At 72.0% G+C, this 55,236-nt stretch carries 53 protein-coding genes, 1 tRNA gene and 2 pseudogenes (1 of these 56 cut by a window edge); 25 read left to right on the top strand and 31 right to left on the bottom strand.

Annotated features, from left to right (window positions below; genetic code table 11):
* Nucleotides 1-42: 42 nt before the first annotated feature.
* Both ACIP67_RS11045 and ACIP67_RS11040 read right to left on the bottom strand, forming a co-directional pair.
* Nucleotides 43-945, bottom strand: coding sequence for a tRNA (adenine-N1)-methyltransferase (locus tag ACIP67_RS11045; RefSeq protein ID WP_401690633.1), 903 nt, complete (start codon nt 943-945; stop codon nt 43-45).
* Between the two features lie 58 nt (nt 946-1,003).
* A complete protein-coding gene (locus ACIP67_RS11040) occupies nt 1,004-2,452 on the bottom strand; it encodes a site-2 protease family protein (RefSeq protein WP_401690631.1) in 1,449 nt (482 codons plus the stop codon).
* A gap of 330 nt (nt 2,453-2,782) precedes the next feature.
* Between ACIP67_RS11040 and ACIP67_RS11035 the strand changes: the two genes are divergently transcribed.
* Nucleotides 2,783-3,748 carry a RecB family exonuclease gene (locus ACIP67_RS11035; protein WP_401690629.1) on the top strand — a complete coding sequence of 322 codons (966 nt, stop codon included), beginning with the start codon at nt 2,783-2,785 and terminating at the stop codon, nt 3,746-3,748.
* A 256-nt stretch (nt 3,749-4,004) separates the two neighbouring features.
* Nucleotides 4,005-4,676 (top strand): response regulator, encoded by a 672-nt coding sequence (locus tag ACIP67_RS11030; RefSeq protein WP_401690627.1) that lies wholly within the window; start codon nt 4,005-4,007, stop codon nt 4,674-4,676.
* Nucleotides 4,677-4,742: 66 nt separating this feature from the next.
* Here the strand turns inward: ACIP67_RS11030 and ACIP67_RS11025 are convergent, their stop codons facing one another.
* From ACIP67_RS11025 to metH, 3 genes are all read right to left on the bottom strand, one after another.
* On the bottom strand, nt 4,743-6,350 hold the full coding sequence (locus ACIP67_RS11025) for an ABC transporter substrate-binding protein (protein WP_401690625.1): 1,608 nt from the start codon (nt 6,348-6,350) through the stop codon (nt 4,743-4,745).
* A 444-nt stretch (nt 6,351-6,794) separates the two neighbouring features.
* The gene (locus ACIP67_RS11020) at nt 6,795-7,514 is read right to left on the bottom strand and encodes an HAD family hydrolase (protein ID WP_401690623.1); all 720 of its coding nucleotides are present in this window, start codon (nt 7,512-7,514) and stop codon (nt 6,795-6,797) included.
* Between the two features lie 188 nt (nt 7,515-7,702).
* The gene (gene metH / locus ACIP67_RS11015) at nt 7,703-11,218 is read right to left on the bottom strand and encodes a methionine synthase (protein WP_401690621.1); all 3,516 of its coding nucleotides are present in this window, start codon (nt 11,216-11,218) and stop codon (nt 7,703-7,705) included.
* A gap of 300 nt (nt 11,219-11,518) precedes the next feature.
* Between metH and ACIP67_RS11010 the strand changes: the two genes are divergently transcribed.
* The 6 genes from ACIP67_RS11010 to ACIP67_RS10985 all read left to right on the top strand — a co-directional run bounded on the left by ACIP67_RS11010 (nt 11,519) and on the right by ACIP67_RS10985 (nt 18,974).
* A complete protein-coding gene (locus ACIP67_RS11010; protein ID WP_401690619.1) occupies nt 11,519-12,283 on the top strand; it encodes an IclR family transcriptional regulator in 765 nt (254 codons plus the stop codon).
* A gap of 627 nt (nt 12,284-12,910) precedes the next feature.
* A complete protein-coding gene (locus ACIP67_RS11005) occupies nt 12,911-13,705 on the top strand; it encodes an MIP/aquaporin family protein (RefSeq protein WP_401690617.1) in 795 nt (264 codons plus the stop codon).
* Nucleotides 13,706-13,783: 78 nt separating this feature from the next.
* Nucleotides 13,784-15,322: a glycerol kinase GlpK gene (gene glpK / locus ACIP67_RS11000; RefSeq protein WP_401690615.1), complete on the top strand. Its 1,539-nt coding sequence runs from the start codon at nt 13,784-13,786 to the stop codon at nt 15,320-15,322.
* 54 nt (nt 15,323-15,376) lie between these two features.
* Nucleotides 15,377-16,993 (top strand): FAD-dependent oxidoreductase, encoded by a 1,617-nt coding sequence (locus ACIP67_RS10995; RefSeq protein WP_401690613.1) that lies wholly within the window; start codon nt 15,377-15,379, stop codon nt 16,991-16,993.
* 231 nt (nt 16,994-17,224) lie between these two features.
* A complete protein-coding gene (locus ACIP67_RS10990; protein WP_401690612.1) occupies nt 17,225-17,896 on the top strand; it encodes a FadR/GntR family transcriptional regulator in 672 nt (223 codons plus the stop codon).
* Between the two features lie 142 nt (nt 17,897-18,038).
* Nucleotides 18,039-18,974 (top strand): PAC2 family protein, encoded by a 936-nt coding sequence (locus tag ACIP67_RS10985; protein ID WP_385066954.1) that lies wholly within the window; start codon nt 18,039-18,041, stop codon nt 18,972-18,974.
* Nucleotides 18,975-19,053: 79 nt separating this feature from the next.
* Here ACIP67_RS10985 and mshC read toward each other — a convergent pair whose 3' ends face one another.
* From mshC to ACIP67_RS10965, 4 genes are all read right to left on the bottom strand, one after another.
* Nucleotides 19,054-20,283, bottom strand: coding sequence for a cysteine--1-D-myo-inosityl 2-amino-2-deoxy-alpha-D-glucopyranoside ligase (gene mshC / locus ACIP67_RS10980; protein ID WP_401690609.1), 1,230 nt, complete (start codon nt 20,281-20,283; stop codon nt 19,054-19,056).
* Between the two features lie 232 nt (nt 20,284-20,515).
* Nucleotides 20,516-21,349 (bottom strand): SCO1664 family protein, encoded by an 834-nt coding sequence (locus tag ACIP67_RS10975; protein ID WP_401690607.1) that lies wholly within the window; start codon nt 21,347-21,349, stop codon nt 20,516-20,518.
* On the bottom strand, nt 21,313-21,903 hold the full coding sequence (locus ACIP67_RS10970; protein ID WP_385066945.1) for a DUF3090 domain-containing protein: 591 nt from the start codon (nt 21,901-21,903) through the stop codon (nt 21,313-21,315). The genes ACIP67_RS10975 and ACIP67_RS10970 overlap by 37 nt, the downstream gene beginning before the upstream one ends.
* Nucleotides 21,904-21,990: 87 nt before the next feature.
* The gene (locus ACIP67_RS10965) at nt 21,991-22,677 is read right to left on the bottom strand and encodes a histidine phosphatase family protein (RefSeq protein ID WP_401690605.1); all 687 of its coding nucleotides are present in this window, start codon (nt 22,675-22,677) and stop codon (nt 21,991-21,993) included.
* An 83-nt stretch (nt 22,678-22,760) separates the two neighbouring features.
* Between ACIP67_RS10965 and corA the strand changes: the two genes are divergently transcribed.
* On the top strand, nt 22,761-23,756 hold the full coding sequence (corA, locus tag ACIP67_RS10960; protein WP_401690603.1) for a magnesium/cobalt transporter CorA: 996 nt from the start codon (nt 22,761-22,763) through the stop codon (nt 23,754-23,756).
* Nucleotides 23,757-23,949: 193 nt separating this feature from the next.
* Here the strand turns inward: corA and ACIP67_RS10955 are convergent, their stop codons facing one another.
* A complete protein-coding gene (locus ACIP67_RS10955) occupies nt 23,950-24,738 on the bottom strand; it encodes a ferritin-like domain-containing protein (RefSeq protein ID WP_401690601.1) in 789 nt (262 codons plus the stop codon).
* 344 nt (nt 24,739-25,082) lie between these two features.
* On the bottom strand, nt 25,083-26,138 hold the full coding sequence (locus tag ACIP67_RS10950) for an LLM class F420-dependent oxidoreductase (RefSeq protein WP_401690599.1): 1,056 nt from the start codon (nt 26,136-26,138) through the stop codon (nt 25,083-25,085).
* Between the two features lie 202 nt (nt 26,139-26,340).
* Between ACIP67_RS10950 and ACIP67_RS10945 the strand changes: the two genes are divergently transcribed.
* The gene (locus ACIP67_RS10945; protein ID WP_401690597.1) at nt 26,341-27,327 is read left to right on the top strand and encodes an aldo/keto reductase; all 987 of its coding nucleotides are present in this window, start codon (nt 26,341-26,343) and stop codon (nt 27,325-27,327) included.
* Entirely contained in the window at nt 27,324-29,981 is a 2,658-nt protein-coding gene (locus ACIP67_RS10940; protein WP_401690595.1) for a helix-hairpin-helix domain-containing protein, read from the top strand. The genes ACIP67_RS10945 and ACIP67_RS10940 overlap by 4 nt, the downstream gene beginning before the upstream one ends.
* Nucleotides 29,982-30,108: 127 nt before the next feature.
* On the opposite strand, the gene ACIP67_RS10935 is transcribed toward ACIP67_RS10940, so the two are convergent.
* On the bottom strand, nt 30,109-30,966 hold the full coding sequence (locus ACIP67_RS10935) for a hypothetical protein (protein ID WP_401690593.1): 858 nt from the start codon (nt 30,964-30,966) through the stop codon (nt 30,109-30,111).
* A 47-nt stretch (nt 30,967-31,013) separates the two neighbouring features.
* Here ACIP67_RS10935 and ACIP67_RS10930 point away from each other — a divergent pair, with 47 nt between their 5' ends.
* Nucleotides 31,014-31,202 (top strand): DUF5703 family protein, encoded by a 189-nt coding sequence (locus tag ACIP67_RS10930; RefSeq protein ID WP_385066927.1) that lies wholly within the window; start codon nt 31,014-31,016, stop codon nt 31,200-31,202.
* An 81-nt stretch (nt 31,203-31,283) separates the two neighbouring features.
* Here the strand turns inward: ACIP67_RS10930 and ACIP67_RS10925 are convergent, their stop codons facing one another.
* From ACIP67_RS10925 to ACIP67_RS10915, 3 genes are all read right to left on the bottom strand, one after another.
* Nucleotides 31,284-32,105 carry a chaplin gene (locus tag ACIP67_RS10925; RefSeq protein WP_401690591.1) on the bottom strand — a complete coding sequence of 274 codons (822 nt, stop codon included), beginning with the start codon at nt 32,103-32,105 and terminating at the stop codon, nt 31,284-31,286.
* A 195-nt stretch (nt 32,106-32,300) separates the two neighbouring features.
* Nucleotides 32,301-32,534 (bottom strand): chaplin ChpH, encoded by a 234-nt coding sequence (chpH, locus tag ACIP67_RS10920; protein ID WP_401690589.1) that lies wholly within the window; start codon nt 32,532-32,534, stop codon nt 32,301-32,303.
* A 165-nt stretch (nt 32,535-32,699) separates the two neighbouring features.
* Nucleotides 32,700-34,028, bottom strand: a complete 1,329-nt coding sequence (locus tag ACIP67_RS10915) for a M20/M25/M40 family metallo-hydrolase (RefSeq protein ID WP_401690587.1) — start codon at nt 34,026-34,028, stop codon at nt 32,700-32,702.
* Between the two features lie 205 nt (nt 34,029-34,233).
* Here ACIP67_RS10915 and ACIP67_RS10910 point away from each other — a divergent pair.
* Nucleotides 34,234-34,321: transfer RNA gene (locus ACIP67_RS10910), tRNA-Leu, on the top strand.
* Here ACIP67_RS10910 and ACIP67_RS10905 read toward each other — a convergent pair.
* On the bottom strand, nt 34,283-35,665 hold the full coding sequence (locus ACIP67_RS10905) for a tyrosine-type recombinase/integrase (RefSeq protein ID WP_401690585.1): 1,383 nt from the start codon (nt 35,663-35,665) through the stop codon (nt 34,283-34,285). The two genes, ACIP67_RS10910 and ACIP67_RS10905, sit on opposite strands and share 39 nt — an antisense overlap.
* Before the next feature lie 32 nt (nt 35,666-35,697).
* A complete protein-coding gene (locus tag ACIP67_RS10900) occupies nt 35,698-36,021 on the bottom strand; it encodes a hypothetical protein (RefSeq protein ID WP_401690583.1) in 324 nt (107 codons plus the stop codon).
* 83 nt (nt 36,022-36,104) lie between these two features.
* Here ACIP67_RS10900 and ACIP67_RS10895 point away from each other — a divergent pair.
* Nucleotides 36,105-36,431 (top strand): annotated as a pseudogene (locus ACIP67_RS10895) (helix-turn-helix domain-containing protein); the annotation flags it as partial.
* Between the two features lie 51 nt (nt 36,432-36,482).
* Here ACIP67_RS10895 and ACIP67_RS10890 read toward each other — a convergent pair.
* The 9 genes and pseudogenes from ACIP67_RS10890 to ACIP67_RS10850 all read right to left on the bottom strand — a co-directional run bounded on the left by ACIP67_RS10890 (nt 36,483) and on the right by ACIP67_RS10850 (nt 41,591).
* The gene (locus ACIP67_RS10890) at nt 36,483-37,337 is read right to left on the bottom strand and encodes a hypothetical protein (RefSeq protein WP_401690581.1); all 855 of its coding nucleotides are present in this window, start codon (nt 37,335-37,337) and stop codon (nt 36,483-36,485) included.
* Nucleotides 37,318-38,223 (bottom strand): aldo/keto reductase, encoded by a 906-nt coding sequence (locus ACIP67_RS10885; protein ID WP_401690579.1) that lies wholly within the window; start codon nt 38,221-38,223, stop codon nt 37,318-37,320. Before ACIP67_RS10885 ends, ACIP67_RS10890 begins: the two co-directional genes overlap by 20 nt.
* A pseudogene (locus ACIP67_RS10880) lies at nt 38,220-39,403 on the bottom strand (cupin domain-containing protein). The gene ACIP67_RS10885 and the pseudogene ACIP67_RS10880 overlap by 4 nt, the downstream one beginning before the upstream one ends.
* A gap of 14 nt (nt 39,404-39,417) precedes the next feature.
* Nucleotides 39,418-39,555, bottom strand: coding sequence for a hypothetical protein (locus tag ACIP67_RS10875; RefSeq protein ID WP_173456875.1), 138 nt, complete (start codon nt 39,553-39,555; stop codon nt 39,418-39,420).
* 78 nt (nt 39,556-39,633) lie between these two features.
* Nucleotides 39,634-39,756 (bottom strand): hypothetical protein, encoded by a 123-nt coding sequence (locus ACIP67_RS10870; protein WP_356149245.1) that lies wholly within the window; start codon nt 39,754-39,756, stop codon nt 39,634-39,636.
* 33 nt (nt 39,757-39,789) lie between these two features.
* On the bottom strand, nt 39,790-39,993 hold the full coding sequence (locus tag ACIP67_RS10865; RefSeq protein ID WP_401690576.1) for a hypothetical protein: 204 nt from the start codon (nt 39,991-39,993) through the stop codon (nt 39,790-39,792).
* A gap of 62 nt (nt 39,994-40,055) precedes the next feature.
* Nucleotides 40,056-40,889 carry a helix-turn-helix domain-containing protein gene (locus ACIP67_RS10860; RefSeq protein WP_401690574.1) on the bottom strand — a complete coding sequence of 278 codons (834 nt, stop codon included), beginning with the start codon at nt 40,887-40,889 and terminating at the stop codon, nt 40,056-40,058.
* Nucleotides 40,886-41,398: a DUF6879 family protein gene (locus ACIP67_RS10855; protein ID WP_401690572.1), complete on the bottom strand. Its 513-nt coding sequence runs from the start codon at nt 41,396-41,398 to the stop codon at nt 40,886-40,888. Before ACIP67_RS10855 ends, ACIP67_RS10860 begins: the two co-directional genes overlap by 4 nt.
* The gene (locus tag ACIP67_RS10850; protein ID WP_189418471.1) at nt 41,382-41,591 is read right to left on the bottom strand and encodes a hypothetical protein; all 210 of its coding nucleotides are present in this window, start codon (nt 41,589-41,591) and stop codon (nt 41,382-41,384) included. The genes ACIP67_RS10855 and ACIP67_RS10850 overlap by 17 nt, the downstream gene beginning before the upstream one ends.
* Nucleotides 41,592-42,066: 475 nt before the next feature.
* Here ACIP67_RS10850 and ACIP67_RS10845 point away from each other — a divergent pair, with 475 nt between their 5' ends.
* Complete coding sequence (locus ACIP67_RS10845; protein ID WP_401690570.1) at nt 42,067-42,453, top strand: YchJ family protein; 387 nt, start codon at nt 42,067-42,069, stop codon at nt 42,451-42,453.
* A 107-nt stretch (nt 42,454-42,560) separates the two neighbouring features.
* Here ACIP67_RS10845 and ACIP67_RS10840 read toward each other — a convergent pair whose 3' ends face one another.
* On the bottom strand, nt 42,561-43,262 hold the full coding sequence (locus ACIP67_RS10840; protein WP_389519896.1) for a FadR/GntR family transcriptional regulator: 702 nt from the start codon (nt 43,260-43,262) through the stop codon (nt 42,561-42,563).
* A gap of 130 nt (nt 43,263-43,392) precedes the next feature.
* On the opposite strand from ACIP67_RS10840, the gene ACIP67_RS10835 reads away from it, so the two are divergent.
* From ACIP67_RS10835 to ACIP67_RS10825, 3 genes are all read left to right on the top strand, one after another.
* Nucleotides 43,393-43,911 carry a gluconokinase gene (locus ACIP67_RS10835; RefSeq protein ID WP_401690567.1) on the top strand — a complete coding sequence of 173 codons (519 nt, stop codon included), beginning with the start codon at nt 43,393-43,395 and terminating at the stop codon, nt 43,909-43,911.
* A gap of 265 nt (nt 43,912-44,176) precedes the next feature.
* Nucleotides 44,177-45,574, top strand: coding sequence for a GntP family permease (locus tag ACIP67_RS10830; RefSeq protein ID WP_401690565.1), 1,398 nt, complete (start codon nt 44,177-44,179; stop codon nt 45,572-45,574).
* A gap of 107 nt (nt 45,575-45,681) precedes the next feature.
* On the top strand, nt 45,682-46,905 hold the full coding sequence (locus ACIP67_RS10825; RefSeq protein ID WP_401690563.1) for a hypothetical protein: 1,224 nt from the start codon (nt 45,682-45,684) through the stop codon (nt 46,903-46,905).
* Nucleotides 46,906-46,910: 5 nt separating this feature from the next.
* Here ACIP67_RS10825 and ACIP67_RS10820 read toward each other — a convergent pair whose 3' ends face one another.
* From ACIP67_RS10820 to ACIP67_RS10810, 3 genes are all read right to left on the bottom strand, one after another.
* Nucleotides 46,911-47,546 (bottom strand): cytochrome b/b6 domain-containing protein, encoded by a 636-nt coding sequence (locus ACIP67_RS10820; RefSeq protein WP_401690561.1) that lies wholly within the window; start codon nt 47,544-47,546, stop codon nt 46,911-46,913.
* Nucleotides 47,530-48,255 carry a molybdopterin-dependent oxidoreductase gene (locus ACIP67_RS10815; RefSeq protein WP_401690559.1) on the bottom strand — a complete coding sequence of 242 codons (726 nt, stop codon included), beginning with the start codon at nt 48,253-48,255 and terminating at the stop codon, nt 47,530-47,532. Before ACIP67_RS10815 ends, ACIP67_RS10820 begins: the two co-directional genes overlap by 17 nt.
* 241 nt (nt 48,256-48,496) lie before the next feature.
* Nucleotides 48,497-49,444, bottom strand: coding sequence for a hypothetical protein (locus tag ACIP67_RS10810; RefSeq protein WP_401690984.1), 948 nt, complete (start codon nt 49,442-49,444; stop codon nt 48,497-48,499).
* Between the two features lie 667 nt (nt 49,445-50,111).
* Between ACIP67_RS10810 and ACIP67_RS10805 the strand changes: the two genes are divergently transcribed.
* From ACIP67_RS10805 to ACIP67_RS10790, 4 genes are all read left to right on the top strand, one after another.
* Nucleotides 50,112-51,005 (top strand): DMT family transporter, encoded by an 894-nt coding sequence (locus ACIP67_RS10805; RefSeq protein ID WP_401690557.1) that lies wholly within the window; start codon nt 50,112-50,114, stop codon nt 51,003-51,005.
* Between the two features lie 60 nt (nt 51,006-51,065).
* Complete coding sequence (locus ACIP67_RS10800) at nt 51,066-51,581, top strand: NUDIX hydrolase (protein WP_401690555.1); 516 nt, start codon at nt 51,066-51,068, stop codon at nt 51,579-51,581.
* A 132-nt stretch (nt 51,582-51,713) separates the two neighbouring features.
* Nucleotides 51,714-52,106: a YidH family protein gene (locus tag ACIP67_RS10795; protein WP_401690553.1), complete on the top strand. Its 393-nt coding sequence runs from the start codon at nt 51,714-51,716 to the stop codon at nt 52,104-52,106.
* Nucleotides 52,094-52,417: a DUF202 domain-containing protein gene (locus tag ACIP67_RS10790; protein WP_401690551.1), complete on the top strand. Its 324-nt coding sequence runs from the start codon at nt 52,094-52,096 to the stop codon at nt 52,415-52,417. The genes ACIP67_RS10795 and ACIP67_RS10790 overlap by 13 nt, the downstream gene beginning before the upstream one ends.
* A gap of 155 nt (nt 52,418-52,572) precedes the next feature.
* On the opposite strand, the gene ACIP67_RS10785 is transcribed toward ACIP67_RS10790, so the two are convergent.
* Complete coding sequence (locus ACIP67_RS10785; protein WP_401690549.1) at nt 52,573-53,535, bottom strand: NADP-dependent oxidoreductase; 963 nt, start codon at nt 53,533-53,535, stop codon at nt 52,573-52,575.
* Between the two features lie 112 nt (nt 53,536-53,647).
* Between ACIP67_RS10785 and ACIP67_RS10780 the strand changes: the two genes are divergently transcribed.
* From ACIP67_RS10780 to ACIP67_RS10770, 3 genes are all read left to right on the top strand, one after another.
* Complete coding sequence (locus ACIP67_RS10780) at nt 53,648-53,944, top strand: hypothetical protein (RefSeq protein ID WP_401690547.1); 297 nt, start codon at nt 53,648-53,650, stop codon at nt 53,942-53,944.
* A gap of 178 nt (nt 53,945-54,122) precedes the next feature.
* A complete protein-coding gene (locus ACIP67_RS10775) occupies nt 54,123-55,145 on the top strand; it encodes a phosphotransferase family protein (RefSeq protein ID WP_401690545.1) in 1,023 nt (340 codons plus the stop codon).
* 5 nt (nt 55,146-55,150) lie between these two features.
* Nucleotides 55,151-55,236, top strand: partial view of an acyl-CoA dehydrogenase family protein gene (locus tag ACIP67_RS10770; RefSeq protein WP_401690543.1) — the beginning only. The gene runs 1,129 nt beyond the window's last position; 86 of the gene's 1,215 nt are visible here — the first part of the coding sequence; it begins with the start codon at nt 55,151-55,153; its stop codon lies beyond the right edge, outside the window.

The following is a 55,236-nucleotide window of genomic DNA, read 5'->3' as shown; positions in this document are numbered from 1 at the left end:
CTCGGCCACGGCGCTGGTGCGTTGACGTGGTGCGCGGCGGTGTCAGCGGCCGCTGCCGCCGTCGGCGTTGGGGCCGGCGTAGTCCTCGCCGTAGGCGCCCTTGGCGGGGCGGCGGCGGCGCATGGGCGGTTCGACGCCGTCGGCGAGGCGGCGTGCGGTGAGGAGGAAGCCGGTGTGGCCGATCATGCGGTGGTCCGGGCGGACGGCGAGGCCTTCGATGTGCCAGTTGCGGATCATCGTCTCCCAGGCGGTCGGCTCGTTGAAGGAGCCGATCTCGCGGATGGACTCGACGGTCCGGGCGAGCTGGGTGGTGGTGGCGACGTAGCAGCAGAGGATGCCGCCGGGGACGAGGGCCTTGGAGACGGCTTCCAGGCATTCCCAGGGGGCGAGCATGTCGAGGATGACGCGATCGACGTCGGTGTCGCTCAGGTTGTCCTGGAGGTCGCCGACGGTGAGCTGCCAGGCGGGGTGCGGGCCGCCGAAGTAGCGTTCGACGTTCTGCCGGGCGATGTCGGCGAAGTCCTCGCGGCGCTCGTAGGAGTGCAGCATGCCCTGGTCGCCGATGGCGCGCAGCAGGAAGCTGCTGAGGGAGCCGGAGCCGACGCCGGCTTCGACGACGCGTGCGCCGGGGAAGATGTCGGCGAAGGCGAGGATCTGCCCCGCGTCCTTGGGGTAGACGACGGCTGCCCCGCGGGGCATGGACAGGACGTAGTCGGGGAGCAGGGGGCGCAGCGCGAGGTAGGCGACGTTCCCGGTGGTGCGGACAACGCTGCCCTCGGGAGCACCGATCAGTTCGTCGTGCGGGAAGGAACCCTTGTGGGTGTGGAAGTTCTTTCCGGCTTCGAGCGTGAACGTGTAGTGGCGGCCCTTGGGGTCGGTCAGCTGTACCTGGTCCCCGACCTTGAAGGGCCCGCGCCTGCGGGCGGCACCGGTCGGTTCGGACATGTGAACAGCCTACCGGCGTTTGCGGGGGCCGCCGACCACGGTTCGGGGAGCGTGGTGCTCAGCTGGGGCGGGCCATCGCCTTGACGAAGGCGCGCTCGACGTCGGCGGCGGAGAGGACGCCGTAGATCTCGCCGGTCTCCTCGACGACGAGGTATTCGGTGGCGGGTGCGGCGCGCAGGGCGTCCAGCAGGTCTTCTCCGGCGAGTTCGGCGGACACGCGCATGCCGTCGGTGAGGTCCTGGGCGAGGTCGCTGACGGCGACCCAGGGGCGTCGGTGTTCGGGGACGCCGACGATGGCGGCCTCGCGGACCAGGGCGAGGGGGTCGCCGTGGGCGTCGACGACGACCAGGGCGCGGGCTCCGGCGTCGTTGGCGCGGCGCAGGGCCTCGGAGAGGGGGGTGCGGGACTCGACGGGGACGGCTCGGCGGGTGAGGGTGCGGGCGCGCAGTTCGGGGAGGTGTTCGCGCAGGCGGGCCATGCGCAGGCTGTTGCCGGCGCCGGTCCAGATGATGGCGGCGAGGATGGCGGCGAGCAGGGCGTCGAGGACGGTGTCCATGCCGACGCTGTCCTCGGCGGATTCTCCGAGGGCTCCGGACTGGGTGAGCAGGGGCAGTCCGATGAGGACGGAGACGGCGAGGGCGCGTCCTACCCAGGCGGCGGCGACGGTGCCGCTCATGGGTTTGCCGGTGATCTTCCAGACGACGGCGCGGAGCATGCGGCCGCCGTCGAGGGGGAGGCCGGGCAGAAGGTTGAAGATCGCCACGATGAGGTTGGAGATCATCAGGCCGGCGAGGAGGACGCCGGGGACGGTGCCGGGTTCGACGGGCTGGAGGGCGAGGTAGAAGAGGCCGGCGAGGACGAGGGAGAGGAGCGGGCCGACGAAGGCGAGCCAGAACTCGCGGCCGGGGGTCTCGGCTTCCTTCTCGATCTCGGAGACGCCGCCGAAGAACTGGAGCTGGATGCGGCGGACGGGGAGTTTGAAGCGGAGGGCGGCGACGGTGTGGGCGAGTTCGTGGACGAGGACGGAGGCGTAGAAGGCGACGGCGAAGAAGAGGGAGACGAGGTAGCGGGCGGCGCCGAGTTCGGGCAGGACGCGTTCGAGCTGGCCGCCGAAGACCCAGGTGATGAGGGCGGCGACGAGGAACCAGCTGGGGGCGACGTAGACGGGGACGCCGAAGGGGCGTCCCATGAGCAGGCCGCCGCGGGGCTCCGGGGGTCGCTGGGGCGGGCGGCCCTTGGCGGGGCGGTCGCCGAGGGCGGGTGCGGGGGTGGTGGTGTGGGCCCGGGGGTGGTGGGGGTGGCGGTCTGTGGGGGTGGTGGGGGCAGCCGAGGTGGGGTCGGTGGCGGAGGGGGCTGCTGTGGTGGCGCTCGGGCTGCTTTCCCGGGCTTGGGCCGTGTCCGTCTCGGTGTCGCCGCCGGCGGCCGTCCCCGTCTCGGTGTCGCCGCCGGCGGCCGTCCCCGTCTCGGTGTCGCCGCCGGCGGCCGTCTCCGTCTCGGTCCCGTCCATGGTGCCCTGGTCCGTCGTGTGCGGGGAGGCGGCCCGCGTGGGCGGTGCCTCCGGTGGGGTCGGGTCGGTGGTCCGGGGCGCAGGTGTCACGGGGCGCTCGGCCGACTCGTCGCTGTCCGGCCGCGGCCGCCCGCTCCCGCCGCTTTCCACCACGGTGTCCCCTCGATCGAAGCGTCTCCCGCTCCTGCCGGGCGGAAGGGTCTCGCTACCGATGGTATGCGGCCGTCGGGACGCGTTCCGTCCCGGCACCCCCGTGTTTCCCGGGCGTCGCCGGTGTCCGTCGGCCGCGGGCTGGGGGACTGTCGGTGGCGGGCCGTAAGGTCTGTGGGCATGGAGAGCAGCAGCGAGGGTGTCGCCGGGGTGGGCGACGGCGGAGTCGTGCGGGTTCCACCGCGGGTGGGGGCGGCGCAGGCGGTGGCGGACGGCGGCCGGAAGACGTTCGTCGCCATACCGCCCGCCTCGCTCTCGCCGTCGCGGGCCGGGGACTTCATGCAGTGCCCGCTGCTGTACCGGTTCCGGGTGATCGACCGGCTGCCGGAGAAGCCGAGTCCGGCGGCGACGCGGGGGACGCTGGTGCACGCGGTACTGGAGCGTTTGTTCGATTCACCGGCGGCCGAGCGGACCGCGCCGCGTGCCAAGGCCCTCGTTCCCGGGCAGTGGGACCGGCTGCGCGAGTCCCGGCCGGAGGTGGTGGAGCTGTTCGCCGACGATCCGCAGGGCGAGCGGCTGGCGGGGTGGCTGGCGGAGGCGGAGCGGCTGGTCGAGCGCTGGTTCACGCTGGAGGATCCGACGCGGCTGGAGCCCGCCGAGCGGGAGCTGTTCGTCGAGGCGGAGCTGGAGTCGGGGCTGACGCTGCGCGGGATCATCGACCGGGTCGACGTGGCGCCCACCGGAGAGGTCCGGATCGTCGACTACAAGACCGGCAAGGCACCGCGGCCGGAGTACGCCGAGGGCGCGCTGTTCCAGATGAAGTTCTACGCCCTGGTGGTCTGGCGGCTGAAGAAGGTGATCCCGCGCCGGCTGCAACTGGTGTACCTGGGCAGCGGGGACGTGCTGACCTACGATCCGGTCCTCGCCGACCTGGAGCGGGTGGAGCGCAAGCTGCTCGCGCTGTGGGAGGCGATCCGGGAGGCGACGGAGACGGGTGACTGGCGGCCCAGGCCGACGAAGCTGTGCGGCTGGTGCGATCACCGGGAGCACTGTCCGGAGTTCGGGGGTACTCCCCCGCCGTATCCGCTGCCGGTGAGGGCGCCCGGGTCGGGCGGTGTGGAGCAGGGCAGAATGGGGCCGGACTAGGGCCTGTCGTTCGGATCATGTCGCAGGGATCCGACGGTGCCCTGTAAGCGCCGGTGAGCGGGGTCCGGTGCGTGCGGCTGCAAGGCGGAGGAGGGCGTCGACGCGATGGGGGTCCCTCCCGCGCGAGCGCAGCCGAGCGTGGGGGAGCCGGCAACCGACGACAACGCGGCTGGGGGCACCCCCTCCGGGGGAGTGCGTGCCAGACCCCGCGTCTGCGGCGTGATCCAAACGACAGGCCCTAGCGAAGGAGACTCTCGTGGCCATCCGCGTCCTACTGGTCGACGACCAGCCGCTGCTGCGTACCGGCTTCCGGATGATCCTGGAGGCGGAGCAGGACATCGCGGTGGTCGGCGAGGCCGGCGACGGCCTGCAGGCCCTCGACCAGGTGCGGGCCCTGCAGCCCGACGTGGTTCTGATGGACATCCGCATGCCCCGGATGGACGGGGTGGAGGCGACGCGGCAGATCACGGGGCCGGGTCGGGACGGCCCGGCGAAGGTGCTGGTGCTGACGACGTTCGACCTCGACGAGTACGTGGTGGAGGCGCTGCGTGCGGGCGCCAGCGGCTTCCTGCTGAAGGACGCCCCGGCCAACGAGCTGGTGCAGGCGATCCGGGTGGTGGCCGCCGGTGAGGCGTTGCTGGCGCCGAGCATCACGCGCCGGCTGCTGGACAAGTACGCCACACATCTGCCGTCCGGTGACGAGCCGGTGCCGGACACGCTGCACACGCTGACCGACCGTGAGGTCGAGGTGCTGAAGCTGGTGGCGCGGGGGTTGTCGAACGCCGAGATCGCGGCCGACCTGTTCGTCAGCGAGACCACGGTGAAGACGCATGTGGGGCATGTGCTGACCAAGCTGGGGGTGCGTGACCGGGTGCAGGCCGCGGTGTACGCGTACGAGAGCGGACTGGTGCGCCCGGGCGCGCAGTAGTCGCCCGCGGGTACGGCAGAGGGCGCCCCTCCGGGAGGAGGGGCGCCCTTCGTGTGTGGGCCGGGGTCAGCCGCTGACGCCGCGGGCGAGCTCCCACAGCTGGAGGGTGGCGGAGGAGTTGAGGACGTACGCGGTGCCGGTGATGTCGTCACGGGAGGCGACGTACTGCTTGCCCTGCCACAGGGGGATGATCGGGGCGTCCTCGGCCACGATGTCCTGAATCGCCGTCAGGTTGGCGGCGGCGGAGAGGCGGTCGGCCTCGCGGCGGGACTCGGGGATGAGGGTGTCGGTGATCTCGCTGTTGCTGTACGGGGACTTGAGGAAGTTGTCCTTGTCGAGGAACGGCGCGAGGAAGTTGTCGGCGTCGGGGAAGTCGGGGAACCAGCCCATGCCGTAGACGGCGTACTCGCCCTTGCGCTCGGCGGGGATGAAGGTGTCCCAGGCGGCGCCCTCGATGGAGACGTCGAAGAGGCCGCTGTCGTTGAGCTGCTTCTGGAGCTGCTCGAACTCCTGCTTGGTGGCCGTGCCGTAGTGGTCGGTCGTGTAGTTCAGCGTCAGCTTCACCGGGGTGCTGACGTCGGCATCCTCCAGCAGCTCCTTGGCCTTGTCGGCGCTGGGGTCGCCGTAGGTGTTGAAGAAGGAGTTGGAGTGGCCGGTGACGGTGGCCGGGACCAGGGAGTACAGCGGTTCGGCCTGGGTGCCGTAGACCTCGGAGACGAGTTCGCTGCGGTCGATGAGCTGGGCCATGGCCTGGCGGACGGCCTTGCTCTTGACCACGGGGGCGGAGGTGTTGAAGGCGAGGTAGCGGATCTCGAGGCCGGCCACTTCGACGAGGTCCTCGTCGTTGTCCGCGGCGGCGTCGGAGAGGGTGTCGATCTGCTCCGGCGACATGGTGCGGGTCATCACGTCGATGTCGCCCGAGTCGAGGGCGGTGCCCATGGCGTCGGCGTCTTCGAAGGAGACCATCTCGACCTTGTCGTTCTTCACGTCCAAGGTCCCCTTGTAGTTGGGGTTCTTGGTGAAGACCGCCCGGGTCATCTCGTCGCCCTCGGTCTCCGCCGTGAGGGTGTAGGGGCCCGAGCCGTCGACGGAGAAGCCCTCGCGCAGCTTGCCCTTGTCGTAGTCGTCGGGGTTGACGATGCCGGCGACCGGGGTGGAGAGCTTGAAGGGGAAGGTGGCGTCGGCGGTCTTGAGGTGGAAGATGACCTTGTCGTCGCCCTGGGTCTCGACCGTGTCGATGGTGGACAGCAGGGCGAACACGCCGGAGTCCGCCTTGATGGCGCGGGCGCGGTCGATGGAGAACTTCACGTCCTCGGCGGTGACGGCGTCGCCGTTGGAGAACGTCAGACCGCTGCGCAGCGTGCAGGCGTAGCGCTCGTTGCCGCTGTCGGTGAAGCCGCAGCTCTCGGCGGCCTCCGGGACGGGGTCGCCCTCGCCCTTGGGCTGGACCATCAGGGTCTGCACGGTCTGGCGCAGGATGTTCCAGGTGCCGACGTCGTAGGAGTACGCCGGGTCGAGCGGCGCCGGGGCGTCCTTGGTGGCGCTGAACCGGTCGGTGGTGCCCACGACGATGGCGTCGCCGCCGCCGCTCCCGCTGTCGGTCCCGCCGCACGCGGCGAGCACGGGCGCGAGCAGACCGACCACGGCCGGCAGCACCAAAGTCTTGCGGTTCATGCTCGAGTTTCTCCAGAACTGTCAAGTCCGTGTACCCGGCATGCAGGGGTGTGGCAGCGGATCACGGGGTGGGGGCGATGTTCTCGCGATGAGATTAGTCCGCGCTTGCAGGACGGTTCGCGGCCACCGGAGTTGAATGCCCATCACGCAGCGAAACCGGGTGCGGACGCACGGAAAAGCCGACTGGGGAATGATTCGTGCAGCGTTCCATCAATCGGGACACAAGGGCACGCCCACTCCGCCCGAACAGGGGTGAACAGCACGGAGAGGGCATCGTGTCGACCCCCTTCGACGTGGGGAAGGTCACACGTTCGACGGGGTGTGGGAGGTGTGGAATTCAGCTGTCGGTGATGATTCGAATTCACCGCGCACACGCGCCGAATTTCCGCCGCAATCGATGATGCACGCTGGGTGAACGGCTATCGCATTTCCGTCATCGTGAGATCACCGATGATCAGCCGGTCGATCATCGGAGCGCATCAGATCGCGCAGGAATGTCAGGTCGACCTCTTCCAGCGAGGTCACGACGGTGCGTCCGGCGGCCGGGGCGATGGGGGCCACGGAGGGCACGGCGACGACGTGGCAGCCCGCCGCCTCGGCCGCGGCCACGCCGGTGGCGGTGTCCTCGATCACGGCGCACCGGGCCGGGTCCGCGCCGAGTCCGGCGGCGGCGAACAGATAGGGGTCGGGGTGCGGCTTGGTGCGTGCGACCTCGTCACCGGCCACGGTGAGGGCGAAGTGCTGGGCGCCCAGTGAGGTGAGGACGCGGTCGATGATGCGCCGGTGCGAGGCGGAGACGAGGGCCGTGGGGACCTCGTGCTCGGACAGTTCGGCCAGCAGTCGGGCGGCCCCCGGCATCAGCGGCAGGGCGCGTCCGATGCGCTCCTCGAACCCCTCGTTGAGCAGGACGGTGAGGTCGTCGAGGGTGATGTCGGCGCCGGTCGCCTCGATCAGGAAACCCGCGCTGCGGGCCATGGGGCCGCCGACCACGACGTGGCGCCAGGAGTCGTCCAGGGTGTGGCCGAGTCCCGCGAAGACCTCGGCCTCGACGTCCCACCAGAACCCCTCGGTGTCCACCAGGGTGCCGTCCATGTCGAGGAGCACGGCCTGGAGGGCGGAGCCCTCGGCCGTACGGGTTCCTGGGGCGGGAACCGTGCTGGTCATCCGCGTACCTCCTTGAGGGACGAGCAGGCCGGTTCCCGCTGGGGGAACCGGCCTGCAGTGGACCGACCAGTGTACGGCGTGTCGGTCCGGTGTGCCCGGTGAGGCGGCCTTCACCGTGGGTGGGGCCCCGCGGGGGTCACCGTGGGTGAGGCCCGGCGGGGGTCATCGTCGGTGAGGCCCGGCGGGGGTCATCGTGCGTTGAAGTACTTCGCCTCGGGGTGGTGGATGACGATGGCGTCGGTGGACTGCTCGGGGTGGAGCTGGAACTCCTCCGACAGCCGGACCCCGATCCGCTCGGGCCGCAGCAGTTCGGCGATCTTGGCGCGGTCCTCCAGGTCGGGGCAGGCGCCGTAGCCGAGGGAGAAGCGGGCGCCCCGGTACTTCAGGGCGAACATGTCCTGGACGTCGGCCGGGTCCTCGCCGGCGAAGCCCAGTTCGGAGCGCACGCGCGCGTGCCAGTACTCGGCGAGGGCCTCGGCCAGCTGCACGGACAGTCCGTGCAGTTCGAGGTAGTCGCGGTAGGAGTTCGCCTCGAAGAGCTTGGCGGTCTCCTCACCGATGCGGGAGCCGACGGTGACGACCTGGAGGCCGACGACGTCGGTCTCGCCGGACTCCTGCGGGCGGAAGAAGTCGGCGAGGCACAGTCGGCGGCCGCGGCGCTGGCGGGGGAAGGTGAACCGGGTGCGCTCGTTGCCGTGCTCGTCCAGGAGGATCAGGTCGTCGTCCTTGGACACGCAGGGGAAGTAGCCGTAGACGACGGCGGCCTCGAGGAGGTTGTCGGTCTGGAGCCGGTCCAGCAGGCCGCGCAGGCGCGGCCGGCCCTCGGTCTCGGCGAGTTCCTCGTACGTCGGTCCGTCGCCGGTGCGGGCCTGCTTCAGGCCCCACTGGCCCTTGAAGAGGGCGCCCTCGTCGAGCCAGGAGGCGTACTCCTTGAGCTGGATGCCCTTGATGACGCGGGTGCCCCAGAACGGGGGCTCGGGGACCGGGTTGTCGGTGGCGACGTCGGAGCGGACGTGGCCCTCCTCGGGGCGCTCCTCCACCTCGGTCACGGCGGTCGGGCGGACCCGGCGCTGCTTCAGTTCCGGCAGCTTGGCGCCGGGCACGCCGCGCTTGACGCCGATGAGGGCGTCCATCAGGCGCAGTCCCTCGAAGGCGTCGCGGGCGTAGCGGACCTCGCCCTCGTAGACCTCGTGGAGGTCCTGTTCGACGTAGGCGCGGGTCAGGGCGGCGCCGCCGAGGATGACCGGGTAGTCGGTGGCCAGGCCGCGCTGGTTGAGCTCCTCCAGGTTCTCCTTCATGATCACCGTGGACTTGACCAGGAGCCCGGACATGCCGATGACGTCGGCGCGGTGTTCCTCGGCGGCTTCGAGGATCGCGGCGACCGGCTGCTTGATGCCGAGGTTGACGACGTTGTAGCCGTTGTTGGACAGGATGATGTCGACGAGGTTCTTGCCGATGTCGTGGACGTCGCCGCGGACGGTGGCCAGGACGATGGTGCCCTTGCCCTCGGTGTCGGACTTCTCCATGTGCGGTTCGAGGTGGGCGACCGCGGCCTTCATCACCTCGGCGGACTGCAGGACGAACGGCAGCTGCATCTGGCCGGAGCCGAAGAGCTCGCCGACGACCTTCATGCCGTCCAGGAGAGTCTCGTTGACGATGTCGAGTGCCGGGCGGCTCAGCAGGGCCTCGTCGAGGTCGGCCTCCAGGCCGTTTCGCTCGCCGTCGATGATGCGGCGCTTGAGCCGCTCCTCCAGCGGCAGGGCGGCGAGTTCCTCGGCCTTGCCGGCCTTCAGGGACTTGGCGGTGGCGCCCTCGAAGAGCTGCATGAGCTTCTGGAGCGGGTCGTAGCCCTCGGCGCGCCGGTCGTGGATCAGGTCCAGGGCGGTCTGGACCTCCTCCTCGCTGAAGCGGGCGATGGGCAGGATCTTCGAGGCGTGGACGATCGCCGAGTCCAGGCCGGCCTTGACGCATTCGTCGAGGAAGACGGAGTTGAGCAGGATGCGGGCGGCCGGGTTGAGGCCGAAGGAGATGTTCGACAGGCCGAGGGTGGTCTGCACGTCGGGGTGGCGGCGCTTGAGCTCGCGGATCGCCTCGACGGTGGCGATGCCGTCCTTGCGGGACTCCTCCTGACCGGTGCAGATGGTGAAGGTCAGGGTGTCGATGAGGATGTCCTCCTCGCGGATGCCCCAGTTCCCGGTGAGGTCGTCGATCAGCCGTTCGGCGATCTCGACCTTCTTCTCGGGGGTGCGGGCCTGGCCCTCCTCGTCGATGGTGAGGGCGATCAGCGCGGCGCCGTGCTCCCGGGCCAGCCGGGTGACCCGGGCGAACCGCGACTCGGGCCCGTCGCCGTCCTCGTAGTTGACGGAGTTGATGACGGCGCGGCCGCCGAGCTTCTCCAGGCCCGCCTCGATGACGTCGACCTCGGTGGAGTCCAGCACGATCGGCAGGGTGGAGGCGGTGGCGAGGCGGCCGGCGAGTTCCTCCATGTCGGTGACGCCGTCACGGCCGACGTAGTCGACGCAGAGGTCGAGCATGTGCGCGCCCTCGCGGATCTGCTCGCGGGCGATCTCCACGCAGTCGTCCCAGCGGGCCTCCAGCATGGCCTCGCGGAACTTCTTGGAGCCGTTGGCGTTGGTGCGCTCGCCGATGGCCAGGTAGGAGGTGTCCTGGCGGAAGGGGACGGTCTGGTAGAGGGAGGCGGCGCCCGCTTCGGGGCGCGGGCTGCGCTCGACGGGGCTGAGGCCGCGGACGCGCTCGACGACCTGGCGCAGGTGCTCGGGGGTGGTGCCGCAGCAGCCGCCGACCAGGGACAGGCCGTAGTCGCGGACGAAGTTCTCCTGGGCGTCGGCCAGCTCCGGGGCGGTCAGCGGGTAGCTGGCGCCGTCCTTGCCGAGGACCGGCAGGCCCGCGTTGGGCATGCAGGCGAGCGGGATGCGGGCGTTGCGGGCCAGGTAGCGCAGGTGCTCGCTCATCTCGGCGGGGCCGGTGGCGCAGTTCATGCCGATCATGTCGATGCCGAGCGGCTCCAGGGCCGTCAGGGCGGCGCCGATCTCGGAGCCGAGCAGCATGGTGCCGGTGGTCTCGACGGTGACGGAGACGATCAGCGGCACGTCCAGGCCGGCGCTCTCGCGGGCGCGGTGGGCGCCGAGCACGGCGGCCTTGGTCTGGAGCAGGTCCTGGGTGGTCTCGACGATGAGCGCGTCGGCGCCGCCGGCGATGAGTCCCTCGGCGTTCTGCTGGTAGGCGTCGCGCAGGGTGCGGTAGGCGACGTGGCCGAGGGTGGGCAGCTTGGTGCCCGGGCCGATCGAGCCCAGCACCCAGCGGGTGCGGCCGTCGCGGCCGGCGAAGGCGTCGGCGGTCTCGCGGGCGATGCGGGCGCCGGCCTCGGACAGCTCGTACACCCGCTCGGGGATGTCGTACTCGGCCATGGCCGCGAAGTTGGCGCCGAAGGTGTTGGTCTCGACGCAGTCCACGCCGGCGTCGTAGTACGCCTCGTGGACGGAGCGGACGATGTCCGGCCGGGTGACGTTGAGGATCTCGTTGCAGCCCTCGAGGTTCTCGAAGTCCTCGAGGGTGGGCTCCTGGGCCTGGAGCATGGTGCCCATGGCTCCGTCGGCCACCACCACACGGGTGGCGAGGGCCTCGCGGAGCGCGGACACACGGGTCCGGCTGTCGGCGGAAAGGGTCGGCGGCACTGAGGCCATGGAGGGGCTCCCTTGGATGCGACGGCTGTCGGCTTTGCGTCACCTCGGAAATGCGCGCGACAACGCTTCCCGAGGACGGCGCACGCCGCCAGGGTATCCGGGACCGTGGGCTTATGGTTCGGGGCGTCCACGGGACGGACCAGGACGGCGGTCCGGGCCGCCGTGGGACGCACGTGGCGTGAAGAGGTGTCGACCGACCGTTGGCGGGAGGTCGGCAGAGACCGGTAGTGTTCGACATTGCCGAACGACGGTGGCGCATGCCGCCCGTGGACAGGCGATGAGGACGGAGGCAGGACGGCGATGGCACGGAACATCCAGTCGCTCGAACGGGCGGCCGCGATGCTGCGGCTGCTCGGGGGCGGCGAGCGACGGCTGGGTCTGTCGGACATCGCCTCGGCCCTGGGCCTGGCCAAGGGCACCGCCCACGGCATCCTGCGCACCCTCCAGCAGGAGGGGTTCGTCGAGCAGGACGAGGCTTCCGGGCGCTACCAGCTGGGCGCGGAGCTGCTGCGCCTGGGCACCACCTACCTCGACGTGCACGAGCTGCGGGCGCGCGCACTGGTGTGGACGGACGACCTGGCCCGCTCCAGCGGCGAGAGCGTCCATCTGGGGGTGCTGCACCAGCAGGGCGTGCTGATCGTGCACCACGTCTTCCGGCCCGACGACAGCCGGCAGGTCCTGGAGATCGGGGCCATGCAGCCGCTGCACTCCACGGCCCTGGGCAAGGTGCTGTCCGCCTACGACCCGGTCGCGCACAGCGAGGCGCTGGAGGCCGACCGCAAGCCGTTCACCGAGCGCACGGTGTGCGAGCTGGAGGACTTCGAGCAGCTCCTCGACATCACGCGCGCGCGGGGCTACGCGGCGGACGTGGAGGAGACCTGGGAGGGGGTCGCCTCCATCGCCGCGCCGATCCACGACCGGCGGCGGATGCCGGTGGGCGCGGTGGGCATCACCGGCGCGGTGGAGCGGGTGTGCCGGGAGGGCGAGCTGCGGCCCGAGCTGGTCGCGGCGGTGCGCGACTGCGCCCGCGCGGTGTCGCGGGATCTGGGCGCGGCACGGTTCTGAGCGGCGGGCCGCCGCCGCGGGGCGGATCGGCGGCCGCCGGTTCACACAGGTGAGCGGACCGGGACGACGGAGGTCGTCCCGGCTTTCGTCATGCCCGGGGGGCGTGACGGCGGGCTGGCGGCCGGGGCAAGGGCTCGGCGGCGGGCGCGGGACAGTCCGGGCGCGGCAACGGGCACACGCGCGGGCACGAGTCCAGGCACGGCAGCGGGCACGAGTCCGGGCGCGGCAGCGGGCCGAGGCGGCATCCAGGCTCGGGCACAGCAGCGGGCCGAGGCGGCATCCAGGCTCGGGCACAGCAGCGGGCCGAGGCGGCATCCAGGCTCGGGCGCGGCAGCGGGCCGAGGCGGCCCCGAGCTCGGGCACATGAGAGCCGGCCGTGCACCGGTCCCCCACCGATAGCCGAGTCCGATCAATAACGATCCCGTTTTGGATAACAGAACTCTTGACTCACCCGTCACGCCAGGACAAGACTCCCGTCCATCGGTCGGCATTGTCGAACAGCTACCGGCAATACGCGCTAGAGTGTGACAACGCCAAGGGCCGGCATCGCTCTCATCTCGAGGGCACCGGAAACCCCGGAGGGACCCGGGGTTCGGCTTCCCTGGACGAAGGACAAAGGAGTCGCGGGTGTCCAGCTCCGACATCTTCATCGGCGAGACCATCGGTACCGCCATACTCATCCTGCTCGGCGGTGGCGTCTGCGCCGCCGTGACCCTGAAGGCCTCCAAGGCCCGCAACGCCGGCTGGCTCGCCATCGCCTTCGGGTGGGGTTTCGCCGTCCTCACCGCGGTCTACACCTCGGCACCGCTCTCCGGCGCCCACCTGAACCCCGCGGTCACCCTCGGCATCGCGATCAAGGACGGCGACTGGAGCGACGTCCCGGTCTACTGGGCCGGTCAGCTGCTCGGCGCCATGATCGGCGCGGCCCTGGTGTGGGTCGCCTACTACGGCCAGTTCCACGCGCACCTCACCGACCGGGAGATCGTCGGCGGGCCGGGCGCGCAGGCCACGGCGGCCAAGGCCGTCGAGGCACAGGAGAAGGGCGCGGGCCCGGTGCTCGGCGTTTTCTCCACCGGCCCCGAGATCCGCAACGCGGTGCAGAACCTCGCCACGGAGATCATCGGCACCGTGGTGCTGGTGCTCGCCGTCCTCACCCAGGGCCTCAACGACGACGGCAACGGCCTCGGCCCGCTGGGTGCCCTGATCACCGCGCTCGTGGTGGTGTCCATCGGTCTGTCCCTGGGCGGCCCGACCGGCTACGCGATCAACCCGGCCCGTGACCTCGGCCCGCGCATCGTGCACGCCCTGCTCCCCCTGCCGAACAAGGGCGGCTCCGACTGGGGCTACGCCTGGATCCCGGTCGTCGGCCCGCTGGCCGGCGGGGCGATCGCCGCGGGAATCTACAACCTCGCGTTCGCCTAGGGACATCCGGCCGCCGCCGCACGGCGGGCACGCGCCGTACGCACCGCCCCCACCCCACGGAACCTTCAGGAGCACACTGTGACCGACGCCCACACCGCCGGCCCGTTCATCGCCGCCATCGACCAGGGCACCACCTCCTCCCGCTGCATCGTCTTCGACCGCGACGGCCGGATCGTCTCCGTCGACCAGAAGGAGCACGAGCAGATCTTCCCCAAGCCGGGCTGGGTGGAGCACGACGCGAACGAGATCTGGACCAACGTCCAGGAGGTCGTCGCCGGGGCCATCGCCAAGGCGGGCATCACCCGCGACGACATCAAGGCCATCGGCATCACCAACCAGCGCGAGACCACCCTGCTGTGGGACCGCCGCACCGGTGAGCCCGTCCACCACGCCATCGTCTGGCAGGACACCCGCACCGACGCCCTGTGCAAGGAACTCGGCCGCAACGTCGGCCAGGACCGCTTCCGCCGCGAGACCGGCCTGCCCCTCGCCTCCTACTTCGCCGGCCCGAAGGCCCGCTGGCTGCTGGACAACGTCGAGGGCCTGCGCGAGCGCGCCGAGGCCGGCGACATCCTCTTCGGCACCATGGACAGCTGGGTCATCTGGAACCTGACCGGCGGCGTCGACGGCGGCCGGCACGTCACCGACGTCACCAACGCCTCCCGCACCCTGCTGATGAACCTGCACACCATGGAGTGGGACGCCAAGATCGCCGAGTCCATCGGCGTGCCCCTGGCGATGCTGCCGGAGATCCGCTCCTCCGCCGAGGTGTACGGCGAGGTCAAGGGCGGCCGGCTCGGTGACCTCCTGGGCGGCGTCCCCGTCGCGTCCGCGCTCGGCGACCAGCAGGCCGCCCTGTTCGGCCAGACCTGCTTCGCCGAGGGCGAGGCCAAGTCGACGTACGGCACCGGCACGTTCCTGCTGATGAACACCGGCAGCAAGCCGGTCAACTCCTACAACGGTCTGCTCACCACCGTCGGCTACCGCATCGGCGACGAGAAGCCGGTCTACGCCCTCGAGGGCTCCATCGCGGTCACCGGCTCGCTGGTGCAGTGGATGCGCGACCAGATGGGCCTGATCTCCACCGCCGCCGAGATCGAGACGCTCGCGCTCTCCGTCGAGGACAACGGCGGCGCCTACTTCGTGCCGGCCTTCTCCGGCCTGTTCGCCCCCTACTGGCGCTCCGACGCCCGCGGTGTGATCGCCGGCCTCACCCGGTACGTCACCAAGGCGCACCTCGCGCGCGCCGTCCTGGAGGCCACCGCCTGGCAGACCCGGGAGATCACCGACGCCATGACGAAGGACTCCGGCGTCGAGCTCGCGGCCCTCAAGGTCGACGGCGGCATGACCTCCAACAACCTGCTGATGCAGACCCTCTCGGACTTCCTGGACGCGCCCGTGGTGCGCCCGATGGTCGCCGAGACCACCTGTCTCGGCGCCGCCTACGCCGCCGGTCTCGCCGTCGGCTTCTGGACCAGCACCGACGACCTGCGCGCCAACTGGCGCCGGGCCGCCGAGTGGACCCCCCGCATGGACGCGGAGACCCGCGACCGTGAGTACAAGAGCTGGCTCAAGGCCGTCGAGCGGACCATGGGCTGGCTCGAGGACGAGAGCTGACGAGAGCCCGCCGAAGGCTCAGGCGAACGCTCTGATGAGGAGTAAGAACCCGATATGACCAGTCAGTCCACCCTGCAGTCCGTGCCTGCCCTGGGGACGCACCCGGCCTCCGGCTCGAACCCGAGCCGAGCCGAGACCCGGGAGCAGCTCGCCAAGGCGTCGTACGACCTCCTCGTGATCGGCGGCGGCATCCTGGGCATCTCCACCGCCTGGCACGCCGCGCAGTCCGGCCTCAGGGTGGCGCTGGTCGACGCCGGCGACTTCGCCGGCGCCACCTCCTCCGCCTCCTCCAAGCTGCTCCACGGCGGTCTGCGCTACCTCCAGACCGGCGCGGTGAAGCTGGTGGCGGAGAACCACTTCGAGCGCCGTGCGGTCTCCCGCCAGGTGGCCCCCCACCTGGCGAACCCGCTCACGTTCTACCTCCCCGTGTACAAGGGCGGGCCGCACGGCGCGGCGAAGCTCGGGGCGGGCGTCTTCGCCTACTCCGCGCTGTCGGCGTTCGGCGACGGCGTGGGGCACCTGCTCTCCCCCGCCAAGGCGCAGCAGGACGTGCCGGAGCTGCGCACCGAGAACCTCAAGGCCGTGGCCGTCTACGGCGACGACCAGATGAACGACGCCCGTATGGCGCTGATGACGGTCCGCGCGGCCGTCGAGGCGGGCGCGGTCGTGCTCAACCACGCCGAGGTCACCGGCCTGCGCTTCACCAGGGGCCGGGTGACGGGCGCGGACCTGAAGGACCGTCTGTCCGGTGACGAGTTCGGGGTGAACGCCCGTCTCGTGCTCAACGCGACCGGCCCGTGGGTCGACCACCTGCGCCGGCTGGAGGACCCGGACGCGGCCCCGTCGATCCGCCTGTCGAAGGGCGCGCACCTGGTCCTGAAGCGGACGTCGCCGTGGAAGGCCGCGCTCGCGACCCCGATCGACAAGTACCGCATCACGTTCGCCCTGCCCTGGGAGGACATGCTGCTGCTGGGCACCACGGACGAGGAGTTCGAGGGCGATCCGGCGGACGTCGCGGTCGACGACAAGGACGTGGCCCAGATCCTGGACGAGGCCGCGTTCTCCATCCGCGACCAGCAGCTCGACCGCGACCTGATCACGTACGCCTTCGCGGGCCTGCGGGTGCTGCCGGGCGGGCCGGGCGCCACGGCGAAGGCCAAGCGCGAGACCGTGGTGACCGAGGGCAGGGGCGGGATGCTGTCGGTCGCGGGCGGCAAGTGGACGACCTTCCGGCACATCGGCCGGACGGTCATGCAGAAGCTGGAGGCGCTGCCGGGCCACCCGCTCGGTGACGACTTCGAGCCGATCTCCTCCCTGCCGAAGAAGCTGCCGCTGCCGGGTGTCGCCAACCCGCGCGCGGTCGCGCACCGCCTGCTGGTGGACCGCCCCGCGCCCGGACCGCGCATGGCCGCCGACACCGCCCGGCACCTGGCCACGCACTACGGCTCGCTGGCCTTCGACATCGCCCGCCTGGCCAACGAGAACCCGGAGCTGGGCGAGCGCGTCCACCCCGACGCCCCGGAGATCTGGGCGCAGGTCGTGTACGCCCGGGACCACGAGTGGGCCGAGACCGCGGACGACGTGCTGCGCCGCCGGACGACGCTGACGATCCGCGGCCTGGCCACGGACGAGGTCCGCGCCGGGGTCCAGGATCTGCTCGACAAGAAGTGAGGACTTCGGTGCCGGCCCGCCCTCCCGACCGGGGCCGGCACCGAGGACCGGCCTCCGCACACCGGGGCCGGCACCGAGGACCGGTCTCCCCACCGGGGCCGGCACCACGAGCGGGACGGTCCCCGCTCCCCGCCGTCGGTGATCGCAGCACCGGAGGCAGTCGCCTGGTCAGCCCCCATAATGACGCCTAGACATCCGATGTCTGGGCGATGAATGACAGGGAGGCCGGTCATGGCAGTCACCGACGAGGCGATCGAGAAGATCAAAGGCATGATCGTCACCGGTGCGCTGCGCCCCGGGGACCGGCTGCCCAGGGAGAGCGAGCTCGCCGCCGAACTGGGCCTGTCCCGCAACTCCCTGCGGGAGGCGGTCCGGGCGCTGTCACTGATCCGGATCCTGGACGTACGGCAGGGCGACGGCACGTACGTGACCAGCCTCGACCCGCAACTGCTGCTGGAGGCACTGAGCTTCGTCGTCGACTTCCACCGCGACGACACGGTCCTGGAGTTCCTGGCCGTGCGCCGCATCCTGGAGCCGGCCGCGACGGCGATGGCGGCGCTGCGCATCGACGAGGAGGAACTCGACGCTCTGGGCGCGCAGTTGGACCGGCTCGGCGCCCGGCCGTCGGTGGAGGAACTCGTCGCCTGCGACCTGGAGTTCCACCGGGGCATCGTGCGGGGCGCGGGCAACTCGGTGCTGTGTTCGCTGCTCGACGGTCTGTCGGGGCCCACCACCCGGGCCCGGATCTGGCGCGGGCTGACGCAGGAGGACGCGATCGCCCGCACCCTGCACGAGCACCGGGCGATCCTCGCCGCGCTGCGCGACCGGGACGCGGAGGCGGCGCGGTCGTGGGCGACGGTGCACATCGCGAGCGTGGAGCAGTGGCTGAGGTCAAGCCTGTGAGCGGCTTCGGCAGGCGGGTGTTCGGGGGTGGGGAACGGGGCAGTGATCCGTTCACTCCCCCGTGCAAGGGGGCTGCGGGCGCCCCCGCGGGACGCCGTAAGGTTGGGTGGTCAGGCGAGGGCACGTCGGAAGGAGGCACTGGGTGATCGAGCTCGAGGGGGTTCCCGAGCTGATCGACCCGGTCATGGTGGCCGCGTTCGAGGGCTGGAACGATGCCGGCGACGCCGCTTCCACCGCGGTCGCGCATCTCGAGAGGGAGTGGAAGGGCGAGGTCTTCGCGGCGCTGGACGCCGAGGACTACTACGACTTCCAGGTGAACCGTCCCACGGTGTTCATGGAGGCCGGCGTCCGCAAGATCACATGGCCGACGACAAGGTTGTCGGTGGTGCGGGTCGGCGGCGAGAAACCGCGCGACCTGGTGCTGGTGCGCGGCATCGAACCGTCCATGCGCTGGCGCTCGTTCTGCAACGAACTGCTCGGCTTCGCCCACGAACTGGGCGTGGAGCTGGTGGTCATCCTGGGCGCCCTGCTCGGCGACACCCCGCACACGCGTCCGGTGCCGATCAGCGGGACCACGTCCGACGCGGACCTGGCGCGCCGGATGGACCTGGAGGAGACCAAGTACGAGGGCCCCACGGGCATCGTCGGTGTCCTCCAGGAGGCGTGCACGCACGCGGGGGTGCCCGCGGTCAGCCTCTGGGCGGCCGTACCGCACTACGTCTCGCAGCCGCCCAACCCCAAGGCGACGCTGGCGCTCCTCAACCGCCTGGAGGACCTGATCGACGTGCGCATCCCGCTGGGCGAGCTGCCCGAGGACGCGCGCGCGTGGCAGGTGGGCGTGGACCAGCTGGCCGCCGAGGACAGCGAGGTCGCCGAGTACGTCCAGACGCTGGAGGAGGCCCGGGACACCGCGGAGCTGCCGGAGGCGTCGGGTGAGGCGATCGCCCGGGAGTTCGAGCGGTATCTGCGGCGCCGGGACGGCGGCGGTCCGCCCGCCCCGGGCGAGCGGACCCGGCCGCCGAAGCCGCCGAAGCCGAGCGGGGAGTCCTCCGACGACGACGAATCGTCCGAGGACTAGCAGGACCGGCGAAGGGCAGGACTGGAAGGGGGCGGTGCGCCGGAAGGCGCACCGCCCCTTTTCCTTGCGGCCGCTGCTGCTAGAGCGCCACGCCCAGCAGTGCGTCCACCGCGCGGGAGACCACGCCGGGGGCCGCGGTGTCCGTGCCGCCCCGCTCCTGCTGGAGCGCGGCCCAGCGGTCGACGGCGGCCAGCGCGGCCGGGGCGTCGAGGTCGTCGGCGAGGGCTTCGCGGATCTCCTCGACCAGGGCGTCGGCGGGCGGGCCGTCGGGCCGGGAGACGGCCGCGCGCCAGCGTCCGAGCCGGTCCACGGCGTCCTGGAGCACCTGGTCGGTCCACTCCCAGTCGCTGCGGTAGTGGTGGGCGAGGAGGGTGAGCCGGATCGCCGCGGGGTCGACGCCCTCGCGCCGCAGCCGGGAGACGAAGACGAGGTTGCCCTTGGACTTGGACATCTTCTCGCCGTCCAGGGCGACCATGCCGGCGTGGACGTACGCCTTGGCCATGGGGAACTCGCCGGTGAGGACCTGGGCGTGGGAGGCGCCCATCTCGTGGTGCGGGAAGGCGAGGTCGGAGCCGCCGCCCTGGACGTCGAAGCCCATGCCGAGGTGGTCCAGGGCGATGGCGACGCACTCGATGTGCCAGCCGGGGCGCCCGCGGCCGAGCGAGCCGCCGTCCCAGCTGGGCTCGCCCTCGCGGGCCGCCGTCCAGAGCATCGGGTCGAGCGGGTTCTTCTTGCCGGGCCGGTCGGGGTCGCCGCCCCGCTCGGCGGAGAGCAGCCGCATCGCGGCGGCGTCCAGGCGGGAGACCGTGCCGAAGTTCGGGTCGGACTCCACGGAGAAGTAGACGTCGCCGTCGAGTTCGTAGGCGGCACCGGCGTCGCGCAGGCGCTCCACGAGCGGCACGATGCCGGGTATGGCCTCGACGGCTCCTATGTAGTGCCGCGGCGGGAGCATCCGCAGGGCGGTCATGTCCTCGCGGAACAGGGCGGTCTCCCGCTCGGCGAGGGCGACCCAGTCGACGCCGTCCCGCTCGGCCCGTTCGAGGAGCGGGTCGTCGACGTCGGTGACGTTCTGGACGTAGTGCACCTGCCGCTTGGTGTCCAGCCACACGCGCTGAACGAGGTCGAACGCGTTGTAGGTCGCCGCGTGACCCATGTGGGTCGCGTCGTACGGCGTGATGCCGCAGACGTAGATACGGGCGACGGGACCGGGGTCGAGGGTGACCGGTCCGCCGGTCGCGGTGTCGTGGATCCTCAGGTCGCGGCCCTGACCAGGCAGGGCGGGGACCTCGGAAGCGGGCCAGGCATGCATGTCATGAGCGTAACCGGCCGGAAGTTCCGGGTACGAACCGGAGCGGTCCGGACGGCCGAGAAGGCGCTCTTGCGTCTGCGCGGGCCATGTGCTGGGAGTCCTGGGGCGCCCGGGAACGCGCTCTTTCGTGTGCGCCGGTGATGTGCTGGGCGGTCCTGGGGCATGTGTCACGGCTCACCCCCGTGGCCGCGCGGTACGTGTCACGGATCACCCCCGGGGCCGCGGGACCGGGTCAGACGGGCGGCCAGGGGATCGCCGGCCACTCGCCGCCGGGCTCGGGGTGCCGGCCGGACTCCAGCAGCGCGGTGATCCGCGCGCGCGTCGCGTCGACCTCGGCGCCGGTGAGGAGTGCGGACAGGCCGGCCGCCAGGGTGCCGCCCGGCTCCAGGGCGCCGGCGAGGCCCCCGAGCACCTCGACGGCCTCCTCGGTGAGGGGCTCGCCCGCCCAGCCCCACAGGAGGGTGCGCAGCTTGTCGTCGGCGTGGAAGGTGACGCCGTGGTCGATGCCGTACAGCCGCCCGTCGGCGGTGGTGAGCAGGTGGCCGCCCTTGCGGTCGGCGTTGTTGAGGACCGCGTCCAGGACGGCGAGGCGTCGCAGCCGCTCGTCGTCGGCGTGCACCAGCAGCGCGGTCCGGTCGTCGCCGACCTCGGCGAAGCCGATCGCCTTCCAGCCGGGTCCGGGCTCCTCCTCGTCGACCAGGGCGAGCAGTCCGTCCTCCGGGGACGCCTCGATCCACAGCTGGCACATGCCCTCGCCGTAGGGCCCGTCGCGCAGCACGGTGGGCGGTACGAGCCCCCAGCCGGTCGCCTCGGACACGGCGTACGCGGCGACCTCCCGCTGGGCGAGCGTGCCGTCGGGGAAGTCCCACAGGGGCCGCTCGCCGGCGACCGGCTTGTAGACGCAGGCGGCCTCCCGGCCGTCGTGGGCGACCGTGCAGTAGAGGGCGGCGTTGGAGGCGTCACGGATGCGTCCGCGCACGGTCAGCCCGCCGTGGGCGAGCAGTTCCGCGTCCGCGGGGTCGGCGGTCGTCACGCCCCGCGGCGGTATCCGTTCTGGCGCGGACATACGTGTCCTTCCGGGTCGAGCGGCAGGCTGCACAGCGGGCACGGCGGCCGGCCGGCGTTGACGACGTCGAGGGCTCTCTTGGCGAAGGCTCTCGCCTGGGCGCCGGTGAGCCGGACCCGCAGCATCGGGGGCCCGTTCTCCTCGTCCTGGAGCAACCGCTCCTCGGCCTCGGCGAGGTCCTCCTCGGAGTCGGCGTCGAGCTCCACGAGGGCCTGCGCCTCGACGATCATGCGCTGTTCCTCGCCGTCCCAGGCGAGGGCCATGGTGCCGACCCGGAACTCCTCCTCGATCGGTGTGTCGAGGGGGCCGGTGTCGGTGATCTCGGCGGGCGCCATCGCGGGCACGGCGGCGCTCCCGCCGCTACGGCGTACGACTTCGTCCAGCAGTTCGTCCATGCGCTCGGCGAGCGCGGCGACCTGGGTCTTCTCCAGGGCCACACTGGTCACTCGGGAGCCGGCGGTGGCCTGGAGGAAGAAGGTACGGCGCCCGGGCAGTCCGACCGTACCGGCCACGAAGCGGTCCGGGGGGTCGTAGAGGAACACCTGACGGGACACGTCCTGTCTCCCTGGGAATCGTGGGTACGTGAACGTCCATGCGTGAACGTGCGTATGCGGACCGCTTCACCCTACTGCGGGCGACGATCACGGTGCGCCCGCACCGCCCCCGACCGTCGCCTCCTGGGCCGGGGGCTCCTGGCGCGGGACGAGCGAGGCGAAGTCGCCGGTGTCCCCGAGGCGCACCAGAAAGGGTCGCAGACGGGTGTAACGGATCGCGGTGATGGAACACGGTTCGACGGAGAGCCGCTGGAAGAGGTCGAGATGCAGCCCGAGCGCGTCCGCCACGAGCGACTTGATGATGTCGCCGTGCGAGCACATGAGGTAGACGGCGTCGGCGCCGTGGTCGCGCTCCACGCGCGCGTTCCACTCGCGCACCGCCTCGGCGGCGCGGGTCTGCATGGCCCGCATGGACTCGCCGCCGGGGAAGGCGGCCGCGGAGGGGTGCGTCTGGACGACCTCCATCAGCGGCTCGTCGTTCAGCTCGGCGAGCTTGCGTCCCGACCAGTCGCCGTAGTCGCACTCGCCGATGCGATCGTCGGTGTGCACGGGCAGTCCGGGGCGGGCGTCCAGCAGGGGCCGGAGGGTCTCCCGGCAGCGTTGCAGGGGGCTCGTGACGACCTCGGCGATCGGCAGCTCCGCCAGCCGTCCGGGCAGCGCGGCGGCCTGGGCGGCGCCCCGCTCGTCGAGGGCGACGCCGGGTGTCCGGCCGGCGAGCACTGCGGAGGTGTTGGCGGTGGACCGTCCGTGCCGGACGAGGATCAGCGTGGGCATGCCGCCCAGGGTAGGCGTAGGGCCCGGGGTACCGGTGATACGTCCTGGTGCACAGGTGAACGGCCGAAAGGGGAACGCACTCCGTGATCGTCGACTGCGCCATCTACCGGGACGGGCACCGCACCGAGGGCCCGCAGGACTTCTCCGACGCGCTCGACGAGGCGCGTGCCGGGGGCGGCTTCGTCTGGATCGGGCTGCACGAGCCCACCGAGAAGGAGTTCGACCACGTCACGCGCGAGTTCGCCCTGCACCCGCTGGCCGTGGAGGACGCCCTCAAGGCCCACCAGCGGCCCAAGCTGGAGGTGTACGACGACTCGCTGTTCCTGGTGCTGAAGCCGGTGGTGTACGAGCCGCGCAGCGACACCGTCTCCTCCGGTGAGGTCATGGTCTTCCTCGGCGACTCCTTCGTGGTGACCGTCCGGCACGGCGAGGGGTCTGCGCTGGGGGTGGTGCGGCGGCGGCTGGAGAGGGAGCCCGAGCTGCTCGCCAAGGGCCCCACCTCGGTGCTGTACGCGATCGCCGACGCGACCGTCGACCACTACCTGGACGTGGCGACCGAGCTCCAGACCGATCTGGAGGAGCTGGAGGCGGAGGTGTTCTCCCCGGACGGCGGCGGCTCGCGGCACACCGCGTCCCGGATCTACGGCTTCAAGCGGCAGGTCCTGGAGTTCCGCCGGTCGACCGTCCCGCTGGCACCGCCCCTGACCCGGCTCGCGGACCCGGGGTCGGTCGGCGCGGCACTGCCGTTCGTCAACGACAAGGCGCGGCCGTTCTTCCGGGACGTCGGCGACCACCTCGCGCGCGTCAACGAGTCCGTTGAGGGCCTGGACCGGCTGGTGTCGGACATCCTGTCGGCGCACCTGGCGCAGATGAGCGTCCGGCAGAACGACGACATGCGGAAGATCTCGGCGTGGGCGGCCATGGCCGCGATCCCGACGATGCTCGCGGGGATCTACGGCATGAACTTCGAGCACATGCCGGAGCTGCGCTGGGTGTGGTCGTATCCGGCGGTGATCGCGGTCATGGCGGCCCTGGAGGTGCTGCTGTACCGGCTGTTCAAGCACAGGGGGTGGATGTAGCGGGTTCCCGCGCGCGGGGGGCCGGCCGCGGCTGGTCCGGCCGGTTACGGCTGGTCCGGCCGGTTACGGCTGGTCCGGCCGGCCGACTCGTCGATTCGCCGACTGACCGACTGGCCGACTCGTCGATTCGCCGACTGGCCGACTGGCCGACTGGCCGACTGGCCGACTGGCCGACTGGCCGCCATGTTCCGGCTCAGACGAACTCGGGGGCGGGGGTCTCCGGTCCGCCGAGGGCGTCGCGGCGTTCGGGCATCGTCAGGGACACCATGCGCCGCCAGCCGGCGAACCGCTCCCAGGCGTGCACGGCGTGGATGCCGGCCGCGAGGAAGGCCGCCCGGGGCCGGGACCAGCCGAGGATGCGGCCCATACAGGCCATGACGGCGAGGCTGACGTCGCGGTGGACGCGGATCTCGGCGAGGGCGCTCTCGCGCAGCGTCCGCTGAATGGCCCGGCCGTGTCCGGCACGCGCGAAGCGCAGCAGTTCCTCGTGGCAGTAGGCGAGGTGGTCGTCCTCGTCGTCGGAGATCATCTTCACCGCGCGGCCGATGTCGGGGTGGTCGGCGAAATGTCTGCGCAGCAGCGCCATCTGTTCGGAGGCGCGTTGCTCGGTGACCCTGCTGTGGGCGAGGTAGGTGACGATGTCCTGCACGGTCAGCGGCCGGTCGGCCTTGAGCCGGTCGTGGGCGAGACCGATGCCCCTGCGCTCCAGGAGCATGGTGTAGTCGGTCTCGGGCGGGACGGGGACGGGGTCGAGGCCGCGCCTCGTCAGCAGGGCGGCGAAGATCCGGCCGTGTTTGTCCTCGTCGGCGCCGTGCCGGGCGATCTTGGGGGCGAGTGCGCGTTCGCTCTGCGGGACGAGCACCGCGATCCGGGCGTTCTCCCAGCCGCCCTGGGCCTCCCCGCCGGCGGCGATGGAGCAGAACAGCCGGAAGGACTCGTCGTGGTCGAGGATCTCCTGGAACAGACTCTTGGCCGAAAGCATCGTGGGGCACCTCTCCGCATCCCGGGTGTTCCGCAGGGTTCCGCAGGGTTCCGCAGGATTTCGCGGGTTCCGCGAAGAACGAGTCAAATGCGGCGCGGGGCGGGGTGCAACAGGGGTGTCGCACGACTGCGCCGAACGGAGGACCACCGCGGTCACCCCGATGGCGTGACCGCGCGGGCGGCGGCGCGTTGTTCCCCGTGACGGCCGTGGCGGGGAAGACCCCCGAGCCCCCACCACGGCCGCTGAACACCCCTCCGTGACCTGCTCGCCGGGCGACGGACCTCCTCCCCCTACGCCGGTCGGCGCGTGCCTCCCCCTACGCCAGGCCGGCGCGCTGCCTCCCCCTACGCCAGGCCGGCGCGCTCCAGCGCCTCGGCGCCGGCCCGCAGCGAGGCCAGGCGCTCGTCGAGGGTGAAGCCCGCGGGGGCGAGGGTGAGGGTGGTGACGCCGGCCGCCGCGTAGGCCTTCATCCGGTCGGCGATCCGCTCGACAGACCCCAGCAGCGTCGTCCGGTCGATCAGCTCGTGCGGGACGGCGGCCGCGGCGGCCTCCTTGTCACCGGCCAGGTACAGGTCCTGGATCTCGGCGGCGGCCTGCTCGTAGCCCATGCGCCGGGCGAGCTGGTTGTAGAAGTTCTGCTTGCGGCTGCCCATGCCGCCCACGTACAGCGCGGTGTAGGGGCGGAAGGTGTCGGCGAGCCGCTCGACGTCGTCGTCGGAGCCGACGGCGAGGGGGAGGGTCGGGCAGACGTCGAAGCCCTCCAGCGTCTTCCCGGCCTTCTCGCGCCCGGCCCGCAGGTGCTTGACCGCGGTGTCCTCGAGGTGGTCGGCGGACGGGAAGATCAGCAGGGCGCCGTCGGCGATCTCGCCGGTCTGCTCCAGGTTCTTCGGTCCGATGGCCGCGATGTACAGCGGGATGTGCTCGCGCTGCGGGTGCACGGTCAGCTTGATCGGCTTGCCCGGTCCGTCCGGCAGCGGCAGCGTCCAGTGCTCGCCCTCGTACGACAGGCGCTCCCGGGTCATCGCCTTGCGGACGATCTCGACGTACTCGCGGGTGCGGGACAGCGGCTTGTCGAACTTCACGCCGTACCAGCCCTCGGAGACCTGCGGGCCGGAGACGCCGAGGCCGAGGCGGAAGCGGCCGCCGGAGAGGGAGTCGAGGGTGGCGGCGGTCATCGCGGTCATCGCGGGCTGCCGCGCCGGGATCTGGAAGATGGCGGAGCCCACGTCGATCCGCTCGGTCTGGGCGGCGACCCAGCTGAGCACGGTGGCCGCGTCGGAGCCGTAGGCCTCGGCGGCCCAGCACACGGCGTATCCGAGCCGGTCGGCCTCCTGGGCCACGGCCAGGTTGTCCCCGTCCATTCCGGCACCCCAGTAGCCGAGGTTGATCCCGAGCTGCATGGCCGATTCCCCTTACCGATCAGTAACGACGCTGTCGGGCAGACAGTAGCGCGGAGGCCGCCGTCGGGGGGAGGGCGGCGCGACGAGGGCGGTGTCGGACCGGACGGCTCCTCGGCCTGCCCGAACCCGGACCGGGACCGCCCGGAATTCGGTTGTCCACAGGCAACCCACGGCCCAGTTCTGGCCAGTAACCTCGGCGTTCATGGAGCAGAGGCATCTCGGCCGCACCGGCCTGCGTGTGTCCCGCGTCGGGCTCGGCACCCTGACCTGGGGGCGCGACACCGACGAGCACGACGCCGCGGACCTCTTGAAGACGTTCTGGGAGGCGGGCGGGACCCTCGTCGACACGGCCGACGTGTACGGCGACGGAGAGGCCGAGTACCTGCTGGGGCGGCTCATGGAGGGCCTGGTTCCGCGCCGCGACCTGATCATCTCGACGAAGGCGGGCAGCGTGCCCGACCCGGAACGCCGCTTCGACGGCTCGCGCGGTCATCTCCTCGCCGCCCTGGACGCCTCCCTCGCCCGGCTGGGCACCGACCACGTCGACGTGTGGCACGTGCACGCCTTCGACTCCTCCACCCCGCTGGAGGAGACCCTCCAGGCCCTCGACATAGCGGTCGCCAGCGGCCGCGCCCGCTACGCCGGCGTCTCCAACTTCTGCGGCTGGCAGCTCGCCAAGGCCGCCACCTGGCAGCTCGCCGCACCGGGCGCCCGCACCCGGCTGGCCAGTACGCAGATGGAGTACTCGCTGCTCCAGCGGGGCGTGGAGCGCGAGGTGCTGCCGGCCGCGCTGGACCTGGGCATCGGTCTGCTGCCCTCCTCGCCACTGGGCCGGGGCGTCCTCACCGGCAAGTACCGGGGCGACGCGCTGCCCCCGGACTCGCGCGGCGCCTCCGACCACTTCGCGGCCTTCGTCGAGCCGTACCTGGACGACACCGCGAGCCGCATCGTGGACGCGGTGACGACCGCGGCGGACGGGCTCGCGGTGACCCCGCTCCAGGTGGCCCTGGCCTGGATCCGCGACCGGCCCGGCGTGACCGCCCCGATCGTCGGAGCGCGCACCGCGCAGCAGCTCACGGCCGCGTTGTCAGTGGAGGCCCTTAGTCTTCCTGACGAGATCTGCCGGGCGCTCGACGACGTGTCGGCGCCCGTGCACCGCTATCCCGATCACGACTGGAGCACGCTGTGAGCACGGAGCCGGAGCCCCCCGAGACGACGGAGAACACCGGGCCGGGGACCCCGGACGACGCCACACCTGCCGAGGGCACACGTGCCGACGGCCCGACTCCCGGGGGCACATCGGCCGAGGGCACGACCTCCGGGGACGCACCGGCCGACGACACGACCTCCGGAGACACACCGGCCGACGACACGACTCCCGGAGACACACCGGCCGAGGGCACGACTCCCGGTGGCACACCGGCCGACGACACGACCTCCGGGGGCACACCGGCCGACGGCACGACCTCCGGGGGCACACCGGCCGACGGCACGACTCCCGGAGACACACCGGCCGACGACACGACCTCCGGGGGCACACCGGCCGACGGCACGACCTCCGGAGACACACCGGCCGACGACACGACCTCCGGGGGCACACCGGCCGACGACACGACCTCCGGAGACACACCGGCCGACGACACGACCTCCGAGGGCACGACCTCCGAGGGCACGACCTCCGGGGGCACACCGGCCGAGGGCACGACCTCCGGGGGCGCGGACGGCGGCGGTACGGCAGGGTCCGGGACCGGCGACGACAGCGGCCGTGGGGCGGACTCCGGAACCGGCGACGGCGCCGACGCGGGGTCGCTCTCCGAGGCCGAGGCCGAGCTGGCCGCGCAGAAGCTGGAGCGGGAGCGGATCGAGCGGCGCAAGGCCGAGAAGGCGCCGATCGACAGCGGCACCAAGCTCAGCGGAAAGGCCGCCGACCTGCTCGCGGCCGTCCGGGCCGTGGAGAGCGGCGCGAAGCCCGCCGCCACCGTGTTCGACGAGCCCGCTCCCGCCCCGCGCCGCCCGGCCCCGGAGCCCGAGCGGCGACCGCAGCCGGTGGTCGCGGAACCCGCCGCCGCGGGCTCGGCGCCCGCCCCGGAGGCCGTCGAGGCCGTCCGGCGCGTCCTGGCCGGCGGCGGCGCGCCCGAGGCGCTGGCGCCGCAGGTCGCCTCCGCCCTCGGCGAGGGCGCCGAGCAGGCGCTGGGCGAGGATCCCTGGCAGTTGCTGCGCGTCCCCGGGGTACGGCCCGAACAGGCCGACGGTTTCGCGCGGGCGCTGCTCGGCGCCGACTGCGCCCCGGACGACGAGCGGCGGGGCCGCGCGGTGACGGTGTGGCTGCTGGAGCAGGCCGCCCTGGCCGGACACACCGGCCTGGAGCTGCCCGCCCTGACGACCGCGCTCGACCGGCAGGGCGTGCCGGACGCGGACGCGGCGGTGCAGAGCACCCTCGCGGAGGGCGAGGCCCTCGCCTTCCAGGACGCCCTGGAGGAGCCGGGCGCCGCCTCGGCCGGGACGAACCGCGCCGCGGAGGCACAGGGGGAGCAGGCCGAGGAGGACGAGGAGGAGGCACGCCCGGTCCGGGTCCTGGTCGGCCTGGAGCGGTACGCGCTCGCCGAGGAGAGCCTCGCCGACGGCCTCGCACGGGTGGTCAACTCCCCGCCCAAGGAGGCTTCCGCCGACTGGGAGTCGGCGGCCGCCGCGGCCCGCGGCAGCGCCGCCGAACTGATCCGCGCGGTCGCCGCCCACGGGCTGGTGCTGCACACCGGCGGGGAGGCCGCCCGCGCGGAGACCGCGGCCCTGCTCACCGCCGCCCGGGCCCTCGGTCTGCGCGCCGTGGCCGCCTGCCACGCACCGGACGGACGGCGCCGGCTCGCCTCCCTCGTGGACGAGGGGGACGACGCCGTGGTCACCCTGTCCGGTCTGCTCTCCGGCGCGGAGGGCCCCGGCCGGGACACCGACGGCGCGCTCGCGGTGGACCTGCTGATCCTGCTGGACGCCCCGCAACTGGACGTCGAGACCGCGGCGATGGCGGCGGAGTCGCTGCCGGACGCGGCCCGGCTGGTGCTCAGCGGGGATCCGGCCGTGCTGTGGTCGGCCGGGCCCGGCCGGGTCTTCGCCGACCTGCTCGCCGCGCGCGCGTGTCCGCAGGTGGCCTCGCGCACGCCCGACCCGGGTCCGCTCGGCGAACTGGTCTCCGGGATCGGCGTCGGCGAGCTGAACCAGGTGGACGCGCCCGGCAAGGAGATCGTGATCGTCCCGGTGCGGGACGCGGGCGAAGCCGTGCACCGGACCGTGCAACTCGTCGTGGACTCGGTGCCGCGGGCCTTCGGGATCGCCCCCGAGCAGACGGTGGTGATCACCCCGGGCCACGGTGGGGCGGCCGGAACGCGCGCGCTCAACGCCGCCCTCAAGGAGCGCTGCAACCCGGGCCCCGGCCGCTTCGGCGGGTTCGACCCCGGGGACCGGATCGCCTACTCCCCCGCGCCGGGCCGCACGGTCGCGGGCCAGGTGGTGAAGGCCGACGCGGACGGGCTGCACCTGTCCCTGGCGGGCGCCCCCGTGGTCGTCCCGCGCGAGCGGGTGGAGCAGTCCGTGCGGCACGGCTGGGCACTGACGGCCCACCAGGCGGTGGGCGCCCGGTGGCCGGCGGCGGTCGTGGTGCTGCCGGGGGACGCCGCGCGGACCCTCTCCCGTCCCTGGGTCTACACGGCCTTCGGGCGGGCGGAGCGCCATCTGTCCGTGGTCCACGGGGTCGAGCAGGCCCTGCCGCGAGCGGTGGCCGAGGTACCGGCGAAGTCCCGGACCACCCGGCTGTCCGCCCTGCTGCGCGCCCTGGTGCCGGCGGCCGGCTGACGGGCGGGACACAGCGAACGGCGGCGGTGGCGGGTCGAACCCCTCGCCACCGCCGCCTGCCGTCGGTCACAGCGGCCCGGACCGAGCAGCGCGGACTACCGGTCCGCGCGACTACCGGTCCACGCGACTACCGGTCCACGCGGCCCGCACGGCTGGCCCGTCCCACCCGGTCCGCGTCCAGCGGCCCCGGATCCCCGTCCTCGCCGTCCTCGCCGTCCTCGCCGTCCTCGTCCAGATCGGTGTCGAGATCGTCATCGACGTCGACGTCGACGTCGTCCACCGCGTCCTCGACGTCGTCGATGTCCTCCACCTCGTCGACGTCGTCGATGTCACCGGTCTCCTCGATGCCGTCGGCCGCCTCCAGGTCGTCGAGGTCGTCGTCGAACACCGAGCTCACGTCGAAGCGGCAGACCACCCGCTGCGGGTCGACCTGCTCGAAGGGCGCCTCCAGCCACTCGCCCGGCTCGGCCGGTTCCTCCGCGGCCACCACCCACAGCGTGGAGTCGCCCTCCTCCAGGCCGAACTCCTTGTGCCGGGAGGCGATCTCGTCGGGTTCGAACTCCCCGAACAACAGGCCCAGCGCCCCGTGGACGGTACCGGAGGCCCGGCTGTCCGCGTCGGCGCCGCCGGTGTACTCCGCTGCCTCGACCCGCTGGGCCTGCCCCAGCAGCCGCTGCTGGTCCGCCACGGCGTAGTCGCGGCGGATCAGCACGCTCAGCGCGTTCGGTTCCTCCGGACCCGCATACGGCGGCAGCGAGTCGTCCGCCGCGGGGATCTCGAAGGGGGTGACCTCGTCGTAGCGGTCGTAGAGCAGTTCGTCGTACGCCTCCGCCGCCGCGGCCAGCTGGTTGAACGCCTCGTAGACGGCCGGGTCGTCCTCCCCCGTCCTGCGTTCGACCGCGGCCAGGTGGCGGTCGAGCGCGGTCTTGACCGCCTCGGCGGCGGCGCGTACCTCGGCAGCGGTGGGCTGCGCAGCATCAGACATAGAGCAGACGCTATCCGTACCGGGCCCCAGCCCGCACAATAGATGCGATGCCGGAATACGAATTTGTCGACGTGTACGTACCGCGCGGGGTCTCCCGCAAGGAGGCGACACGTCTGCTGACGGACCATGCCGAGTACGGACACTGGGAGCTGCACCGCCTGAGCCTGCTGCGCGACGGCAGCCGTAGGGTGCGCCTGCGCCGCCGGATCATTCGCCAGGCGCGTGCCACGTGGTGAGCTGAACACGACGAAGACGGAGCGGGCCCCGTGGCGGCGGGGCCCGCTCCGTCGTGGAGGGCGCCGAAGGCGCGTGGCCGGTTACGCCGAGGCGCGTGCCTTGCGGTAGAGCACCGCGCCCGCGAGCAGGGTGCCCGCGCCGACCGGCAGGGCGAGGCCCAGGGGCAGCTCACTGCCGGTCCGCGCGAGCTGCGCCGAGTGGGCGGGCTGCGCGGCACGGGCGGGCTGCCGCGCGGACGCGTGGCCGGCCGGGGTGACCCGCTCCGGGGTGGACGGCGCGCCCTCGGGTCCGGCCGGGGCGGAGTCGGCCGGCTTGCCGGGGTTCTGGGTGCCGGGGTCGCCGGGGGCCCGGTCGCCGGGAGGCGTGCCGTAGTCGTGGCCGGTGGGGGCGCTGTCGTCGGCGCAGTGGTTGCCCGTCGTCGGGTTGAGGGCGCCGATGACGTCGATGCTGTTTCCGCAGACGTTCACCGGCACGTGGATCGGCGCTTCGATGTGGTTGCCGGAGGCGACACCGGGCGAGTGGGCGGTGTGCCCGCCCGCGTGTGCGCCGCCCGAGCCGCTGTGCGCTTGGGGGCCGCCCTGGTCGCCGCCGTGTCCGCCGTGCTCGCCCCCGCCGTGCTGGCCGCCGCCCGTGTGCCGGCCCCCGCCGCCGTGGTCGGCGCTCCGGTTGGCGCAGGAGTTGCCGACGGCCGGGTTGAGGATGCCGATCACGTCGACGGTGTTGCCGCAGACGTTCACCGGCACGTCCACCGGCGCCTGGACCGTGTTGCCGGACGCGACACCGGGCGAGTGGGAGGCGGACCCGTGTGCGCCGGAGTCGGCGTGGGCGTAGCCGCCGGCGGCGGCGATCACCCCCGTCGCCGCCGCCACGGTCATCAGGCTCTTGCGGGTGACCTGTCGCATTGCTGAGTCCCTGCTTTCGATCTCGTCCCGAATTGCTCGCGTCATTCCAGGGACGCGATTGCCTCGGGTTCTTCGAACTTCTTCGGCTTTTCCTTCCACACCCGCGTTACGGGACGCTAAAAGACGGGTGGGGCCCGGAGCGGGTGGCGCGCGCTCCGGGACCGACGGTGTGGACGACCCCTCAGCGGGTCGGCGTCACTTGTTGACGCAGTAGTTGCCGAAGGCGGGGTTCAGCAGGCCGATCACGGAGATCGTGTTGCCGCAGGCGTTCACGGGGACGTGCACGGGCACCTGGATCACGTTGCCGGACACGACGCCCGGGGAGTGCACCGCGGCACCCTGGGCACCGGAGTCGGCGACGGCCAGGCCCGCGCCCGCGAGAACCAGCCCACCGGTGGCAGCCGCGACGGCGACGACCTTCTTGATCATTATTCCTCCTAGTTGACAAAAGCGATCCCCATCAGCGGATCGCATCACCAGTAACGAGGAGGAATTAATGAGGCTACGCGCTTATCGTCGCATTCACTCTTCCCAGTCACGTCCGCACAGGCGCACGATTAGTCCATTCTCGTTCCACCGGGAGAATTGGACAATTCAGGACGCGTCGATGAAACGGTCGAGTACGCGCACCCCGAACTGGAGCCCGTCCACCGGCACCCGCTCGTCGACGCCGTGGAACATGCCGGCGAAGTCCAGCTCCGGCGGCAGCTTCAGCGGGGCGAAGCCGAAGCCGCGGATGCCGAGGTCGTCGAAGGACTTGGCGTCCGTCCCGCCGGAGAGCATGTAGGGGATGGCCTTGGCGGTCGGGTCCTCGGCGAGCAGCGCCGACTGCATCGCCTCCACCAGCGCCCCGTCGAACGAGGTCTCCACGGCCTTGTCGGCGTGCACGTCCTCCCGCCGCACCTTCGGCCCGAGGATCCGGTCGAGGTCGGCGAGGAACTCCTCCTCGTGCCCCGGCAGGAAGCGCCCGTCGACGTGGGCGGTGGCCTCGCCCGGGATGACGTTGACCTTGTAGCCGGCGCCGAGCTGGGTCGGGTTGGCGGTGTTGCTGAGGGTGGCGCCGATCAGCTTGGCGATGCCGCCGAGCCGGGCGAGGGTGGACTCCATGTCCTCCGGGTCCAGTTCGATGCCGAGCGCGTCCCCGAGCTCGTCGAGGAAGGCCCGGGTGGTCTTGGTGACCCGGACCGGGAACTTGTGGCGGCCCAGCCGCGCTACCGCCTCCGACAGCTCGGTGATCGCGTTGTCACGGTGGATCATCGAACCGTGCCCGGCGGTGCCGGCAACGGTCAGCTTCATCCAGTGCATGCCCTTCTCGGCCGTCTGGATCAGATAGAGCCGCCGCTCCTCGCTGACCGTGAAGGAGAAGCCGCCCACCTCGCTGATCGCCTCGGTGACGCCCTCGAACAGCTCGGGGTGGTGGTCGACGAGGTACCGGGCGCCGTACGTGCCGCCCGCCTCCTCGTCGGCGAGGAACGCGAGCACGATGTCGCGCGGGGGCCTGCGCCCGGTGCGCAGCCGGTCGCGGACGACCGCCAGGGTCATCGCGTCCATGTCCTTCATGTCGACGGCGCCCCGCCCCCACACGCACCCGTCGGCGACCTCGCCGGAGAACGGGCCGTGGGTCCAGTCGGCCGCGTTGGCCGGTACGACGTCGAGGTGGCCGTGGATCAGCAGCGCGGGCCGGGACGGGTCCTCGCCCTCGATGCGGGCCACGGTGGAGGCCCGGCCCGGGTGCGACTCGAAGATCCTCGGCTCCAGGCCCACCTCGGCGAGCTTCTCGGCGACGTACTCGGCCGCCTTGCGCTCACCCGGTCCCGAGTGGTCGCCGTAGTTGCTGGTGTCGAACCGGATCAGCTCACGGCAGAGGTCCACGACCTCGTCCTCGCCGGTGACGCCCCTGGCCGTGTCGTCCGTCGCGCTCACGCTGATTCCTCCCGCTGTCGCTGCTGTGGGTCCCCCTCATCCTCCCCCCGCCCGCCGTCCGCGCCCAAGAGCGGACCCGGCCCGTCACACCCCGTTCACGACCGCCGCCGCGGCGGCCGACGGGCCACCTGTGATCGAGCACCCTCGAAAGCCTGGTAATGTTTACGACGTCGCCGCGGGGGAAACCCCGCACGACAGACACCTTGTCCGGGTGGCGGAATGGCAGACGCGCTAGCTTGAGGTGCTAGTGCCCTTTATCGGGCGTGGGGGTTCAAGTCCCCCCTCGGACACCAGCAGAGACCCCAGTTCACCTGGGGTTTTTCTGTTTCTCCGGCTGTGGCGTGACCAACCACGTGACCAACAGCCGAGCGAATCTCCTGGTCAGACCGGGCAGCGCTGGAAGCGGCCAGCTTCTTCGCCCCTTCGGCGCGACGCCTGCCGTAGCGCGCCATGGTGTAGCCCGGCGAGTGGTGCCGGGCGTTGGCCGAGACCTCTACGGGGTTCTCGTGGTTGTCGAGATCGTTCGTGATCTTCGACGCCCGCCAGTCGTGCAGCCGGAAGTTCTCCGGCAGGTGCAGACGGTTGCGTGCCGTCCGCCAGCGGGCCGACACCTTCTCGGGGTCCTGGGGTCCGCCTGCCTCGCCCCGGTACAGCTTGAAGCCGTCACGGGCGAACACAAGGTCATGATCCACCCAGAGATCCCCGAGCCGCTCCCGCTCCGCGTCCTGGCGTTCCTTCTGCCGCTTCAGGACGTTCATCAGGGCTTGGTCTACGTAGATGATCGCGTTGTCGTCTCCATCCTTGGTGAGCTTGCGCAGCCGGTAGGTGTTGCCCTCTTCGACTACGACCCAGGCCAGTTCGATGGCGCACTCATCCCAGTGGATGAGCGACCACTTCCACCCCAGCACTTCGCAGCGTCGGCATGAGGTGGCCGCGTACGAGGTCCACAGCGGGGCGTCCCGAAGGCAGTGGTGAGACAGCCCGCCGTCACAGGCCCGGTTGCCGCACGGCTTCCAGATGTCCGCTAGGAACCGCCCCGTCTCGTGATCGTTGAGCGTGGGGAAGTCCGGCTGTGCCGCTTTGATCTGCCGTTCCGTGGGCGGGTTCGCCGTGTGCGCCGGGTTGACCGCGAGGAGCTTCCTCGGTCCGGTCACCGAGTCCAGCGCGGCCGAGATGATGTTGTGTATGTGGCGGACGCTCTTGGGTCCGAGCGGCTTGTTCCCGTTGGCCTCGATGGGCGCGGTTTCCAAGAGCCGGTACAGCTCGTCCAGCCGCTCGTCCGTCACCTCCACCACCTTCACCCTGCCGATGTGCGGCTTGATGTGCAGCCGGATCTTCGGCTCGTACCCCTCCTTCGTGGTGTCCTCGCCCCGGTGCTTGGCAAGCCATCCCTCCATGAGCTGTCCCATGGTCATGTCGGAGCGGGGTGTGAGGGTGCCTGCCTCGTGGTCGGTATGCCACTTGCGCAGCGCCCGTTCCGCCTCGGTCTTGTTCTTATACTCCCGGCCTATCCAGTGCTCCCTCTTGCCCGTCGCCGGGTTGAAGTGCAGGGGCGTACGCACGCCCCAGGTGTTCGGTCGGCCCGTGCGCGAGATCTCCACCGGAGTCCCACCGAGCCCGTTGCCGCGCTTTGCCATCCGGCTAGTTCCCCCTCGCTCTGTCCCAGCCGCTACGGCTGTCGCACCTGTTCGACATCGATCCCCCTCAGCGTTTCGATCGCCTTGTCCGTGAGCTGTCCGCCCGCCTTGCCTTCGACCTTGGTCAGGAAGCCACGCTGCCGCGCCGCTCGAAGGTGGCCCTTCAACGTCGCCTGCTTCGTTCCCGTCCACAGCTCAAGGTCTTGAGCGGGTGCCGTCCGTCCAAGGTTCACGAAGCGCACGTACAGGGCGGAGAGCACCGCGAGGTACTCGTCCGAAACCCCCTTGGGGAGGCCGGCAAGCTCCCGCCGGAAGCTCTCGATCGCCTGCTGTCCAGCGCGGGTCAGCTTTGTCATCGACCCTGCGTCCTTCGCGAACGCGGCGGTGTCGACCTGCCGCAGGACCGTGCTCGTGATGCCGCGCGCTACGCCTTGCCCGCAACGCGGCAGAACTCATGACGTTGTCCTCCACCCTGCAAGCGGACGGCATCCAACTCGCACTCCTCTCCGGTCCCTTGCAGGGCGTGTACGACCCAAACGGAGCGGGTGCCATCGTGTTCGCCGTCCTGGCCGTGGCCGCCGAGGTGGAGCGGGAGGGCATCCGGGAGAAGACGTTGGAGGGGCTGGACACTGCGGCCCGTAAGGGCAACCACGGTGGACGCCCCTCCGTCGTGGACGACGACAAGCTAGCCGTAGCCCGTGCCAGGCACGCCAAGGGAGAGAGCATCACCGCCATCGCCAAGGCGCTGGGGATCTCCCGGGCCACCTTGTACCGGCACATCGGTGAGAGCGCCTGGGACAGGCGCACAGGGGCGCAGTCAGGCGCTCACCTCGGAGCGCACCGGAACGGGTGGGCGAACACCGGTGAGCGCCTCCGCGCGGGCAACGAGCCGTGGTGCAAGGTCGGGGTACCAGCCACGGGCTACGGCTTGCAGCATCTCGGCCAGCGCCGCGAGTTCCCCGATTCGGCCGGCCGGGGTGTCGAGGGTCGGCGCGAACTCCCTGCGGATGCGGGCGGCTACGTCAGGAACGAGCAGGCTGTTGGCGTGGAGGAGCCCCGCGTCATAGCCGAACGGCACCAAGCCCCACCGCTCCCAGTCCAGCAGGCACAGGGGTGCAGCGGTGAGGTTGCCCCAGTGCAGGTCACCGTGACCGGTCACCCGCTCCACCTTGGCGGGGGCCGGGATGCCGAGGAACTGGGGGAAGGCCCGTTCGATCCACCCATCCCGGACAGTCGTCTTCACACCCTCCACTTCAGCGAGCAGGGCAAGGGCTTGGCGAAGGTCCGCCCACCACTCGTCAGGCAACCCCGGGTCGCGGTCGATGTCGGCCCGGTCGGGAGACACGATCGGCTGCGTCACGTAGTCGAGGACTTCCGCCTCGAAAGCCCACTCCCCGTCAGTCCAGTCGTGCACCTCGTACAGTCGGGGACGAGGGACGCCGTCAGGCACCAGCTCGGAGGCGCCGACGATGCCCTCCCCTCGTTTCCTGCCCGCGTTCCTCTTCGCCGTCCGGCTCACCCGCAGCCACCGGTCCCCCGCTCGGCGTCCGAGGGTGACACCGAGGAAGCCCCACGCCAGCGACCCCGTGCAGGTGAGACCCAGTGCCTTGGCCGCCCGGTCGTGGGCGGCCTCCATCAGGGCCTGCACCTCCTCATTCACTGGCGAGTTCATCCGTCACCCTCCTGAGTTCCTGGGCCGTCATAGGCGCAGCCAGAGCCTTCGCCGCATCGTCCCAGTGTTCACGGGTGCTCGCGGAAGTCAGGACGACATCGAGGCCAGGGCACGAGCCAGCGGCCAGCAGGGCAGCGGCTGCGGCCGACAAGCCAGGGCGGATGAGGTTCACCAGTTCGGGCGTCATGGCATCGAGGAGGGCGCCCCCGTGCAGGGGCGCGGAGCCGAACGTGATCAGCCCCGCGTCCTTCGCCTGCACCAGTGGTCCGCCGCCGTTCAGTGCCTGTGTGATCGGGGCATCCATGATCAGGCTGACGGGCATCTGCAACCCCGTGAAGTGATGCTCGGCGGTACCCGCCGCCTCTCGGGCGAGAGTGAGCAACTCGGGCACGCTGAACGCCCCGGAGGTCAGGCCCGACCAGGTGGCGACGCCGTACCCGCCGATCCTGCCCGTGCGGGCGAACTCCTCCAGTGCCGTAAAGGCTTCCCGCACACGCCCGTGCAGAGCCGTACGGTCAAGGCCCTGGCCGTCGTGCTCCGGGTTGTGCACGAACACCAAGTCCACGCGCCCGAGCGTGGCCAACGAGCGCTCCGTCTGCCAGCGGACAAAGCCCCGCTCAAGGCTGTGTCTACCGGCCGCCTCTTCCCGGGTGAGCACGCCGTCAGCCAGTGCGGTGCGGCCCTGTTCCTCCGTGAAGAACCCCGCCTTCGTGGCTACCCGCACGGTCGGGTACTCCCTGAGAAGCGGGCGCAGTTCCGCGTGCGCCCGACCGTGGGCGTAGTTGGGCGCCGTGTCCACCCAGGGGCTACCGGCAGCCAGGGCGGTGCGTGCCGCCTGACTGACAGCACGCACGCGGTATGTCCCCAGGGAGAGCGCGGCGGTCACAGCGCCGTCCCCACGACTGCGACGGCGTGGCCGTCGATGAGGACGGAGACCAGTTCGGCTACGTCCTTGACCTCCAGTCCGGCTGAGTCGGCCATCTCGCCCAGCGTGGTCGGCTGGTTGGTCAGCAGCGTGCCCAGTGCGGGAGCGGCGGACTCGGCGAAGTCCCACGCGGTACCGGCTGCCGAGAAGGTGACCGTGCCCTCTGCCGGGTTCGCCGTCAGGCGGCCCCTCGGAGCGGTCAACTTGACCGTGATCTCCCCTCGTGCGGGGAGCCCGTCTACGTAGGGCAGGGACGGAATCGCGTGGCCCAGGTCGGTCGTGTCGATCGACTCCGCCCACCGCTCCACGAGACGCGGGTCCGCCATCATGTCGGTCACCTCACGGCTCACGGCGTCGATGAAGTCCGCCTGTTCCGCCAGCGGACCGAAGCGTGGGATGTCCCTGCGGAGCGCGAGGGACGCCCGGAGCTGATCCACGACCCAGAGCATCAGGTCAGCGCCCGTGTGCGTGACCGTGCCGAAGGTGAGGTGAAGGGATTCCGTCCCCTGGTCAGCGGTGACCGCGTGCCACCAGCCGCGCGGCAGGTAGAGCACGTCACCCGGGGACAGAACGAGGTCCGCCAGGGGGTCGCCCTCCGGCTCCTCCGGCGACTCCACGTCTCGGAAGGTGGGCGCCTCGCGGGTCATCCCCCACAGGCGCCACCGCTTCGAGCCATGCAGTTGGACCACCACCACGTCGTGGTCGTCCCAGTGCCGGCCGAAGCCCTCCCGCTCGGTCCACGAGGCGTACACGTTGGCCTGCACGGAAGTCCCGAGGAAGCGAGCCAGCCCCTCCGCAGCCGCCCCCACAGCGGGGTGGATCTTCTCCACCGCGTCGAGGACCAGCGACGCGCCGTCCCTGAGTTGGGCGTGGAAGTCGGACGGTTGGATGCGGGACCAGGTGACCGCTCGCCGGTGGTGGGGATGGCGTAGCGGTGCAGCGGGACCATCTCGCCGTCGACCGAGAGGCGTAGCCGGGGCGGCTCCAGCCGCTGTGTGGCGATGATTCGGTTCAGGTCGTCCCAGGAGAACAGGCCAGCCGTGTCGGCGGCTCCGGGGATGTGTGCGTAGGAGCGGTGGTACGTCCGGGCGAGGAACTTGTCCCCGCCCAGACGCCCCGCCCACGAGGCTGCATCAAGCAACGTGGGCGCTCCCGTCAGTCGTTGCCGTCGGAACGGCCACCGCTGACGTCCGACTCCTGCTCGGCACGAGTGCGCGCGGCCACGATCTTCCGCTTCGCGATGAGCAGGCCGCCCCCCTCGGGGGCCACGGAACCGGTGTTCTCTTCCACCATCGGACTACCTCTCTCTTCTCGGGGACTCCCGCCCGGGATCAGGCGGGAAGCAAAGGGGGACAACGGCGAGCCCGGCGGTTACCGGATCGCCAGGGCTCCGGCGAGAACCACGGCACAGCCGCCGAGGATCATGGCCAGGTACAGCGGCCCCGCGTACCGGCCGAAGTGCCGCAGCACCCAGCGGCCCAGGCCGCGACTCACGCCGTCTTCTGCTCCGCCGCGACAGGGCGGAGATCACTCACAGACGGCGAGCTGCGGCCCGTGCACCGAGGGCACCCGCAGGGCGGGTACTTGGTCGGTGAACCCAAGATCACTGCGTTGCGGGTCCACCTGCACCTCACGAACCGGGCCGTACGTCCGGCCGCCGTCGTATGACACCCGCAGGGTCATGCGTCCGCCGTCGCGGTTTCTCGTTTCGTCTCGCTCGGTCGCCGCCATGGGGGAAATCATTGACCTGGAAAGCGGGGGTTGTGTAGTTCTTTCCCGTCATGGACCAAAGATCATGAACGGCAAGCGGCAGACCACTCCGCCAACGACGCTCGCGCTTCCTCCCCGAACAACGCGTACCCCTCCAGCGTGGAGAACAGTTCGAGATGCATTTCGATGTCTCTCGGATCTCTCAGGATCACGACACCGGTCGTGTTCTCCACGGTGGCCAGCGTGTTGTCATAGATGGTGAAGGTGTCCATAGGCGCCATGGGCTTGTATCCCGCGATTGGGATAACGCCGAGCTTCACGTTCGTAAGGTGGGTAAGCGAGGCCAGTCGGTCAATCTGCATTGCCATCGCAGCCGGGGGCAGGAGCGGCCACCTCACAGCCTGCTCGGTCAGGATGAAGGTAAACCGCTTCTTCGTGTCGTAAAGAACCTCCTGCCGCTCCAGCTTCCTCGCGATCGTCTTAGTGACATCGGCCGGGGAATGGGCAAGGCTGGCCCGGATGTACTCAGGGGTGGACAGCAGTCCTGTAATCATCGAGAGCAGGAAGAAGCGGAAGTCCGTAGACGAGGATTCGAGGGCTGCAAGTTCAGTCTGCTTCTTCTCCAGGCCCCTACGGCGCAGCGAGCGCAAGTCTTGCCATTCGGTGTTGGCCAGCCGCGCGAGGGCGATGACCTCCTCGATGACCTCGGGTGGAGCCACAACGGCTCGTAGGATTCTTTCCAGGTCCAGTAGGCTCGGCTGAGCTTTCCCGTTCTCAATCCGGCTGATCTTCGATTGGGACATGTTGCAACGCCGAGCGAGCCGGTCCCCAGTGAGGCCGGCTCGCTTGCGTAGTTCTTTCAGCAGGGCCGCCAGTTCCTGTTTCGGCTGGCCCATCTGCTCAGGGTCGAACGTCACCCGCTCACGTACTCCAGGAATGGAACCGACTCGGCAACGGCAATTCGCTTCCACTGCCGGTACGGTTCGGGATCACCCTCGTAGAGCTCCCGGTTTATCTGCGTCCCGTCCGCCCGGTAGTTCATCAGGACCACCTTGGACTCATCGAACATCCAGAAGTCCTGATCCGGAAGTCCCGGGTTCTCCCGGTCGGTGAGGTCGAGGATGCGGATATCCTCGCCCACCTTCACGTGGTGCCGGTAGTAATACTCGAACTCGAACCGAAGGTAGTCCGAGAGCGGGCGGGTCACGACGTGCACCCTGCCGACGCTCTTTCCTTCCGAGGTCCATTGCCGAATCTCGTCCATCCAGGCCGACGTGTAATCGTCGGGGGATTTCTCCCCGGCGAGGGAGCGCTTCAGCTTCTCCGCTTCCTGGGGCATGGTGTAGACGGGCAGCGTTTCCAGTCGCCACGCCTCACGCTCCATGGAATCGAAGCAGTCATTCCACGCGTCACCATCCAAGTGCACGGAACGCCTCCCTGAGAACTGCCTCCGGGATTTCCACGAGCCCTTCCCCGGAGGGCGGGGTGAAGGCGTCGGACACGTCGCCCTGCACCACGAACGACCCGGTAGCCGTGCGGTACACGTTCGGGCAGTCCTTCTCTCCGCACTCGCCGTTGCCGTTGCCCGTGAGCCGGGTGAGTGCCGAACGTTCGGACATGCCGAACCCCCTTGCTCTGGCCCCGTTTGGGCCGCCTGCCCAACGACACTAGAGGGGGCGATGTCACGCGTCTATGCGCGAACGCGACTATGCGTGTCCTTGCATAAACAGGGCGTCGACCGCCCCGGCGCCACCCCGGTACGTGGTCGCGCACGTGCCCGTGCAGACTGGGCGTAGCCCCGTGGCGCCGTCCCGGAAGCCTGACCAGGGACGGACGCCTCGGAGGAGGGTTGGTCACGTGACCAACGCATGACCAACAGGGGCCCGAGAGGGCCTGAAACAGCAGGAAAGAACAGGAGAAACGCCCGCCGAAATAAAGCCTATCGACGGGCGTTTCCCCAGTTCAGAGCGGTTGGGGGCTGGTGCCCGAGAGGAGAGTTCAAGTCCCCCCTCGGACACACGGAAGAGCGAGGGCCGCGACCATCAGGTCGCGGCCCTCGCTCGTGTCCGCGTGCCGGTCCGGCCGTCCCGCACAATGGTGACCATGACCAGCCGTTCCTGCCCGTGCGGGCTGCCCGGGCCGTACGCGCAGTGCTGCGGCCGCTTCCACTCCGGCGACGCCGTCGCACCGACCGCCGAGACACTGATGCGCTCGCGGTACAGCGCCTTCGTGCACGGGGACGCCGGCTACCTGCTGCGGACCTGGCACCCGCGGACCCGGCCCGAGCGGCTCGACCTCGATCCGCGGATGCGGTGGACCGGGCTGGAGATCCTCGACACGGTGGACGGATCCGCCTTCCACACCACGGGCGTCGTGGAGTTCCGGGCCTGCTACCGGGGCGGCGCCCTGCGCGAGCGGAGCCGGTTCGAGCGGGTCGACGGGGGCTGGGTGTACGTCGACGGGGAGTTCCCGGCGGAGTAGCGGCAGGGCCTCGCCCCGGGGGGACTGCCGCGCGGGGACGGTGGCGGGCCGCGGCGGTGCGGCGTACGGGGTGGGCCGCGGTGGTGCGGGGCGCGGGCAGTGGCGGGCTAGGGCGCCAGGATGTCCAGTTCCTGCAGCGCGCCTGCCGTGATCTCCCGGGTCAGTTTCTCCGCGCGGTCCGCGTCGCCCTCGCGGACCGCCTCCGCGAGCTGGACATGCAGGGTGACGGCGGCCGGATCGGGGTCCTCGAACATGACCTCGTGGTGGGTACGGCCGGAGAGGACCTCGGCGACGACATCGCCGAGGCGGGCGAACATCTCGTTGCCGGAGGCCGCGAGGATCACCCGGTGGAAGGCCACGTCGTGGAAGAGGTACGCCTCCAGCCGGTGACCGCGCGAGTTGGCCACCATCCCGAGGGCGCACTCGGTCAGCTCGGCGCACTGCCCCGCCGTGGCGTTCCGCGCCGCCAGCCCGGCGGCCACCGGCTCGATCGCCGAGCGCAGGACGGTCAGCGAGCGCAGCTGGTGGGGACGGTCGGCGCCCGCCAGACGCCAGCGGATGACCTGGGGGTCGTAGACGTTCCACTCGGCCTTCGGGCGCACCGTCACGCCCACCCTGCGGCGGGACTCGACGAGGTGCATGGACTCCAGGACGCGGACCGCCTCACGCATCACCGAGCGGGAGACGTCGAAGCGCTGGGCCAGCTCGTCGGTGCGCAGGACGCTGCCCGGAGGGTACTCGCCCGCAGTGATCGCGGGGCCGAGGGTGTCCAGTACTTGGCCGTGCAGACCCCGGCCCGGAGTGGTCATGCACTCAGCGTACGGGGTACGTCACGGCACCAAAAAGTCAGACTTATTTGTCACAGACTCTTGAATTCGTCGTACCTAATAGGTTTCAGTGTCGTCGACATCAGGTGTCGAGGAAGACAGCGAGGCAGAGATGCGAACCCCCCACGTCGTCGCGGTGATGGGCGTCGCCGGTACGGGCAAGACCACGATCGGTCCGCTGCTCGCCGCCCGGCTGGGCGTCCCGTACGCCGAGGGCGACGACTTCCACCCGCAGGCCAACATCGCGAAGATGACGGCCGGCACCCCGCTCGACGACGACGACAGGTGGCCCTGGCTCGACGCCATCGGCACCTGGGCGCACGGGCGGGCCGGGCTCGGCGGGGTGGTCAGCTGCTCGGCGCTGAAGCGGTCCTACCGGGACCGGCTGCGGGCGGTCGCGCCCGACCTGGTCTTCGTCCACCTGGCGGGCGACCGCGCACTCATCGAGGACCGGATGACGCAGCGGCAGGGGCACTTCATGCCGACCGCGCTGCTCGACTCCCAGTACGCCACGCTCCAGCCGCTCCAGGAGGACGAGGCCGGCGTCGTCGTGGAGGTGACGGGCAGTCCCGAGGAGATCAGCCGACGGGCCATGGAGGCCCTGACGGCGCTCCCCGAACCGGCCGCATAGACCGGCCTCCCAGACCGGCCTCCCAGACCGGCGTCGCAGATCGGCCGCACAGACCGGCGTCGTGAACCGGCCGCATCCGACCGGCCTCGCTGACCGGCCGCATGGACCGGCCGCTCAGACCGCCTGCGCGCACCGGCCACGCCGACCGCGCGCGCCGTCCGCGCGCGCCGTCCGCGCGCGCCGTCCGCGCGAGCCGTCCGCGCGAGCCCTTCCCCTTCTCCCCCTCCCCCCTCCCCCGTATCAGTAAGGGACCCCTGTGACCCCCGTGACCAGACTCAGCGTCGAGATGCTGGCAGCGGACACCGTCGAGCCGATCACCTCGGCCGGCCACGCCCAGCTGGGCATCGCCGTGCTGGCCGGTATCGCCGTCATCGTCCTGCTCATCACCAAGTTCAAGCTCCACGCCTTCCTGGCCCTCACCATCGGCTCGCTCGCGCTGGGCGCGTTCGCCGGGGCGCCGCTCGACAAGGCCATCACCAGCTTCACCACCGGCCTGGGTTCCACGGTCGCCGGGGTGGGCGTGCTGATCGCGCTGGGCGCGATCCTCGGCAAGCTGCTCGCCGACTCCGGCGGCGCCGACCAGATCGTGGACACGATCCTCGCCAAGGCGGGCGGCCGTTCGATGCCGTGGGCGATGGTGCTGATCGCGTCCGTGATCGGTCTGCCGCTCTTCTTCGAGGTCGGGGTCGTACTGCTGATCCCGGTCGTGCTCATGGTCGCCAAGCGCGGCAACTTCTCGCTCATGCGGATCGGCATCCCGGCGCTCGCCGGTCTGTCCGTGATGCACGGCCTGGTCCCGCCGCACCCGGGCCCGCTCGTGGCGATCGACGCCGTCCAGGCCAACCTCGGTGTCACGCTCGCGCTGGGCGTCCTGATCGCCATACCGACCGTGATCATCGCCGGTCCCGTGTTCTCCCGGTTCGCCGCCCGCTGGGTGGACGTGCCCGCGCCGGACCGCATGATCCCGCAGCGCCCCTCGGAGGAGCTGGAGCGCCGTCCGGGCTTCGGCGCCACGCTGGCGACCATCCTGCTGCCGGTCGTGCTGATGCTGGCCAAGGCGCTGGTCGACATCGTCGTGGACGACCCCGAGCACTCCGTGCAGCGCGTCTTCGACGTCGTCGGCTCCCCGCTCATCGCCCTGCTGGCCGCCGTGATCGTCGGCATGTTCACCCTGGGCCGGCCCGCCGGGTTCTCCAAGGAGCGGCTCCAGCAGCTCGTCGAGAAGGGCCTCGCGCCGATCGCGGGCATCCTGCTGATCGTCGGCGCGGGCGGCGGCTTCAAGCAGACGCTGATCGACTCCGGCGTGGGACAGATGGTCCTGGAGATCTCCGAGGACTGGTCGATCCCGGCGCTGCTGCTGGCCTGGCTGATCGCGGTGGTGATCCGGCTGGCGACCGGCTCGGCGACGGTGGCGACGGTGTCGGCGGCCGGTCTGGTCGCTCCCCTCGCGGCCGACATGTCGACCACCCACACGGCCCTGCTGGTCCTGGCCATCGGTGCCGGCTCCCTCTTCTTCAGCCATGTCAACGACGCCGGTTTCTGGCTGGTGAAGGAGTACTTCGGGCTGAGCGTCGGCCAGACGGTCAAGACCTGGTCCGTGATGGAGACGATCATCTCGGTCGTGGCCGGCGGCCTGGTCCTGCTCCTGTCGCTGATCATCTAGGGATACGGCGCCGCTGGACTCCCCGGCGCGGTACGGACCTTTCGTCGCGGGGTTCCGGCAGCCGGGGGGACGGCTCATCATGAAGGGACCGACGACTGGGGGGCGTCATGGCGATCTCGCTCGGCACGCGCGTCTCGGCCGTGCTCGTCGCGGGCGCCGTGGCGATCGTGACGGCGGCCGTGTACGAGGGCGACGGGCATGCCGGTGCGCCGCCGCGCGGTGGCGTCGGCAGCGCGCCGGGCGACCCGGGCCGGCACGGGTCGTCGTCGCCGGAGGGGCGTCTGCCCGCGAGCCCCACCCCCGCCGCGAGCGCGCTGGGCTCCGCGGAGACGGGCGAGGCCGCGGCGCCGGAGGCGGAGCGTCCTGTCGGCCCGGCGGCCGGCACGGGCCCTCCGTCCGTCCCCTCCCCGGGCACGACCGCCCGCCGCCCGGTGGCCACCGTGACCTGGTTACCGCCCGGGCCCGCCTCCCCCGATGCCGACCACCGGCCGGACCCGGCGTCCGTGTACGACCTCCTGCGCGCGCCCGACCGGTGCGCGGACGCCCTCCGCGCGATCCCCACCGCTCCGGCGGCTGCCGGCGAGTGGACGGTGCTGCGCGGACTGGCGCACGCCTGCCTCGCCGTCCAGGGCCGGGGCGGCAGCTGGAAGGTGGCCGAACAGGACCACGCGGCCCTCGCCGGCGCGGTGAACAGCTGCAAGGGATCCGCCGCCCGGCGGGTGCTCGCCGCTCTGATCGCCTTCCACCGGGCCCGCCCCTCGGGCACCGTCCGGCTGGCCGACGCCCCGGCGACCGCCGCACCCGCCTGCTCCTACGGCGTCGCCGCGGTCGACGCGGGCGACGACGGCGAGGCACGTCCCGGAGAGACCGTCCGCATAGCGCTGCGCGGCGTCCCGTTCGATCCCGCGGAGCTGGTACGGGCCGGGACGGTGCTCATCGGGGGGCGGCGGGCGGCCGTGTCGGCAGCGGGGGCCGGGTCGGGAGTGATGTCCGGAACAGGGGCGGAGACCGGGGCGGAGACCGGGGCGGTATCGGGACCGGGATCAGGATCGGGATCTGAATCTGGATCGCGGGGTGACCGGGTGGTGCTGGACGTCGTCGTTCCCGCTGTCGGCGACGCCGGGCCTCCGCGGCCCGTCGACGTCGTCGTGCGGTACGCGGCGACGGAAGCGGTCAAGAGGGACGCCTTCCGGCTGGTGGGCCCGCGGGGTGGTGGCCCCACGGGCTCACCCGGGCCGGAATCCCCGCAACCGCCGGGCGCCTCGGACGGCTCCGGCTCCGGCGCCCGCCGCCCGCCGCCCCGCTCAGGTGCCGGTGCGCCCGTCGCCTGAGTCCCTCATCCGCGCCACAGCGGATGCTCCCGCCCGGCCCACTCCCGGCTCACCGCCCCGGTCCGCATGCCCCGCCTGGCCTCCGGGTCGCCCAGAGCCATACCGATGTGGCCGGCGAGGACGATGCCGATGGTCAGGGCCAGCCAGTCGTGGACGAAGGTCGCGCTGGTGCGCCACATGATCGGGGTGAGGTGGGTGAACCACATGAGCAGTCCCGTGCCGAGCATCACCAGCGTGGCGCCCGCGATCCAGGCGGCGTAGATCTTCTGCCCGGCGTTGAACTTGCCGGCCGGCCGGGACTCCCGCCGCCGGTCGCGGCGCAGGGCGGCGCGCAGCCAGCGGCGGTCGTGCGGGCCGAAGCGGTTGAGCCGGCCGAGGTCGGCGCGGAAGGCCCGGGACGCCAGGCCGGCGAGGACGGGGACGGGCAGGGCGAGGCCGGCCCACTCGTGGACGCGGACCACCAGCTCACGGCGGCCGACGAGCTGCGCGAACTCGGGGACGTAGAGGAAGGAGGCCGTCACCACGCACACGCCCATCAGCACGGCCGTCGTCCGGTGCACCCACCGTTCGGCCGGGGTGAAGCGGTGGACCCTCGGGGCGGCGGCCGACGCGGCCGGCGCGGTCTCAGCTCGTGGGTTCATCGTCGCGTCCGTTCGAGCGGCCCACCCAGGCGTCGACGTCGTAGCCGCGCTCCTCCCAGTACCCGGGCCGCACCGTCTCGGTGACGGTGATGCCGGAGAGCCACTTGGCGGACTTGTAGAAGTACATGGGCGCCACGTAGAGGCGGACGGGGCCGCCGTGGTCGTGGCCCAGGTCCTCGTCCTGCATGCGCAGGGCGACGAGGACGTCGGCGCGGCGGGCCTGGGCGAGGGTGAGGCTCTCGGTGTAGGCGCCGTCGAAGCAGGTGAAGCGGACGGCGCCGGCCGATGCGCGCACTCCGGCCGCGTCGAGCAGCGCGGACAGCCGTACGCCTTCGAAGGGGGTCTCGGGCACCCGCCAGCCGGTGACGCACTGGACGTCCCTGACCAGACGGGTCTGGGGCAGGGCCTTCAGGTCGGCCAGGGTGTAGGCGGCGGGGCGGTCGACGAGGCCGTCGACGGTGAGGCGGTAGGTGTCGGCGTTCTTGCGGGGGACGGAGGACGTCACCGAGTAGTAGCGGAAGCCGCCGCCGTTGGGGAGGAGACCGGTGAGGCCGGTGGGGTCCTTGTCGGCGGCGCCGCCGAGGAAGCCCTCCAGAGCGCGCTGGAGGCTGGGAGCGGCGACGACGCCGAGGGCGCCCAGGCCGAGGGTGCCGAGGAAGACGCGGCGGCCGACGGGGGTGCCGCGTTCCTCGGGCTGTTCGGGATGCACGGGTCCATTCGAGCACTCGGGGGCCCGGCGTGGCCAGGGACCGAGGGGTCGTCGGTGATCCGACGCCATTTCTCACCTGGTCCTCAGAGAACGCCCTGTCCGGTCCCGGGGGCGCGGTGTCCCGTGTCCTACGCGGTCTCCCGTGTCCTATGGGGTCTCCCGTGTCCTACGCGGTCTCCCGTGTCCTATGGGGGAGGAAGCGTCCCGTGTCATCGGAGCGGGGAAGCGTCCCGGTGCGTGGTCAGCCGCCGCCGAGCGCGCCGGTCCGTGCCGCGCGGAAGGCGGTGTACGGGTCGCGGTCCGGGTAGGACCAGGGTGCCGGGGTGGCGTGGTCGCCGATGCGGTGGAACAGGGCGGCCGCCTCGGCGGGCCGTCCCTCGCAGACCTTGGCGTGGGCGAGGTAGTTCAGGTCGACCAGGCGGCGGGGGTGGCCGTCGTGCTCCCACTCCAGCCACCAGTCGAAGGCGGCCTTCATCACGTCCGCGGCCCGGTGGTCGCGCCAGTGCGCGGCGGTGGCCGGGTCGGCGGGGGCGAAGCCGCGGGTGGCCAGGGCACGGTAGCGCTCGGCGTGCGCGACGATCGGGAGGATCGCCAGCGGAGAGTCGGCGGGCGCCTGCTCTGCGGCCCAGGCGGCGAACTCGTAGACCTCGTGCAACGGGTCCGGACCGGCTGCCGCACGGCGCTCGGCGAGCAGGGCGACCATCAGGTGGTGGGCGTGGTGGTGGTCGCGGTGGCGGGCGCGGATCTCCTCGAAGATCCGCACGGCGTCGGCGGAGCCCTCGTCCTCCAGCATCAGCAGTCCGAGCCACGGGGTGGGGTCGGCGGGGGCGAGCGCGGCGGCGTCGCGGCAGGCCGCGCGGGCACCCGACGGGTCCTCCTTGCCCCGCAGGGCCCGGCGGACCCGGGCCAGGGCGCGCAGGACGGCCGCGTCGGCCGAGCCGGGTTCGGCGAGCAGCCACGCACCGGCCCAGGCGGCGGCGTACGGTTCGAGGGCGAGGACGGCGACGCGGTGGCCGCGGCGGTCCCAGTCGTCACCAGTGCGGGCGAGCAGGGAGCGGGCGGCCTGCCAGCGGCCCTGCGCCAGGGCGGAGCGGGCGGCGGCGAGGTCGGTGTCGTCGAGCGCCGCGCCGGGACCGGCGTCGGGCGGGCGGGCCGCAGGCTCGCGGTCCCGGGTCCGGTCCGGGGCCAGGCCTCGGTCCGGGGCCAGGCCTCGGTCCGGGGCCAGGCCTCGGTCCCGGGCTCGGTCCAAGTCTTGGTCCCGGCCTTGGTCCCGGGCTCGGTCCGGATTCAGGTCTCGGCCCAGGTCCGGGGCTCGGTCCGGATGCAGGTCTTGGTCTGGATTCATGTCTCGGTCTGGATTCAGGCCTCGGTCCGGGTGCAGGCCTCGGCCGGATTCGGGTCTCGGTCGAGGGGGAGCGGGGGGTGGGGGCACCGCGGGACTTCCTCAACCTCCTCGGTGACGGGCCTGGCAGCGGCCCGCGAGCGGCCCGGTGACCCACAGGAAATCCTCAGCTCGCGTCCACCGTCAAGGGCCGCGGTCACATGACAGGTGTCAACTTCCTCCGTATTCGCGGGACTTGGCCGCGGCTCCGGCCTGGTGGGGCCGGGTGCGCCCGGCTGCGGTGTGGCGTACGCCATGGCGCCCGCCGTCCCCGTCCCGGAGCATGGCCGTACCGGCGCCCCGGGTCTCCGAGCCCCGCGCCGGTTCCGTCGGGTGCCGCGACCGCGCCGGCCGCCCGGTTCCGAAGCCGTCCCGGAAGCCGTTTCCGGGCGCTCCCGGGCCTGGAGGGCGCCGGGGGTCTACAGTCGGCCACAACGCACTCCCGTGGCCCGACCCGATGATCGAGGTACGCAGCGTGTCGGTTCTGGTTCTGGTCCTCGCCGTGAGCGCCGCGTGCTGCCTGGGTTTCGGCTTCGTCCTCCAGCAGAGCGCGGCACAGCAGGCGCCCCTCGGCGACTTCCTCAGGCCCCGGCTGCTGCTCGACCTGATGCGGGTGCCGCGCTGGCTGGGCGGCATCGGGCTGATGGTGGCCGGCATGGTGCTGGGCGCGATCGCGCTGGGCAAGGGCGAGATCTCCCTCGTCGAACCCCTGCTGGCGACGAACCTGCTCTTCGCGCTCGCCCTCTCCCGCCACCGGACCAAACAGCCCGTGGGCCGCCAGGGCTGGGCGGGCCTGGCCCTCCTCGCGGGCGGGGTGAGCGCGTTCCTGCTGGCGGGCGAACCGCACGGCGGCACCGTCGTCACCGACCCGGTGCGGCACTGGCTGATCATCGGCGCGACGGTCGGGCCGGCCCTGCTCCTCACGGCGTACGCCAAACGCACCCGGCTGTCCTCCGCCCCGGTGCTGCTCTCCCTCGCGGCCGGGCTCCTGTACGGCGTGCAGGACGCCCTGACCCGGGTCAGCGGGAACCGCTTCGCCGAGGCGGGCCTCGTCGGGCTGCTGAGCGGCTGGCAGCCGTACGCCGTGCTGGCCCTCGGGGTGACCGGGCTCATCCTGGTGCAGAGCGCGTTCGAGACGGCGCCGCTGCGTATGTCGCTGCCCGCCCTGACCGCGGCCCAGCCACTCGCCGGCATCCTCTGCGGGGTCGGCTTCCTCGGGGACCGGCTGCGCACCGACACCGGCGCGCTGGCCTGGGAGGCGGCGGGCCTCGCGGCGGTCGTCGCGGGCATCGTGCTGCTCGGGCTGCACCCGGCACTGCCGCAGGGCACCACCGCCCGCGAGCAGGTGAGCGGCCTCCAGCCGCGGTGAGGCCGGGACGGGGTCCGGCCAGGTGACCGGCGCCGGTCCGGCGCCTGCTTGGATGGGCGCATGAGCGCTGCTGACGAGATCCTCGACATCGTCGACGAGCACGACCGGGTCGTCGGACGGTCCCCCCGCGGCGAGGCCTACGCGGCCGGTCTGCGCCACCGTTGCGTCTTCGTCCAGGCGCGGAACGCCGACGGCCGGCTCTTCGTCCACCGCCGCACCCCGACCAAGCTGGTCTTCCCCTCCCTGTACGACATGTTCGTCGGCGGGGTGGTCGGCGCGGGAGAGGCGTACGACGACGCGGCCCTGCGGGAGGCCGAGGAGGAACTCGGCGTCAGCGGGCTGCCCCGCCCGGAGTTCCTCTTCAAGTTCCTGTACGACGACGGCGCCGGGCAGACCTGGTGGTCGGCGGTGTACGAGGTGCGCTGCGAACTGCCCGTACGGCCCCAGGCGGAGGAGGTCGCCTGGTACGGCTTCCTGCCCGAGGAGGAGGTCGAGCGGCGACTGTCCGAGTGGGAGTGGGTGCCGGACGGGATGGCGGCGTACGAGCGGCTCCGGGCCCACCGGGCGACGGGCTGAGCGGCGCGGCACCCGGGAGTCTCCTGCGCCGTGGGGTCTCCTGCGCCGTGGGGTCTCCTGCGCCGTCGGGTCTCCTGCACTGTGGGTGCACCGGCAACGCCTGGTCGGCGGGCCCCGGGTAGGGTCCTGAGCGTGATCGACTTCGCGCGGAACGTCCGGTTGTGGTTCGTGCCCGAGAGGGTGCGGCAGGAGGGGCGTACCCCCGACTACCGCTTCTCGCTGGCCAACGAGCGCACCTTCCTGGCGTGGCTGCGGACCGCGCTCGCGCTGATCGGCGGGGGGTTCGCGGTGGACCAGTTCCTGCCCGACCTGCGGTGGGGCTGGCGGGTCGGGCTCGCGCTGGCGCTGCTGGCGGCGGGCGTGCTGTGCTCCCTGCGCGCGGTGAACCACTGGGTGCGGTGCGAACGGGCGATGCGGCGGGGCGAGGACCTGCCGGCGTCCCGGTTCCCCGCGCTGCTCAGTCTCGCCGTCGCGGTGGTGGCCGTCGCGATGGTCGCCGTGGTGCTGCTCGGGTGGGACGGGTGAACGGCGGACGCGATCCCGGGCTCCAGCCCGAGCGGACCCGGCTCGCCTGGCGGCGGACGACGCTGTCGAGCACCGTGGCCGCCGTCCTGGCCGTGAAGACCGCGCTGCACGGCGGGCCGTCGGCCGGCGGGATCGTGGTCTGCGCGCTGTGCTGCGGGCTCTGGCTGGCCTTCCTGCTGCTCGCCCACCGCCGGATCCGCGTCCTTGCCGCGGCGCCCGCGCCACCGGCCCTGGCCTCGCGGCACGCCACGGCGGCGGTCCTGTGCGCGGTGGCGATGGCGGTCTGCGCGGCGGCCCTGGTCGTCGTCTAGGGCACCCCCGCTCGGCCGCCCCGGCGCGGGCGCCCCGGCGCGGCCGCCCCCCGGCGCGGGCGTCCCGCCTCGGGCCCCGCCTCGGGCCGCCCCCGCCTCGGGCCGCCAGCTTGGGCACCCCCGCTCGGCCGTCCCGGCGTGGGCGCACCCGGCGGCTACCAGCCCGTGGCCCGTGTCCCCGTCTCCTCCTCCCACTCCACCGTCACCACGATCTTGCCCTGCGTGCGCCCTTCCTGGCTGGCGCGGTGGGCGTCCGCCGTGCGGTCGAGGGGGTAGGTCTGCGAGACGTGGACGGAGACCGCGCCCTGTTCCGCCAGTTGGCCCAGCCGGGTGAGGTCCCCGGCGTCGGGGCGGACGAAGGCGTAGCGGCCGCCGTAGTCGACGACGTCCTCGTCGGCGATCGAGACGAGACGGCCCTCGGGGGCCAGCAGGTTGGCGGAGGTCTTCAGGGTGTCGCCGCCGATGGTGTCGAAGGCCGCGTCGACGCCCTCGGGGGCGAGGCCCCGCACGCGTTCGGCCAGGCCCTCGCCGTAGGTCACGGGTTCGCCGCCGAGGGAGCGGACGAAGTCGTGGTGGGGCTCGCTCGCGGTACCGATCACCCGGGCGCCCAGGTGGCGGGCGAGCTGGACGGCGATCGAGCCGACGCCGCCCGCGGCCGCGTGGACCAGGACGGTCTCGCCGCGCTTCACCTGGAGGGCGCGGGTCATCACCTGGTAGGCGGTCAGGCCCGCCAGGGGCAGCCCGGCGGCCTCCTCCCAGGTGAGGTTGCGCGGTTTGCGGGCGAGGGTGCGCACCGGGGCGGCGACGTACTCGGCGAAGGTGCCCCGGGAGAGGAAGTCCTCGCGGACGTAGCCGATGACCTCGTCGCCGACCGAGAACTCCGTGACGGACGCGCCGGGCCGGACCACGACGCCCGCGACGTCCCAGCCGGGGACCACGGGGAACGCGGCGTCGAGGATCCCGTCGAGCAGGCCCTCGCGGCACTTCCAGTCGACCGGGTTGACGGCGGCCGCCCGCACCTTGACGAGGACCGCGTCGGGGCCGACCTTCGGGTCGCGCACCTCCCCGTACTCGAGGACCTCGGGACCGCCGTACCGGCTGTAGCTGATGCCCTTCATGCCACCGACCCTCCGGGGTACTCGAACGCCACGCAAGCCCGGATGCCCCGACAGGTGCCGTTCGCGTGGCAGCCCGGCCGTCGTCCACCCCGTACCCCCGAAGGTGAGCACCATGACCACCCCCCACCAGGAACACACGGCCCACACGCATCCGCACGGTCCGGACTGCGGGCACACCGAGGTCCCGCACGGCGACCACGTCGACTACGCCCACGACGGGCATCTGCACCGCGAGCACGGCGGCCACTGGGACGAGTGCGAGCCCGGCGGGCACCTGCCCCACGAGGGGCACGAGCACCGGCACGGCGAGGGCTGCGGGCACCCGCGCGTGCTCCACGGCGACCACGCCGACTACCTGCACGACGGCCACCGGCACGCCGAGCACGAGGGGCACTGGGACGACCACTGAGCCGTCCCGCGCGCGCGGGACGGCGGCGGGCGGCGGGGCCGCCGCGGTTCCCCGCCCGGAGTGCGGGGAACCGCCGTGCCCGGGTGGCCCCGATCACGTCGGGCACCGCCTCTGGACGGCATACCGACCGGTCGGCATCATGGGGCAGGTCTCGTTGACCCGTCCGTAGGAGCGACGCATGAGCCCCGACCACCCGCCCGGACTCGACCTCGACCGGCTGCGCACCCTGCTCGACCGCGAGCGGCCCGGTCTGGTCCACGGCCCGCTCGGCGGCCGGCTGATCGAGGGCGGACGGTCGAACCTCACCTACGCGGTCTCCGACGGCGAGGCGCGCTGGGTCGTGCGGCGGCCCCCGCTCGGCCACGTCCTGGCGACCGCGCACGACATGCGGCGCGAGCACCGGGTGATCAGCGCCCTGCATCCGACCAGCGTGCCGGTGCCGGCGCCGGTGCTGCTGTGCGAGGACGAGGAGGTGCTCGGCGCGCCGTTCTACGTGATGGAGTTCGTGGAGGGCACGCCGTACCGGACCGCCGAGCAGCTCGCCCCGCTCGGCCCGGAGCGCACCCGGGGCGCCGTCCTGTCCCTGGTGGACACCCTCGTGGAGCTGCACGCGGTGGACCCCGCCGAGGTGGGCCTCGGCGACTTCGGCCGCCCCGAGGGCTTCCTCGACCGCCAGTTGCGGCGCTGGGCCAAGCAGCTGGACGCCTCCCGCAACCGGGACCTGGCCGGCATCGACGAACTGCACGCGGCACTCGGCCGGGACCTGCCCTCCTCCCCCGCCCCCACCGTCGTGCACGGCGACTACCGGCTCGACAACGTCCTGATCGGCGAGGACGACACGATCCGGGCGATCCTCGACTGGGAGATGTCGACGCTCGGCGACCCGCTCACCGACCTCGGCCTGCTGGTGATGTACAGCATGCGGCTCGGGATGCCCGACTCGCCCGTCTCCACCACCGCCGAGGCCCCGGGGCACCCGGATCCGGCCGAACTGGTCGAACGGTACGCGGCCCGCTCGGGGCGCGACGTCTCGGCCGTCTCCTGGTACACGGCGTTCGCGTGGTTCAAGCTCGCCGTGATCCTGGAGGGCATCCACTACCGCTACACCCTGGGGCAGACGGTCGGCCGCGGCTTCGACCGCATCGGTGACCTCGTGCCCGTCTTCATCGACCACGGACTGACCACCCTTCAGGAAGGCTGACGCCCATGGACTTCGCGTTCGACGCGCGCACCGAGGAACTCCGCGCCAAGCTGCTCGCCTTCATGGACGAGTACGTCTACCCGGCCGAGGC

Source organism: Streptomyces sp. NPDC088812 (assembly GCF_044750285.1).
Taxonomy (GTDB): domain Bacteria; phylum Actinomycetota; class Actinomycetes; order Streptomycetales; family Streptomycetaceae; genus Streptomyces.
This window is presented reverse-complemented; position numbering and strand designations above follow the sequence as displayed.

Coding starts and splice junctions, on each gene's coding strand:
- ACIP67_RS11045 (WP_401690633.1), bottom strand. CDS start 945: ATGTCCGAACCGACCGGTGCCGCCCGCAGGCGCGGGCCCTTCAAGGTC.
- ACIP67_RS11040 (WP_401690631.1), bottom strand. CDS start 2,452: ATGGACGGGACCGAGACGGAGACGGCCGCCGGCGGCGACACCGAGACG.
- ACIP67_RS11035 (WP_401690629.1), top strand. CDS start 2,783: ATGGAGAGCAGCAGCGAGGGTGTCGCCGGGGTGGGCGACGGCGGAGTC.
- ACIP67_RS11025 (WP_401690625.1), bottom strand. CDS start 6,350: ATGAACCGCAAGACTTTGGTGCTGCCGGCCGTGGTCGGTCTGCTCGCG.
- ACIP67_RS11020 (WP_401690623.1), bottom strand. CDS start 7,514: ATGACCAGCACGGTTCCCGCCCCAGGAACCCGTACGGCCGAGGGCTCC.
- metH (WP_401690621.1), bottom strand. CDS start 11,218: ATGGCCTCAGTGCCGCCGACCCTTTCCGCCGACAGCCGGACCCGTGTG.
- ACIP67_RS11010 (WP_401690619.1), top strand. CDS start 11,519: ATGGCACGGAACATCCAGTCGCTCGAACGGGCGGCCGCGATGCTGCGG.
- ACIP67_RS10995 (WP_401690613.1), top strand. CDS start 15,377: ATGACCAGTCAGTCCACCCTGCAGTCCGTGCCTGCCCTGGGGACGCAC.
- ACIP67_RS10990 (WP_401690612.1), top strand. CDS start 17,225: ATGGCAGTCACCGACGAGGCGATCGAGAAGATCAAAGGCATGATCGTC.
- mshC (WP_401690609.1), bottom strand. CDS start 20,283: ATGCATGCCTGGCCCGCTTCCGAGGTCCCCGCCCTGCCTGGTCAGGGC.
- ACIP67_RS10975 (WP_401690607.1), bottom strand. CDS start 21,349: ATGTCCGCGCCAGAACGGATACCGCCGCGGGGCGTGACGACCGCCGAC.
- ACIP67_RS10965 (WP_401690605.1), bottom strand. CDS start 22,677: ATGCCCACGCTGATCCTCGTCCGGCACGGACGGTCCACCGCCAACACC.
- ACIP67_RS10955 (WP_401690601.1), bottom strand. CDS start 24,738: ATGCTTTCGGCCAAGAGTCTGTTCCAGGAGATCCTCGACCACGACGAG.
- ACIP67_RS10950 (WP_401690599.1), bottom strand. CDS start 26,138: ATGCAGCTCGGGATCAACCTCGGCTACTGGGGTGCCGGAATGGACGGG.
- ACIP67_RS10945 (WP_401690597.1), top strand. CDS start 26,341: ATGGAGCAGAGGCATCTCGGCCGCACCGGCCTGCGTGTGTCCCGCGTC.
- ACIP67_RS10935 (WP_401690593.1), bottom strand. CDS start 30,966: ATGTCTGATGCTGCGCAGCCCACCGCTGCCGAGGTACGCGCCGCCGCC.
- ACIP67_RS10930 (WP_385066927.1), top strand. CDS start 31,014: ATGCCGGAATACGAATTTGTCGACGTGTACGTACCGCGCGGGGTCTCC.
- ACIP67_RS10925 (WP_401690591.1), bottom strand. CDS start 32,105: ATGCGACAGGTCACCCGCAAGAGCCTGATGACCGTGGCGGCGGCGACG.
- chpH (WP_401690589.1), bottom strand. CDS start 32,534: ATGATCAAGAAGGTCGTCGCCGTCGCGGCTGCCACCGGTGGGCTGGTT.
- ACIP67_RS10905 (WP_401690585.1), bottom strand. CDS start 35,665: ATGGCAAAGCGCGGCAACGGGCTCGGTGGGACTCCGGTGGAGATCTCG.
- ACIP67_RS10900 (WP_401690583.1), bottom strand. CDS start 36,021: ATGACAAAGCTGACCCGCGCTGGACAGCAGGCGATCGAGAGCTTCCGG.
- ACIP67_RS10890 (WP_401690581.1), bottom strand. CDS start 37,337: ATGAACTCGCCAGTGAATGAGGAGGTGCAGGCCCTGATGGAGGCCGCC.
- ACIP67_RS10875 (WP_173456875.1), bottom strand. CDS start 39,555: ATGGTGGAAGAGAACACCGGTTCCGTGGCCCCCGAGGGGGGCGGCCTG.
- ACIP67_RS10865 (WP_401690576.1), bottom strand. CDS start 39,993: ATGGCGGCGACCGAGCGAGACGAAACGAGAAACCGCGACGGCGGACGC.
- ACIP67_RS10850 (WP_189418471.1), bottom strand. CDS start 41,591: ATGTCCGAACGTTCGGCACTCACCCGGCTCACGGGCAACGGCAACGGC.
- ACIP67_RS10845 (WP_401690570.1), top strand. CDS start 42,067: ATGGTGACCATGACCAGCCGTTCCTGCCCGTGCGGGCTGCCCGGGCCG.
- ACIP67_RS10840 (WP_389519896.1), bottom strand. CDS start 43,262: ATGACCACTCCGGGCCGGGGTCTGCACGGCCAAGTACTGGACACCCTC.
- ACIP67_RS10835 (WP_401690567.1), top strand. CDS start 43,393: ATGCGAACCCCCCACGTCGTCGCGGTGATGGGCGTCGCCGGTACGGGC.
- ACIP67_RS10825 (WP_401690563.1), top strand. CDS start 45,682: ATGGCGATCTCGCTCGGCACGCGCGTCTCGGCCGTGCTCGTCGCGGGC.
- ACIP67_RS10820 (WP_401690561.1), bottom strand. CDS start 47,546: ATGAACCCACGAGCTGAGACCGCGCCGGCCGCGTCGGCCGCCGCCCCG.
- ACIP67_RS10800 (WP_401690555.1), top strand. CDS start 51,066: ATGAGCGCTGCTGACGAGATCCTCGACATCGTCGACGAGCACGACCGG.
- ACIP67_RS10785 (WP_401690549.1), bottom strand. CDS start 53,535: ATGAAGGGCATCAGCTACAGCCGGTACGGCGGTCCCGAGGTCCTCGAG.
- ACIP67_RS10780 (WP_401690547.1), top strand. CDS start 53,648: ATGACCACCCCCCACCAGGAACACACGGCCCACACGCATCCGCACGGT.
- ACIP67_RS10775 (WP_401690545.1), top strand. CDS start 54,123: ATGAGCCCCGACCACCCGCCCGGACTCGACCTCGACCGGCTGCGCACC.